This window comes from Micromonospora sp. CMU55-4, assembly GCF_011602315.1.
GTDB lineage: Bacteria > Actinomycetota > Actinomycetes > Mycobacteriales > Micromonosporaceae > Micromonospora > Micromonospora chalcea.
Genome location: NZ_JAAOLH010000002.1, coordinates 56092 through 111217, shown reverse-complemented (window position 1 = coordinate 111217; position 55126 = coordinate 56092). Strand labels below are relative to the sequence as shown.

General features: G+C 72.5%; 58 protein-coding genes, 1 pseudogene and 1 riboswitch (2 of these 60 running past the window's edge). Of the genes and pseudogenes, 16 read left to right on the top strand and 43 right to left on the bottom strand.

The features are described from left to right. From nuoH to HA073_RS03625, 15 genes are all read right to left on the bottom strand, one after another. On the bottom strand, positions 1–283 hold the start of the coding sequence (gene nuoH, locus HA073_RS03695; RefSeq protein ID WP_030500777.1) for an NADH-quinone oxidoreductase subunit NuoH. 1070 nt of this gene lie to the left of the window's left edge; the window shows 283 of its 1353 coding nt (coding positions 1–283); it begins with the start codon at positions 281–283; its stop codon lies beyond the left edge, outside the window. Between the two features lie 61 nt (positions 284–344). Continuing rightward, on the bottom strand, positions 345–2855 hold the full coding sequence (locus HA073_RS03690) for an NADH-quinone oxidoreductase subunit G (protein WP_043327307.1): 2511 nt from the start codon (positions 2853–2855) through the stop codon (positions 345–347). Further along, complete coding sequence (nuoF, locus tag HA073_RS03685; RefSeq protein ID WP_043327309.1) at positions 2855–4171, bottom strand: NADH-quinone oxidoreductase subunit NuoF; 1317 nt, start codon at positions 4169–4171, stop codon at positions 2855–2857. Before nuoF ends, HA073_RS03690 begins: the two co-directional genes overlap by 1 nt. After that, on the bottom strand, positions 4168–5283 hold the full coding sequence (gene nuoE / locus HA073_RS03680; protein ID WP_166455703.1) for an NADH-quinone oxidoreductase subunit NuoE: 1116 nt from the start codon (positions 5281–5283) through the stop codon (positions 4168–4170). The genes nuoF and nuoE overlap by 4 nt, the downstream gene beginning before the upstream one ends. Beyond that, positions 5280–6605 carry an NADH-quinone oxidoreductase subunit D gene (locus HA073_RS03675; protein ID WP_043327313.1) on the bottom strand — a complete coding sequence of 442 codons (1326 nt, stop codon included), beginning with the start codon at positions 6603–6605 and terminating at the stop codon, positions 5280–5282. The genes nuoE and HA073_RS03675 overlap by 4 nt, the downstream gene beginning before the upstream one ends. Then, positions 6602–7330: an NADH-quinone oxidoreductase subunit C gene (locus HA073_RS03670; protein ID WP_043327315.1), complete on the bottom strand. Its 729-nt coding sequence runs from the start codon at positions 7328–7330 to the stop codon at positions 6602–6604. Before HA073_RS03670 ends, HA073_RS03675 begins: the two co-directional genes overlap by 4 nt. Further along, complete coding sequence (locus tag HA073_RS03665; RefSeq protein ID WP_013283602.1) at positions 7327–8007, bottom strand: NADH-quinone oxidoreductase subunit B family protein; 681 nt, start codon at positions 8005–8007, stop codon at positions 7327–7329. The genes HA073_RS03670 and HA073_RS03665 overlap by 4 nt, the downstream gene beginning before the upstream one ends. An 11-nt stretch (positions 8008–8018) precedes the next feature. Next, on the bottom strand, positions 8019–8384 hold the full coding sequence (locus tag HA073_RS03660; protein WP_013283601.1) for an NADH-quinone oxidoreductase subunit A: 366 nt from the start codon (positions 8382–8384) through the stop codon (positions 8019–8021). A 119-nt stretch (positions 8385–8503) separates the two neighbouring features. Next, on the bottom strand, positions 8504–9778 hold the full coding sequence (locus tag HA073_RS03655) for a geranylgeranyl reductase family protein (protein ID WP_043330724.1): 1275 nt from the start codon (positions 9776–9778) through the stop codon (positions 8504–8506). A 134-nt stretch (positions 9779–9912) separates the two neighbouring features. Further along, positions 9913–10131, bottom strand: a complete 219-nt coding sequence (locus HA073_RS03650) for a hypothetical protein (RefSeq protein ID WP_030500769.1) — start codon at positions 10129–10131, stop codon at positions 9913–9915. 76 nt (positions 10132–10207) lie between these two features. Continuing rightward, the gene (locus tag HA073_RS03645; protein ID WP_064448431.1) at positions 10208–10918 is read right to left on the bottom strand and encodes a demethylmenaquinone methyltransferase; all 711 of its coding nucleotides are present in this window, start codon (positions 10916–10918) and stop codon (positions 10208–10210) included. A 100-nt stretch (positions 10919–11018) separates the two neighbouring features. Beyond that, positions 11019–12278 (bottom strand): cell wall anchor protein, encoded by a 1260-nt coding sequence (locus tag HA073_RS03640; RefSeq protein WP_166455702.1) that lies wholly within the window; start codon positions 12276–12278, stop codon positions 11019–11021. Positions 12279–12706: 428 nt separating this feature from the next. Next, a complete protein-coding gene (gene mqnC, locus HA073_RS03635; RefSeq protein ID WP_030500766.1) occupies positions 12707–13897 on the bottom strand; it encodes a cyclic dehypoxanthinyl futalosine synthase in 1191 nt (396 codons plus the stop codon). A gap of 73 nt (positions 13898–13970) precedes the next feature. Further along, positions 13971–14381, bottom strand: coding sequence for a type II toxin-antitoxin system VapC family toxin (locus tag HA073_RS03630; protein ID WP_166455701.1), 411 nt, complete (start codon positions 14379–14381; stop codon positions 13971–13973). Next, entirely contained in the window at positions 14378–14656 is a 279-nt protein-coding gene (locus HA073_RS03625) for a type II toxin-antitoxin system Phd/YefM family antitoxin (protein WP_013283593.1), read from the bottom strand. The genes HA073_RS03630 and HA073_RS03625 overlap by 4 nt, the downstream gene beginning before the upstream one ends. A gap of 104 nt (positions 14657–14760) precedes the next feature. Here HA073_RS03625 and HA073_RS03620 point away from each other — a divergent pair, with 104 nt between their 5' ends. Next, positions 14761–15411, top strand: coding sequence for a hypothetical protein (locus HA073_RS03620; RefSeq protein ID WP_223201262.1), 651 nt, complete (start codon positions 14761–14763; stop codon positions 15409–15411). A 12-nt stretch (positions 15412–15423) separates the two neighbouring features. Here the strand turns inward: HA073_RS03620 and paaE are convergent, their stop codons facing one another. From paaE to paaA, 5 genes are read right to left on the bottom strand one after another with little or no spacing between them, the layout of a single operon-like run. Further along, positions 15424–16536, bottom strand: coding sequence for a 1,2-phenylacetyl-CoA epoxidase subunit PaaE (paaE, locus tag HA073_RS03615; RefSeq protein WP_166455700.1), 1113 nt, complete (start codon positions 16534–16536; stop codon positions 15424–15426). After that, positions 16533–17009, bottom strand: a complete 477-nt coding sequence (gene paaD, locus HA073_RS03610) for a 1,2-phenylacetyl-CoA epoxidase subunit PaaD (protein ID WP_043327327.1) — start codon at positions 17007–17009, stop codon at positions 16533–16535. Before paaD ends, paaE begins: the two co-directional genes overlap by 4 nt. Further along, positions 17006–17728 carry a 1,2-phenylacetyl-CoA epoxidase subunit PaaC gene (paaC, locus tag HA073_RS03605; RefSeq protein ID WP_166455699.1) on the bottom strand — a complete coding sequence of 241 codons (723 nt, stop codon included), beginning with the start codon at positions 17726–17728 and terminating at the stop codon, positions 17006–17008. Before paaC ends, paaD begins: the two co-directional genes overlap by 4 nt. Next, positions 17725–18012, bottom strand: coding sequence for a 1,2-phenylacetyl-CoA epoxidase subunit PaaB (paaB, locus tag HA073_RS03600; RefSeq protein ID WP_064448426.1), 288 nt, complete (start codon positions 18010–18012; stop codon positions 17725–17727). The genes paaC and paaB overlap by 4 nt, the downstream gene beginning before the upstream one ends. Continuing rightward, on the bottom strand, positions 18009–19076 hold the full coding sequence (gene paaA, locus HA073_RS03595) for a 1,2-phenylacetyl-CoA epoxidase subunit PaaA (protein ID WP_166455698.1): 1068 nt from the start codon (positions 19074–19076) through the stop codon (positions 18009–18011). The genes paaB and paaA overlap by 4 nt, the downstream gene beginning before the upstream one ends. Positions 19077–19442: 366 nt before the next feature. Here paaA and HA073_RS03590 point away from each other — a divergent pair, with 366 nt between their 5' ends. Both HA073_RS03590 and HA073_RS03585 read left to right on the top strand, forming a co-directional pair. Next, a complete protein-coding gene (locus HA073_RS03590; RefSeq protein ID WP_043327335.1) occupies positions 19443–20423 on the top strand; it encodes a hypothetical protein in 981 nt (326 codons plus the stop codon). Then, complete coding sequence (locus HA073_RS03585; RefSeq protein WP_166455697.1) at positions 20423–21358, top strand: serine hydrolase; 936 nt, start codon at positions 20423–20425, stop codon at positions 21356–21358. The genes HA073_RS03590 and HA073_RS03585 overlap by 1 nt, the downstream gene beginning before the upstream one ends. 44 nt (positions 21359–21402) lie before the next feature. Here HA073_RS03585 and HA073_RS03580 read toward each other — a convergent pair whose 3' ends face one another. From HA073_RS03580 to HA073_RS03560, 5 genes are all read right to left on the bottom strand, one after another. After that, a complete protein-coding gene (locus HA073_RS03580; protein WP_030500756.1) occupies positions 21403–22254 on the bottom strand; it encodes a menaquinone biosynthetic enzyme MqnA/MqnD family protein in 852 nt (283 codons plus the stop codon). A 134-nt stretch (positions 22255–22388) separates the two neighbouring features. After that, on the bottom strand, positions 22389–23630 hold the full coding sequence (locus HA073_RS03575; RefSeq protein ID WP_166455696.1) for an MFS transporter: 1242 nt from the start codon (positions 23628–23630) through the stop codon (positions 22389–22391). A 40-nt stretch (positions 23631–23670) separates the two neighbouring features. Continuing rightward, the gene (locus HA073_RS03570) at positions 23671–24252 is read right to left on the bottom strand and encodes a helix-turn-helix transcriptional regulator (protein ID WP_043327342.1); all 582 of its coding nucleotides are present in this window, start codon (positions 24250–24252) and stop codon (positions 23671–23673) included. 55 nt (positions 24253–24307) lie between these two features. Beyond that, positions 24308–24628, bottom strand: coding sequence for a helix-turn-helix transcriptional regulator (locus tag HA073_RS03565; protein ID WP_043327344.1), 321 nt, complete (start codon positions 24626–24628; stop codon positions 24308–24310). Further along, complete coding sequence (locus HA073_RS03560) at positions 24625–24978, bottom strand: type II toxin-antitoxin system RelE/ParE family toxin (protein WP_043330725.1); 354 nt, start codon at positions 24976–24978, stop codon at positions 24625–24627. The genes HA073_RS03565 and HA073_RS03560 overlap by 4 nt, the downstream gene beginning before the upstream one ends. A gap of 236 nt (positions 24979–25214) precedes the next feature. On the opposite strand from HA073_RS03560, the gene HA073_RS03555 reads away from it, so the two are divergent. Beyond that, the gene (locus HA073_RS03555) at positions 25215–27278 is read left to right on the top strand and encodes an AAA family ATPase (RefSeq protein ID WP_166455695.1); all 2064 of its coding nucleotides are present in this window, start codon (positions 25215–25217) and stop codon (positions 27276–27278) included. Positions 27279–27315: 37 nt separating this feature from the next. On the opposite strand, the gene HA073_RS03550 is transcribed toward HA073_RS03555, so the two are convergent. From HA073_RS03550 to HA073_RS03535, 4 genes are read right to left on the bottom strand one after another with little or no spacing between them, the layout of a single operon-like run. Continuing rightward, positions 27316–27915, bottom strand: coding sequence for a hypothetical protein (locus HA073_RS03550; protein ID WP_166455694.1), 600 nt, complete (start codon positions 27913–27915; stop codon positions 27316–27318). Between the two features lie 4 nt (positions 27916–27919). Continuing rightward, on the bottom strand, positions 27920–28273 hold the full coding sequence (locus HA073_RS03545) for a YbaB/EbfC family nucleoid-associated protein (protein ID WP_166455693.1): 354 nt from the start codon (positions 28271–28273) through the stop codon (positions 27920–27922). 9 nt (positions 28274–28282) lie between these two features. After that, entirely contained in the window at positions 28283–29209 is a 927-nt protein-coding gene (locus HA073_RS03540) for a WXG100 family type VII secretion target (RefSeq protein ID WP_043327351.1), read from the bottom strand. 9 nt (positions 29210–29218) lie between these two features. After that, entirely contained in the window at positions 29219–29539 is a 321-nt protein-coding gene (locus tag HA073_RS03535) for a type VII secretion target (RefSeq protein ID WP_043327353.1), read from the bottom strand. Between the two features lie 154 nt (positions 29540–29693). On the opposite strand from HA073_RS03535, the gene HA073_RS03530 reads away from it, so the two are divergent. The 3 genes from HA073_RS03530 to HA073_RS03520 all read left to right on the top strand — a co-directional run bounded on the left by HA073_RS03530 (position 29694) and on the right by HA073_RS03520 (position 32181). Then, complete coding sequence (locus tag HA073_RS03530; RefSeq protein WP_064448419.1) at positions 29694–30581, top strand: ABC transporter ATP-binding protein; 888 nt, start codon at positions 29694–29696, stop codon at positions 30579–30581. Positions 30582–30590: 9 nt separating this feature from the next. After that, complete coding sequence (locus tag HA073_RS03525; protein WP_043327358.1) at positions 30591–31328, top strand: ABC transporter permease; 738 nt, start codon at positions 30591–30593, stop codon at positions 31326–31328. A gap of 94 nt (positions 31329–31422) precedes the next feature. Continuing rightward, the gene (locus HA073_RS03520; protein ID WP_166455692.1) at positions 31423–32181 is read left to right on the top strand and encodes a VOC family protein; all 759 of its coding nucleotides are present in this window, start codon (positions 31423–31425) and stop codon (positions 32179–32181) included. A 273-nt stretch (positions 32182–32454) separates the two neighbouring features. Here HA073_RS03520 and HA073_RS03515 read toward each other — a convergent pair whose 3' ends face one another. The 4 genes and pseudogenes from HA073_RS03515 to HA073_RS03500 all read right to left on the bottom strand — a co-directional run. Next, positions 32455–33234 (bottom strand): ABC transporter ATP-binding protein, encoded by a 780-nt coding sequence (locus HA073_RS03515; RefSeq protein ID WP_043327362.1) that lies wholly within the window; start codon positions 33232–33234, stop codon positions 32455–32457. After that, positions 33231–34325 (bottom strand): iron ABC transporter permease, encoded by a 1095-nt coding sequence (locus HA073_RS03510; RefSeq protein WP_166455859.1) that lies wholly within the window; start codon positions 34323–34325, stop codon positions 33231–33233. Before HA073_RS03510 ends, HA073_RS03515 begins: the two co-directional genes overlap by 4 nt. Before the next feature lie 77 nt (positions 34326–34402). Beyond that, positions 34403–35335, bottom strand: coding sequence for an ABC transporter substrate-binding protein (locus HA073_RS03505; RefSeq protein WP_043327365.1), 933 nt, complete (start codon positions 35333–35335; stop codon positions 34403–34405). Between the two features lie 107 nt (positions 35336–35442). Next, positions 35443–35536: riboswitch (cobalamin riboswitch) on the bottom strand. A gap of 120 nt (positions 35537–35656) precedes the next feature. Beyond that, positions 35657–36976: pseudogene (locus HA073_RS03500) on the bottom strand (M14 family metallopeptidase); the annotation flags it as partial. A 207-nt stretch (positions 36977–37183) separates the two neighbouring features. Between HA073_RS03500 and HA073_RS03495 the strand changes: the two are divergent. Further along, positions 37184–38524 carry a C39 family peptidase gene (locus tag HA073_RS03495; RefSeq protein ID WP_166455691.1) on the top strand — a complete coding sequence of 447 codons (1341 nt, stop codon included), beginning with the start codon at positions 37184–37186 and terminating at the stop codon, positions 38522–38524. 89 nt (positions 38525–38613) lie between these two features. On the opposite strand, the gene HA073_RS03490 is transcribed toward HA073_RS03495, so the two are convergent. Genes HA073_RS03490 through mqnE form a run of 3 tightly spaced genes read right to left on the bottom strand, consistent with a single transcriptional unit; the run spans position 38614 to position 40524 of the window. Then, positions 38614–38892 (bottom strand): DUF4229 domain-containing protein, encoded by a 279-nt coding sequence (locus HA073_RS03490; RefSeq protein ID WP_043327371.1) that lies wholly within the window; start codon positions 38890–38892, stop codon positions 38614–38616. Positions 38893–38918: 26 nt separating this feature from the next. Next, positions 38919–39347, bottom strand: a complete 429-nt coding sequence (locus HA073_RS03485; RefSeq protein WP_043327373.1) for a hypothetical protein — start codon at positions 39345–39347, stop codon at positions 38919–38921. Positions 39348–39354: 7 nt separating this feature from the next. Next, positions 39355–40524 carry an aminofutalosine synthase MqnE gene (mqnE, locus tag HA073_RS03480; RefSeq protein WP_043327375.1) on the bottom strand — a complete coding sequence of 390 codons (1170 nt, stop codon included), beginning with the start codon at positions 40522–40524 and terminating at the stop codon, positions 39355–39357. 221 nt (positions 40525–40745) lie between these two features. Here mqnE and HA073_RS03475 point away from each other — a divergent pair, with 221 nt between their 5' ends. From HA073_RS03475 to HA073_RS03450, 6 genes are all read left to right on the top strand, one after another. After that, the gene (locus HA073_RS03475; protein ID WP_205796055.1) at positions 40746–42329 is read left to right on the top strand and encodes a C40 family peptidase; all 1584 of its coding nucleotides are present in this window, start codon (positions 40746–40748) and stop codon (positions 42327–42329) included. A gap of 109 nt (positions 42330–42438) precedes the next feature. After that, complete coding sequence (locus HA073_RS03470; protein WP_166455690.1) at positions 42439–44400, top strand: hypothetical protein; 1962 nt, start codon at positions 42439–42441, stop codon at positions 44398–44400. Between the two features lie 189 nt (positions 44401–44589). Beyond that, positions 44590–46491 carry a DEAD/DEAH box helicase gene (locus HA073_RS03465; RefSeq protein ID WP_166455689.1) on the top strand — a complete coding sequence of 634 codons (1902 nt, stop codon included), beginning with the start codon at positions 44590–44592 and terminating at the stop codon, positions 46489–46491. 137 nt (positions 46492–46628) lie between these two features. Next, positions 46629–46844, top strand: a complete 216-nt coding sequence (locus tag HA073_RS03460) for an AlpA family transcriptional regulator (protein ID WP_036311366.1) — start codon at positions 46629–46631, stop codon at positions 46842–46844. A gap of 34 nt (positions 46845–46878) precedes the next feature. Further along, on the top strand, positions 46879–47088 hold the full coding sequence (locus HA073_RS03455) for an AlpA family transcriptional regulator (RefSeq protein WP_064448409.1): 210 nt from the start codon (positions 46879–46881) through the stop codon (positions 47086–47088). 75 nt (positions 47089–47163) lie between these two features. Then, entirely contained in the window at positions 47164–47784 is a 621-nt protein-coding gene (locus tag HA073_RS03450) for a putative glycolipid-binding domain-containing protein (protein ID WP_043330730.1), read from the top strand. Between the two features lie 16 nt (positions 47785–47800). On the opposite strand, the gene HA073_RS03445 is transcribed toward HA073_RS03450, so the two are convergent. Genes HA073_RS03445 through HA073_RS03435 form a run of 3 tightly spaced genes read right to left on the bottom strand, consistent with a single transcriptional unit; the run spans position 47801 to position 50249 of the window. Then, a complete protein-coding gene (locus HA073_RS03445; RefSeq protein WP_104114807.1) occupies positions 47801–48895 on the bottom strand; it encodes a PLP-dependent cysteine synthase family protein in 1095 nt (364 codons plus the stop codon). 10 nt (positions 48896–48905) lie between these two features. Beyond that, a complete protein-coding gene (locus tag HA073_RS03440; RefSeq protein ID WP_166455688.1) occupies positions 48906–49748 on the bottom strand; it encodes an SDR family oxidoreductase in 843 nt (280 codons plus the stop codon). Between the two features lie 42 nt (positions 49749–49790). Next, a complete protein-coding gene (locus HA073_RS03435) occupies positions 49791–50249 on the bottom strand; it encodes an Lrp/AsnC family transcriptional regulator (protein ID WP_018787850.1) in 459 nt (152 codons plus the stop codon). A gap of 267 nt (positions 50250–50516) precedes the next feature. Here HA073_RS03435 and HA073_RS03430 point away from each other — a divergent pair, with 267 nt between their 5' ends. Then, complete coding sequence (locus HA073_RS03430; RefSeq protein ID WP_013473529.1) at positions 50517–50783, top strand: BldC family transcriptional regulator; 267 nt, start codon at positions 50517–50519, stop codon at positions 50781–50783. Between the two features lie 57 nt (positions 50784–50840). Here HA073_RS03430 and HA073_RS03425 read toward each other — a convergent pair whose 3' ends face one another. Continuing rightward, on the bottom strand, positions 50841–51485 hold the full coding sequence (locus HA073_RS03425) for a UbiX family flavin prenyltransferase (protein WP_166455687.1): 645 nt from the start codon (positions 51483–51485) through the stop codon (positions 50841–50843). A gap of 145 nt (positions 51486–51630) precedes the next feature. On the opposite strand from HA073_RS03425, the gene HA073_RS03420 reads away from it, so the two are divergent. Beyond that, positions 51631–52596: a hypothetical protein gene (locus HA073_RS03420; protein WP_064448406.1), complete on the top strand. Its 966-nt coding sequence runs from the start codon at positions 51631–51633 to the stop codon at positions 52594–52596. Between the two features lie 19 nt (positions 52597–52615). Here HA073_RS03420 and mqnP read toward each other — a convergent pair whose 3' ends face one another. The 3 genes from mqnP to HA073_RS03405 all read right to left on the bottom strand — a co-directional run. Next, entirely contained in the window at positions 52616–53521 is a 906-nt protein-coding gene (mqnP, locus tag HA073_RS03415; RefSeq protein ID WP_043327388.1) for a menaquinone biosynthesis prenyltransferase MqnP, read from the bottom strand. Beyond that, positions 53521–54981: a menaquinone biosynthesis decarboxylase gene (locus HA073_RS03410; RefSeq protein ID WP_043327390.1), complete on the bottom strand. Its 1461-nt coding sequence runs from the start codon at positions 54979–54981 to the stop codon at positions 53521–53523. Before HA073_RS03410 ends, mqnP begins: the two co-directional genes overlap by 1 nt. Positions 54982–55074: 93 nt before the next feature. Next, positions 55075–55126, bottom strand: partial view of a carboxymuconolactone decarboxylase family protein gene (locus tag HA073_RS03405; protein WP_166455686.1) — the final stretch only. Its footprint extends 503 nt past the window's final position; the window shows 52 of its 555 coding nt (coding positions 504–555); its start codon lies beyond the right edge, outside the window; its stop codon occupies positions 55075–55077.

The following is a 55126-nucleotide window of genomic DNA, read 5'->3' as shown; positions in this document are numbered from 1 at the left end:
CGAAGAAGTAGACCACCTTGTCGGCCTTGCGCGGGAGGATGTCCTCCTTGAAGGCCAGCTTCACGCCGTCGGCGAGCGTCTGGAGCAGACCGAACGGTCCGGCCTGGTTGGGGCCGGGCCGCACCGCCATCCGGCCCACGACCCGGCGCTCGAACCAGACGCCCAGCAGCGTGGCCGCCACGGCGACGACGAACGCGAAGAGGATTTTGCCGAGGACCAGCCACCACGGGTCCTTGCCGAAGTCGGCAAGCGTCGGGTCCTGCGCCGCGAGGTAGAGATTCACTGCACCGACCTTTCGTTCGCGACCGCGAGGCGTACTCGCTCCGCTCGTTGCCTGCGCGCGCTCACTGTGCACTCCCGGTGTTCAGCAGCGGGCCCGGCCGGTCCGCGGCGTCCGCCGCGACCCGCCCCGCCGGGACGGCCGAACCGCCGGCGGCGCCGACGGAGACCTTCACCAGCGAACCGGACGTCGCGCCGAGGCTGCGCCGCACGGTGGAGCCGGGCGAGTTGGTCGGCAGCCAGACGACGCCGTCCGGCATCTCGGTGATCGCCGCCGGCAGCGTGACCGCGCCACGGTCGGTGCCGACGGTGACCGCGTCGCCGTCGGCCACGCCGAGGGACTCGGCGGTGCCCTTGCCCAGCCGGACCACCGGCGGGCGGGCGGTGCCGGCGAGGTGCTCGTCGCCGTCGGTGAGGCTGCCCAGGTCGATGAGCTGGTGCCAGGTGGACAGCACGGCCTCGCCCGCGCCCGGCTGCCGGACGGCGGCCGGCTCGACCGAGGGCGCCGACGGCCGCTCGACCCGGGTACGCGGCAGCGTGCCAAGCTCGCGGCGGATGCTCGGCACGTCGCCGGTGCCCAGCCGCACGTCGAGCTGCGCGGCGATCGCGTCCAGGATCCGGGCGTCGGTCATCGCGCCGGTGTCCAGCACCTTCTCGAACGTGCGCAGCCGGCCCTCCCAGTCCAGGAAGCTGCCGGCCTTCTCGACCACCGGCGCGACCGGCAGGACCACGTCGGCCCGGCGCGACACAGCGCTCATCCGCAGTTCCAGGCTGACCAGGAACGGCACCGCGTCCAGGGCCTTCTCGGCCAGGCGCGGGTCGGCCAGGTCGGCCGGGTCGACACCGGCCACCACCAGGGCACCGAGCTGACCGTTCGCGGCGGCGGTGAGGATGCCGTCGGTGTCGCGGCCGGCCTGGCTCGGGATCACCCCGGCCGGGATGTCCCACGCCTCGCCGAGCTCCGCGCGGGCGGCCGGCTCGGTGACCACACGGCCGCCGGGGAGCAGGTTGGGCAGGCAGCCCGCGTCGACAGCGCCGCGGTCACCCGCGCGCCGCGGCACCCAGACCAGCCGGGCACCGGTACGCCGGGCGACGTCCGCCGCCGCCGACAGCCCGCCCGGCACCTCGGCCAGCCGCTCGCCGACGATCAGGATCGCGCCGGGCTTACCCAGCGCCTCCGCCACGGTGGCGTGCTCGGCCAGCACGCCGGCCTCCTCGCCCGGCACCACCCGGGCGAGCTTCGCCCCGAGCTTCTCCAGGCCGCGCGTCGCGAACGGCGCGATCGCGTACACCGTGAGCTTCTTCTTCAGGTACGCCTTGCGCAGCCGCAGGAAGAGGATCGGGCACTCCTCCTCCGGCTCCAGGCCGACCAGCACCACGGCGGGCGCGTTCTCCACGTCCGTGTAGGTCACGTCGGTGACCCCGGCGACGCTGCTGGCCAGGAAGTCGGCCTCCTCGCGGGAGACCGGGCGGGCCCGGAAGTCGATGTCGTTCGTGTGCAGTGCGATCCGGGCGAACTTCGCGTACGCGTAGGCGTCCTCGACGGTGAGCCGGCCGCCGGTCAGCACCGCCGTGCCGGTCGCGCCGTCACGGGCCTCGCGCAGCCCCTCGGCGGCCCGGGTCAGCGCCTCGCTCCAGGACGCCTCGCGCAGCTCACCGGTCTTCTCGTCGCGCACCATCGGGGTGCTGATCCGGTCGAACGCGCGGGTGTACTGGAAGCCCCAGCGGCCCTTGTCGCAGTTCCACTCCTCGTTCACCGCCGGGTCGTCGCCGGCCAGCCGGCGCAGCACCTTGCCGCGCCGCCAGTCGGTGCGCTGGGCGCAACCGGCCGAGCAGTGCTCGCAGACGCTCGGCGTGGAGACCAGGTCGAACGGGCGGGCCCGGAACCGGTACTGCGCGCCGGTCAGCGCGCCCACCGGGCAGATCTGCACGGTGTTGCCGGAGAAGTACGAGTTGAACGGGACGTCCCCCTCGTCGCCCTCCTCGCCGTACTCCTCGTCCCGGTAGATGTTGATCTCCTCGTGCGAGGAGCGGCCCATCAGGTCGATGAACTTGTCCCCGGCGATCTCCTCGGAGAACCGGGTGCACCGCTGGCAGAGCACGCAGCGCTCGCGGTCGAGCAGCACCTGGGTGCTGATCGGCAGCGGCTTCGGGTACTCCCGCTTGTGCTCGTGGAACCGCGAGTCCGTCCGGCCGGTGGACATCGCCTGGTTCTGCAGCGGGCACTCGCCGCCCTTGTCACACATCGGGCAGTCCAGGGGGTGGTTGAGGAGCAGCAGCTCCATCACCCCCTCCTGGGCCTTCTTGGCGACCGGGGAGGTGAGCTGGGTCCGCACCACCATGCCGTCGGCGACGGTCTGGGTGCAGGAGGCGACCGGCTTGCGCTGGCCCTCCACCTCCACCAGACACTGCCGGCAGGCGCCGGCCGGGGCCAGCAGCGGGTGGTCGCAGAAGCGGGGGATCTCGGTGCCCAGCTGCTCGGCGACCCGGATCAGCAGCGCCCCCTTGGGGGCGGTGACCTCGACGCCGTCGATGGTCAGCGTGACGGTCTCGGTCTGCTTGGCTACGTCGGTCATCAGTGCGCCCCTACCAGGGTCTTCTCCGACAGCTTCGGAGCGGTACGTCCCTCGATGTAGTCGAGGTAGTCCTGCTTGAAGTACTTCAGCGACGAGGTGACCGAGCTGGTCGCGCCGTCACCCAGACCGCAGAACGAGCGGCCGAGGATGTTGTCGCAGGTGTCGAGCAGGGTGTCCAGGTCCTCGTGGGTGCCCTGGCCGGACAGGATGCGCCGGTAGACCCGGACCATCCAGTAGTTGCCCTCCCGGCACGGGGTGCACTTGCCGCACGACTCGTGGTGGTAGAACTCCAGCCACCGGTAGGTCGCGTACACCGGGCAGTCCTGGTCGGAGAAGATCTGCGTGGCGGTGGTGCCCAGGATCGAGCCGGCCCCCGCCACCCCCTCGAAGTCCAGCGGCACGTCCAGGTGCTCGGCGGTCAGCAGCGGCGTCGACGAGCCACCCGGGGTCCAGAACTTCAGGTTGTGCCCCGGCTTCATCCCGCCGGCCAGCTCGATCAGCTCGCGCAGCGTGATGCCCATCGAGCACTCGTACTGGCCCGGGTTCGCGATCCGGCCGGACAGCGAGTAGATCATCGGGCCGGACGACTTCTCCGTGCCCATCGTCTTCCACCAGTCCGCGCCACCGAGCACGATGTACGGCACGCTGGCGATGGTGCCGACGTTGTTGACCACGGTCGGGCTGGCGTACAGGCCGTGGGTCGCCGGGAACGGCGGGCGCAGCCGGGGCTGGCCGCGGAAGCCCTCCAGCGAGTCCAGCAGCGCGGTCTCCTCACCGCAGATGTACGCCCCGGCGCCGGAGTGCACCACCAGGTCCAGGTCGAACCCGGAGCCGAGGATGTTCCGGCCGAGGTAGCCCTTGGCGTACGCCTCGGCGACCGCGCTGCGCAGCCGCCGGGCGGCGTGCACCGCCTCACCGCGGATGTAGATGTACGCCCGGTTGGCCCGGATCGCGTACGAGGCGATGATGACGCCCTCGACCAGCGAGTGCGGGTCGTAGGTCATCAGCGGCAGGTCCTTGCAGGTGCCCGGCTCGCCCTCGTCGGCGTTCACCACCAGGTAGTGCGGCTTGCCGTCGCCCTGCGGGATGAAGCCCCACTTCAGGCCGGTCGGGAAGCCCGCGCCGCCACGGCCGCGCAGCCCGGAGTCCTTGACCAGCTGGATCAGGTCGTCCGGGTGCGCCTTGAGCGCCTTGCGCAGGGCGGCGTAGCCGTCCAGGTTCTCGTAGGTGCCGATCCGCCAGGCGTCCGGCGACAGCCAGCGCTTGGTGAGCACCGGCGTGAGCTTGGCCAGCGTCTCCGGCCGAGGCGTGGTCACTTGCGGACCCCCGATCCGTTGGCGTCCGCCGGGTCGGCGCCGTCCGCGCCCGTACCGGCCTCCGCTTCCTTGAGGTTGCGCTCCTGCGCGCCGGCCGCGTCGCCGGCGGGCTTGCCGTCGCCGGCCGGCGGGTTCGCCGCCGTGCCGGCCGCCTCCGCCGCCTGCGCGTCGCGCGGCACCGGCGGCGGGCCGTCCACCGGGATCTTGGTGCCCGGCGCGTCCGGTACGGCGGTGGCCGCGTCCGGCTGCCGGGTCTCGGCGGTACGCACCTGCGGCGACTTGGCGTCCGGCGCCTTCACGTCCGGCGCGGTGCTGCCGGTGGCCGCCTCCGGCTTGACCGGCTCGGCGGCCTTGGCCGGCTCGGGCGCGGGGGCCGGCTTCGCGGCCTCGGCCTTCGCCTTCGCCTCGGCGGCGGCCCGGTCGGCCTCGGCCTTGCTGCGGATCGGGGTCTTCGGGTCGAAGCCCGGCACCGAGACGCCGTGCTGCTCGGCCAGGCGCAGGCCGCGCAGGCTGGGCTCGCCCGGCCCGCCGTCGGCCACCGCGCCGTCGCGCTCGTCGGCGAAACCGGCGAGCTGGACCGCCATCTCCTTGAGCGTGCACAGGCGCGCGCCCCGGGTCGGCATCGGCCGGCCGCCGGCCCGCAGCTCCTCGACCACGTCGAGCGCGCCCTGCGGCTCCACGTTGTCGAAGAAGTCGTAGTTCACGGTCATGACCGGGCCGTAGTCGCACGCCGCCAGGCACTCGGCGTGCTCCAGGGTGATCTTCCCGTCGGCGGTGGTCTCCTCGTGCCCGACGCCGAGGTGCTCGGCCAGGGCGTCGTAGACCTTCTGCCCGCCGAGCACGTCGCACATGGTGTTGGTGCAGACGCTGACCAGGTATTCACCGGTGGGCTTGCGCTTGTACATGGTGTAGAAGGTGGCGACGGCGCCGACCTGGGCCTTGTTCAGCCCGAGCACCTCGGCGCAGAACTCGACACCGGCCGGGGAGACGTACCCCTCCTCGGACTGGACCAGGTGCAGCAGCGGCAGCAGCGCCGAGCGGGACCGGTCGGCCGGGTACCGGGCGATGATCTCCCGCGCCCGGAGCCGGGTCTCTTCAGTGAACGTGCTCATCGGTCACAACCACCCATCACGGGGTCCAGCGAGGCGCCGCCGGCGATCACGTCGGCGATCAGGCCGCCCTCGGCCATCGCCGGGAGGGCCTGGAGGTTGACGAAGCTCGGCTCCCGGTAGTGCACCCGGTAGGGCCGGGTGCCGCCGTCGGACACCGCGTGCACGCCGAGTTCGCCGCGGGGCGACTCGACGGCGACGTACACCTGGCCCGGCGGGACCCGGAAGCCCTCGGTGACGAGCTTGAAGTGGTGGATCAGCGACTCCATCGACTGACCCATGATCTTCGCGACGTGCTCCAGGGAGTTGCCCATGCCGTCGACGCCGATGGCGAGCTGCGCCGGCCAGGCGATCTTCTTGTCGGAGACCATCACCGGGCCCGGCTTCAGGCGGTCCAGCGCCTGCTCGACGAGCTTCAGCGACTCCCGGATCTCCGCGACCCGGACCAGGTAGCGGCCCCACACGTCACCGTCGGTGTGGGTCGGCACGTCGAACTCGTACGTCTCGTAGCCGCAGTACGGCATGGTCTTGCGCAGGTCCCAGGCGAGGCCGGCGGAGCGCAGCACCGGGCCGGTGACGCCGAGCGCCATGCAGCCGGTCACGTCGAGGACCGCCACGTTCTGCGTCCGCTCCAGCCAGATCGGCTGACCGGAGAGCAGGTTCTCGTACTCCTTGAGCCGCTTCGGCATCAGCTGGAGGAAGTCGCGGATCTTGCGGATCGCGTCGTCCGGCACGTCCTGCGCCACGCCGCCCGGCCGCACGTACGCGTGGTTCATCCGCAGGCCGGTGATGGTCTCGAAGATGTCGAGGACGTACTCCCGCTCGCGGAAGCCGTACAGCATCATGTTGATCGCGCCCAGCTCCATGGCGGTGGTCGCCAGCCAGACCAGGTGCGACGAGATCCGGTTGAGCTCCATCATCAGCACGCGGATCGTGTTCGCGCGCTCGGTGATGTCGTCGGTGATCCCGAGCAGCTTCTCCACCGCGAGCGCGTACGCCGTCTCGTTGAACAGCGGGGAGAGGTAGTCCATCCGGGTCACGAACGTCGAGCCCTGGACCCAGTTGCGGTACTCCAGGTTCTTCTCGATGCCGGTGTGCAGGTAGCCGACGACCGAGCGGGCCTCGCGGACCGTCTCGCCCTCCAGCTCCAGGACCAGCCGGAGCACGCCGTGGGTGGACGGGTGCTGCGGGCCCATGTTGACGACGATCCGCTCGTCGTTGATCGGGTCCGTGCCGGAGACGACCTCGTCCCAGTCCCCGCCGGTGACGGTGAAGACCTTGCCCTCGGTGGTCTCGCGCTCGGTCGCGTAGTTAGACGTGGTCACTGGTACGACCTCCTACGGTCCGGCGGCGGGATTTCCGCACCCTTGTACTCGACCGGTACGCCGCCGAGCGGGTAGTCCTTGCGCTGCGGGTGACCCTCCCAGTCGTCCGGCATGAGGATCCGGGTCAGGGCGGGGTGGCCGTCGAAGACGACGCCGAACATGTCGTACGTCTCCCGCTCCTGCCAGTCGGCGGTCGGGTAGACGGCGGTGACGCTCGGTACGTGCGGCTGCTCGGCGGAGACCGCCACCTCCAGCCGGACGATGCGGCGGTAGGTCATCGAGGTCAGCTGGTAGACCACGTGCAGGCGCCGTTCCGCGCCCAGGTAGTCCACGCCGGACAGCGACGAGAGCAGCTCGAAGCGCAGCGACAGGTCGTCGCGCATCACCTGGCAGACCTCGGCGATGCGCTCCGGGCGTACGTGCAGCGTCAGTTCGCCCCGGTCGACCACGACCTTCTCGATCGCGTCGTTGAAGTCCGGGTACGCCTCCTCCAGCGCGTCCCGCACCTCGTCGAAGTAGCTCCCGTACGGGCGGGTCGCCTCCTCGATCGGCTTGCGCTGGCGGACCAGCCCGCCGTAGCCGGAGACGTCACCGGTGCCCTGGTTGCCGAACATCCCCCGGCCGGCCGGGCTGGCCGGCGGGTACTCGGCCGGAGCGGTGGAGCTGGCCCCGACCGGGGTGGTCGGCACCGGCACCCCGCCGTCGTTGGTCTTGTCGTTGCTCATTTCGGGCCCCTATGCGACGCCTGAAGGTGGTTCTGCGCCTTCATCCAGTTCTCGATCCGCAGCTGCTCCTCGCGCCCCTCGCGGACGGCCTTCGTCCACTCGGCACGGCGGGCCTTGTCGCTGCGGTACGACGAGGGCATCGAGCCGTACGGCACGACCGGCACGTCACCGCGCGCCTGGCGGGCCTCCAGCATCTTGCGGCCGTTCGGGCCCAGCGGCTCGTGCATGATCTTCTCGCGCAGCTTGAGCACGGCGTCGATGAGCATCTCCGGCCGGGGCGGGCAGCCGGGCAGGTACATGTCGACCGGGACGACGTGGTCGACGCCCTGCACGATGGCGTAGTTGTTGAACATGCCGCCGCTGCTGGCGCAGACGCCCATCGAGATGACCCAGCGGGGCTCGGCCATCTGGTCGTAGATCTGGCGCAGCACCGGGGCCATCTTCTGGCTCACCCGGCCGGCCACGATCATCAGGTCCGCCTGGCGGGGCGAGGCCCGGAAGACCTCCATGCCCCAGCGGCCCATGTCGTAGTGCGGGCCGCCCGCCGCCATCATCTCGATGGCGCAGCAGGCCAGACCGAACGTCGCGCCCCAGACCGAGGTCTTCCGCGTCCAGTTGACCAGCTTCTCGACGCTGGTGAGCAGGACGCCGGAGGGGAGTTTCTCCTCGATGCCCATCTGCTACCTCCTCAGTCCCAGTCCAGGCCGCCGCGACGCCAGACATAGGCGTAGGCGACGAAGACCGCGACGATGAACAGGACCATCTCCACGAAGCCGAAGATCGGCAGAGCGTCGAAGGAGACCGCCCAGGGGTAGAGGAAGATGATCTCGATGTCGAAGACGATGAAGAGCATCGCCGTCAGGTAGAACTTGATCGGGAACCGGCCGCCGCCGACCGGCTGCGGGCTCGGCTCGATGCCACACTCGTACGCCTCGAGCTTGGCCTTGTTCAGACGCCGCGGGCCGGCGAGTCGGGCAGCGGCCACGGAGAACAGCGCGAACGCCGCAGCGAGGGCGAACAGCCCGATGATGGGTGCGTAAGGAGAGAGCGTCATCGTTGTCCCCTGCTCGTCCTTCCCTGACCTCGGTGGTTGGCCAAAATCACACTATTCACGTCCCTGAGACCTCGGTCGTCGGGGGGTCGATCTCTGTCCGGCTCGTGGTCGGTCGTCTTCTACACGGCCGGGGCCACCTTCGTCATCGCGTTGATGACCCGGTCCATCGCGTCCCCGCCGCGCGGGTCGGTCAGGTTGGCCAGCAGCTTGAGCACGAAGCGCATGAGCATCGGGTGCGGCATGCCGTGCTTGGTCGCCATCCGCATGATCTCGGGGCGGCCGATGAGCTTCACGAACACGCCGCCGAGCCGGTAGTAGCCGCCGAAGCGGGCCTTCAGCTCCTGCGGGTACGCCATCAGCGCCCGCTCCCGTTCCGCGCCGGCCGGGCGGGCCAGCGCCTGCACCATGACCTCCGCGGCCATCTCGCCGGACTCCATCGCGTACGCGATGCCCTCGCCGTTGAACGGGTTGACCATGCCGCCGGAGTCGCCGACCAGCAGGACCCCGCGGGTGTAGTGCGGGACCCGGTTGAAGCCCATCGGCAGCGCGGCCCCGAGGGTGGGACCCTCCGCGTTGGACTCGTCGGTCATCCCCCACTCCTCGGGGGTGTTCGCGAGCCAGTCGGTGAGCAGCTTGCGGTAGTTCGTCTTGCCGAACGCGGAGGACGAGTTCAGCACGCCGAGGCCGACGTTCACCCGGCCGTCGCCGAGGCCGAAGATCCAGCCGTAGCCGGGCAGCAGCGCGTCGCTGCCCTTGGCCCGCAGCTCCAGCCACGACTCCAGGTAGTCGTCGTCGTGCTTGGCGGGCGAGCGGTAGTAGCGGCGGACCGCCACGCCGATCGGGCGGTCCTCCCGCTTGGCCAGCCCGAGGGCGAGCGGGAAGCGGCCGGAGACGCCGTCGGCGGCGACCACGAGCGGCGCGTGGAAGGTGGCGGGCTCCTTGTCCGGGCCGACCTCGGCCTGCACGCCGATCACCCGGTCGTCGGCACCGAGCACCGGGCCGAGGACGTTGACGCTGGTGCGCAGCTTCGCCCCGGCGGCGACGGCCCGCTGCGCGAGCAGGTCGTCGAAGTCGAGCCGGGTCCGCACGAGGCCGTAGTTGGGGAAGCTCGCCAGGTCGGGCCAGTCCAGCTCCAGGCGCACCCCGCCGCCGATCACCCGCAGGCCCTTGTTGTGCAGCCAGCCGGCCTCGGGCGAGGTGTCCACGCCCATCCGGATGAGCTGGCGCACGGCCCGGGGCGTGAGCCCGTCGCCGCAGACCTTCTCCCGGGGAAACTCCGTCTTCTCCAGCAGCAGCACGCGTACGCCGTGCCGCGCCAGGTGGTACGCCGTGGCCGATCCTCCGGGACCGGCGCCCACGACGATGACGTCGGCGTCGTTCTCCACCGCGGTCATCCGCGCCTCCTCCCGCATGCTCGTGAAATGCTTCACAAGCCCATCCGGATGGAGTCTATGACCGCTGTTACACCAGGACGCGTTGAGGGGGGCCTAACTTCGCGGAAACGGGCCGGTAGGCGGGCCGAAACCGGTCAGGGGCGAGCCGGCGCGGCCGGTCCGAGCCCGGCGTCGAGCCGGATCGCCTCGGGCAGGTGGTCACGCAACGCGCCACCTGCCGCACGGTCGAGCGCCGCCAGCACCTCGGCGACGACCTGCCGGACATCAGCGGGATCCGCGCCGGCCAACTCGCGGAGCTGGGCGATCAGCTCGGCGGCGTCGTCGTCGGTGGCGGCCTGGTCTGGTCCCGTCATGCAGGCGAGCCTACGGGGACAAAGTAGACCAGAACCGGATATTCACGAAATGACCGGCTAACGCCTGGTCGGCCGGTCAGTTTCGGACGGCCCGGTGCAGGGCCACCACGCCCCCGGTCAGGTTGCGCCACGCCACCCGGCCCCAGCCGGCCGCGCCGATCCGCGCGGCCAGCGCCGGCTGGTCCGGCCAGGCCCGGATCGACTCCGCCAGATAGACGTAGGCGTCGGGGTTGCTGGACACCGCGCGCGCCACGGCCGGCAACGACCGCATCAGGTACGACAGGTAGACGGTGCGGAACGCCGGGTTGACCGGGGTGCTGAACTCGCAGACCACCAGCCGCCCGCCCGGCCGGGTCACCCGGGCCAGCTCGCGCAGCGCCGCGTCGGTGTCGTTGACGTTGCGCAACGCGAAGGAGATGGTCACCGCGTCGAAGCTGGCGTCGGCGAACGGCAGCCGGAGCGCGTCCCCGGCCAGCAGCGGCACCGACGGGCGGGTGCGCTTGCCCGCGTAGAGCATGCCCAGCGACAGGTCGGCGCCGACCGCGTACGCCCCGGAATGGGCCAGCTCCTCGGTCGAGACACCGGTGCCGGCGCCCACGTCGAGCACCCGCTCGCCCGGTGCCAACCCGAGCGCCGCCCGGGTGGCCCGCCGCCAGGACCGGTCCTGCCCGAAGGAGAGCACGGTGTTGGTCAGGTCGTAGCGGGCCGCGACACCGTCGAACATCGCGGCTACCTCGTGCGGCTGCTTGTCCAGGCTGGCGCGCTGGCCCTGCGGGGTACGGCTCACCCCTCCACTCTGCCAGCCGCGCCCCTTCCGCCCCGCCCCGGGTACGCGAGAGGGCGGGGTGGTCGCCCACCCCGCCCTCGCCGTGTCCACGGTGACGGTGTCAGTCCTCGGTGCGCTCCTCGCCCGGCGTGACGAGCACCACCTTGCGGCGCCGGGACAGCATCATCAGCGCCACACCGGCGGCGACCACCGCAGCGCCGATCCCGCCGATCAGGCCGACCTGCATACCGGTCACCGGCAGGCCACCGCCGCCGGTGCCGCCACCCGCGCCACCACCGGAGGTCGGCGTCGGCACCGCGGTCACGCTGCCGGTCGGGGTCGGCTCGGCGGTCGGCGTCGAGGTCGGCTCAGCGCTCGGCGTCGGGCTCGGGGTCGACTGCGGGCTCTGGTCGACGAAGACGTCGAACTGGGCGGTGTTGTCGCCGTCGTCGGCCTCGGAGAACGCGCGACGCTGCGCCGAGGTGGCGGCCTTCGGCTGCTCCTCCGGCGTGCCGGAGGCCGCCTCCAGCCCGGCGGCCCAGACGAAGCCCGGCCGGAGCAGCTTCTCGGTCACGTCCGCGCCGACCTTCACCCGCACGTCGGCGGTGTAGTACTGGCCGGGCTTGAGCACCGCGCCCAGGTCCTCGCAGTACGCGTTGGCGAAGCCGCCCAGGTTCTGCTCGACGCAGCCCTCGGGCAGCTCGGCGAAGGTGACACCGGCCGGCAGCGTGATGCCGTACGCGACGCCCGTGGCGTTCTCGCTTCCGTCGTTGAACACGGCCCAGTCCAGCGGCGCGGTCTGGCCCGGCCGGACCGGGCGCAGGTTCGCCTCACCGGCGTCGTCGCCGTCGACGACCACGTCGGCGTACACGTCCTGGACCCAGGTGGTGAGGTCGTAGCCGGGGTCGGTGACGGTGATGTCGTGCTCGACCGTGTCCAGCACGCCGGCGCCGTTGGCCGCGCTGATCGACACCGTCAGCGTGCCCGCCCCGCCCTTGCCGCCGGTGGAGAACAGCGGGATGCCGAAGTCCTCGGTGGTCCCGGCGGGCACGTCGCCCAGCAGGCAGGAGAAGGCGGTGCCGCGGATGTCGCAGCCCTTCGGCGCCAGCACGCCGACCTTGCCGGGCTTGAGGTCCTTCGTCTCGACGGTGACCCGGACGCCCTTCGCGTCGACGGTCCCGGCGGCGTTGTTCACCTGGAACTTGAACGGCTTGGCCTTGGCTTCGCTGACGCCCTTGGCGAGCTGGTAGCTGAGCGGGATGAGCTGGAGGTCGGCCTTGTCGGCGGCGTACGCCGGGCCGGCGACCGCGCCGAGGCCGGCGGTGGAGAGCAGGGCCACCACGCCGGCGCGCGCCAGCGTGGACCGGTAGCGGAAGGTCATGGTTCCCCCGGGGGTAGGGACGTGCCGATCAACGCACGGAACGAAGGGACGGTACCGGAGCGACGCATCGCCGCGCCAGCGTCGTACGGTGGGAATTCCCATCGATTCGACAGACGGCAGGGGCGGGATGGTCACCCATCCCGCCCCTGCCGCGGTGCGTTATGTGAACGGCCCTCATGGGCCGATGGAGGACGACGGTCCCCGACGGACGCCGACAGCGTAATGGCGTCGCCGGCTTGCCGGGCGGTGCTCACCCGGGTCGCCGCCGACCTGTTACCTGCCTGCTCGCGGCCCGGATCGGTGGTGTCGCGCGGGCAGGCTAGCCGCCGGTGATCACGCAGGTGAAGACCCCTGGCGGAAGCTTCACCGGAAACGGGCGGAGCTCCGGCCGCACGACGGGAGCCGACCGGCCGAACGGGGGAACGAGGTCAGTTGACCTCGACCAGCGGCAGCGACTTCCCGGCCCCGCCGCCGGGCAGAGCGATCGACGAGAAGTGCGAGACCACGCGGTCGTCGCTCGGGTCGTCGGCGGGCGTGTGGTGCACCGCGAGCCGGTTGTAGAGCGTGTCCCGCTGGGCGGGGATCCGGTCGGCCGACCGGATCATGCCGATCAGCTCGTGCAGGTTGGAGCGGTGCCGGGCCCCGGCGGAGGAGATGACGTTCTCCTCCAACATGATCGAGCCGAGGTCGTCCACGCCCATGTGCAGCGCGAGCTGCCCGACGTCCTTACCGGTGGTCAGCCAGGACGCCTGCAGGTGCGGCACCGTCTCGAAGAACAGCCGGGCCACCGCGACCAGCCGCAGGTATTCCAGCGTGGTCGCCTGGGTGCGGCCCTTCAGGTGGTTGTTCTCCGGCTGGTACGTCCACGGGATGAAGGCCCGGAAGCCGCCGGTGCGGTCCTGCACGTCGCGGATCATCCGCAGGTGCTCGATGCGCTCGGCGTTGGTCTCGCCGGTGCCCATCATCATGGTGGCGGTCGACTCCAGGCCCTGCCGGTGGGCCAGTTCCATAACCTCCAGCCAGCGGGCGCCGGACTCCTTCAGCGGCGCGATCGCCTTGCGCGGCCGGTCCGGCAGCATCTCGGCGCCGGCGCCGGCGATCGAGTCCAGGCCCGCGGCCTTGATCCGGGCGATGGCCTCGTCCAGGCTCACGCCGGAGACCTTCGCCATGTGCAGGATCTCGCTCGGGCCGATCGAGTGGATCGCGAGCTGCGGGTACGCCTTCTTGACCGAGGAGAACAGCTCCTCGTAGTACTCCACGCCGTAGTCCGGGTGGTGGCCGCCCTGGAGCATGACCTGGGTGGCGCCCAACTCGACCGCCTCGCCGCAGCGGCGCAGGATCTCCTCGGTCGGGTGGGTCCAGCCCTCCTTGTGCTTGGGGGCCCGGTAGAACGCGCAGAACTTGCACGCCGTCACGCAGACGTTCGTGTAGTTGATGTTGCGGTCGATCAGGTACGTGACGATGTTGTCCGGGTAGCGGCGCCGCCGTACCGCGTCGGCCGCCTCGCCCAGCGCGTGGAAGGGCGCGTCGGTGTAGAGCAGCAGCGCCTCCTCGGGCGTGATGCGCCCGCCGTCCGCGCCGCGTTGCAGGATGTCGTCGATCTCCCGGTTCGCCGTCACACTCCCGAGCGTACGTCGCGGGCCCGACGGCGGGAAACGCCACTCCTCACCCGGTGACGAGAGACCCACCCGGTCAGGGCATCCCCGGACTGGCCACCGGCAGCCCGATCGCCCTGGCCGCCTCCAGCAGCCGCTTGTCGTACGTGACGAACGCGACGAACTCGGCCGCCGCCTGCCGGGCCAGGACCTCGGCGGTGGCGAGGTGGACGGCGTCCGGGCTGCGCAGCATCGGCTCCGGATACGCGCCCGCCGTCGCACGGACCGTGGCGTCGATCTCGACCCGGTAGAGACGTCCCAGCACCGAGGGGACACCCACCAGCGCCTGTGGAGCGGCACGACGCAACGCCCGCGGCACCTCCACCTCGACGAGAGCCGACGACACCAGCGCGGTGCCGGCGCGCTCGTTCAGCCAGCCGAGCAGATCCGGCGTCTCCGCCTCCCGCCGCAGCATCTTGATGACCGCCGCCGAGTCGAGGTAGATCACCAACGCTCCTCGTCGCGTGCCTCGACCAGCGCGGCCGCGGCGTCCACCGTGGGATCCCCGAGCACCGGCGGCATCGGGACCGGGCCGGTCGTGGTCGGGGCCGTGGCCCGGCCCTCGGCCACCAACCGGCCGAGAAGCGCGTCGCCGGCCAGCACCGGGACCAGGCGGGCGATCGGCTCACCCCGATCGGTCACCTCGACCGTCTCACCGGCGCGCACCCGCGCCAGCACCCGGCTGGTGTGCTGGTTCAGCTCCCGGACGGCGATCTGCTCCATCAGGCAAGTGTAGAACGTAACGTTCTACCCGTCACGGATGGTGGTCGACCCGAAGCGCCACCGCGGGAAGCGGAGCGCTGGCGTCGCCCGTCTACGCTCTCGGCGTGTCAGTCGTATCGCCCCCGCCCACCCCCGTACGCGTGGCCGGCGCCCGCTCCGCCCTCTGGTCCCTCACGATGACCGCCGTGCTCGTCGGCTTCGGCCTCGCCGTGATCGTCGTGACCGCGGCGGTCGGCCACCTCACCGTGGGACTCCCGATCGCGGTGCCGATCTCCGTCGGCCTGGTCGGCTGCCTCGCCTTCGCGGTCGGCCTGCGCCTGCTGCACCGGGGCTGGTGGCTGACCCTCCTGTCGGTGCTGCCGGCCCTGTTCGTGCTGGTGGGCGCCGTCCAGCTCGCCCCCGAGTCGGTGCTCCGGGAGCGCGGCGTCGCCCAGCAGGTGACCATCACCGACGTGCAGACGGCCGGCAAGCGGCACGAGTTCGCCCTCCAGGGCGACGCCGGCCGGCTGGACGAGCCGCTGGTCTACCGGGGCAGTTCCCCCGGCTACCGGGTGGGCCAGCGGCTGACAGTGGTCGTCGACCCGCGTGGTGAGGTGGAACTGACCGACGCGCGGGACGTGGACCCGGACGGAAAGCGGGGCATGCTCGTGTTCGGCGCGGCGGGATGGACCCTGTTCGCGCTCGTCGGCGGGTGGCGCGGCCACGTCAGCCGGGCCCGTGGCCGCGCCGCCACGGCACCGCCCGTGGTGATCTGAGCGGCGGCGCCGCTAGGCGTCGTAGTCGACGGTCAGCTCGTCGGTTACGGGACTCGACTGACAGGTCAGTACGTAACCGGAGGCCACCTCGTCCGGCTCCAGCGCGTAGTTGCGCGCCATCGTCACCTCGCCGGACGTCACCTTGGCCCGGCAGGTCGAGCACACCCCGCCCTTGCAGGCGTACGGCAGCTCGCCGCGCACCCGCAGCGCCGCGTCCAGCACCCGCTCGTCCCGGCCCATCGTGAAACTGGACGAGCGCCCGTCCAGCACGATCGTCACGTCGGTGCCCGCGCCGGGCCGCTCGACCTCACGCCGGACCGGCTCCGGCGGGGCGTCGACGTGGAACAGCTCGGTGTGCACCGCCGCGTCCGGCACGCCGCGGCCGGCCAGCACCGCCTTGGCGTCCACCACCATCCCGTACGGGCCGCAGAGGAACCACTCCTCGATCTCGTCCCCCGGCACGACGGTGTCGAGCAGCCGGGTCAGCCGGTCGGCGTCGATCCGCCCCGACAGCAGCGCCGACTCGCCCATCTCCCGGGACAGCACGTGCACCAGGTGCAGCCGGGTCGGATAGCGGTCCTTCAGGTCCGCAAGCTCCTCGGCGAACATCACCGAGTTCGCCGTGCGGTTGCCGTACACCAGCGTGAACGTGCTGCGCGGCTCGGTCGCCAGCGCGGTCGCGGCCAGGCCGAGGACCGGGGTGATGCCGGAACCGGCGACCACCGCGCCGTACCGGCGGGCCCGGTCCGGGGTGAACGCGGAGGTGAAGTGGCCCAGCGGCGGCAGCACCTCGACGGTGTCGCCGCCACGCAGCGCGCCGCAGGCGTACGCGGAGAACGCCCCGCCCGGCACCTCACGCACCCCGACCCGCAACCGGCCGTGCCGGGCCAGCTCGTCGGGGGTGGAGCAGATCGAGTACGACCGCCGCACCTCCCCGCCGTCGGCGTCGGCCGGACGGCGGACCGTGAGGTGCTGCCCGGCGGAGAACGCGAACGTCTCGCGCAGCTCCTCCGGCACCGCGAACGTGATCGACACCGAGTCGTCGGTGAGCCGGTCCACGGCGGCCACGGGCAGCGGGTGGAAGACCGGCCGGCGGCGAACCGGCCGCGTGATGGTGACAGTCACAGCGCCTTCAGGTGGTCGAAGGGTTCGGAACAGGAGCGGCAGCGCCACAGCGCCTTGCACGCTGTCGAGCCGAAACGGCTGATCTGGGTGGTCTCCGGCGACCCGCAGCGCGGGCAGCGTACGGCCAGCGTCAGCGGCACCACCGTGTCGTCGCCGCGCGGCGCGGGCGGGGCGATGCCGGCGGCGGCGAGCTTGGCCCGCCCGGCGTCGGAGATCCAGTCGGTGCTCCACGCCGGGTGGTAGACCGTGCGGACCTCGGCGTCCGGATGCCCGGCAGCGGCCAGCGCCCGGCGGATGTCCGCCCGGATCACGTCCATGGCCGGGCAGCCGGTGTAGGTGGGGGTGATCGTGACGACGACCCGGCCGGTGCCGGGCTCCTCGTCGACGGCGCGCAGGATGCCCAGCTCGTCGATGGTGATGACCCGGATCTCCGGGTCCACCACCGCCGCCGCGGCGTCCCTCGCGCTTGTCACCAGCTCGCTCCGGGGTGGGCGCGGTGCAGCACCTGCATCTCGGCGAGCAGGTACGAGAGGTGCTCGGTGTGCAGGCCGTCCCGGCCACCACCGGGCGTCCAGCCCGTCTCCGGGCGGGTGAGCGTCGCCTCGTCCAGCACGGCGGACACGGTGGCGTCGAAGTCGGCCCGAAGGGTGGACGGGTCGACCGGCGCCGCCGGATCCGGGTTGAACAGCTCGTGGACGTACGGCCACACCTCGTCGACCGCGTCCTGCATGCGCCGGTGCGACTCCTCGGTGCCGTCGCCGAGCCGCTTCACCCACAGCGCCGCGTGGTCCAGGTGGTACGCCGACTCCTTGCGCGCCTTGGCGCCGACCGCCGCGAGCCGTTCGTCCGCGCAGCCGGCCAGCGCCGTGTAGAGCGGCACCTGGTACGCGGCCAGGAAGAACAGCTTCGCCATGGTCACGCCGAAGTCGCCGTTCGGCAGCTCGACCAGCAGGCAGTTGCGGAACTCGTGGTCGTCGCGCAGGTAGGCCAGGTCGTCCTCGTCGCGGCCCGCGCCCTCCAGCTCGCCCGCGTACGTGAGCAGCAGCCGCGCCGCGCCGAGCTGGTCGAGGGCGATGTTCGCGAGCGCGATGTCCTCTTCCATCTCCGGCGCGCGGGAGGTCCACTCGCCGAGGCGCTGCGCCGCGATGAGCGCGTCGTCGCCGATGGCGAGCGTGAAGTCGAACCGGCTCATAGGTGCGCCGCCCCTTCGGGGACCTCGTAGAAGGTGGGGTGCCGGTAGACCTTGTCGGCGGCCGGGTCGAAGAACGAGTCCTTCTCGTCCGGGCTGGACGCGGTGATCGCGCTCGCCGGCACCACCCAGATGGATACGCCCTCCTGGCGGCGGGTGTAGAGGTCCCGGGCGTTGCGCAGGGCCAGCTCGGCGTCGGGGGCGTGCAGGCTGCCGACGTGGGTGTGCGACAGGCCACGGCGGGCCCGCACGAAGACCTCCCAGAGGGGAGAGGACGAGCTGCTCATGCCGCCACCGGTTCCTTTCGTTCCGCCCGCTTCGCGGCGTACGCCGCGGCGGCCTCCCGTACCCACGCGCCGTCGGCGTGCGCCTTGCGCCGGTGCGCCATGCGCTCCCTGTTGCACGGCCCGTTGCCCTTGATGACCCGCATCAGCTCGTCGTAGTCGGGCTGGGTGTAGTCGTACGCCTGGCGCTCGTCGTTCCAGCGCAGGTCCGGGTCGGGCAGGGTGAGGCCGAGCACCTCCGCCTGGCCGACGCACATGTCGACGAAGCGCTGGCGCAGCTCGTCGTTGGAGAAGCGCTTGATCTTCCAGGCCATGGACTGGGCGCTGTGCGTCGAGTCGCCGTCCGGCGGGCCGAACATGGCAAGTGACGGGTACCACCAGCGGTCCACCGCGTCCTGGGCCATCGCCTTCTGCGCTTCGGTGCCGTGCGCCAGCGTGTGCAGGATCTCGTAGCCCTGCCGCTGGTGGAACGACTCCTCCTTGCAGACCCGGATCATCGCCCGGGCGTACGGGCCGTAGGAGCAGCGGCACAGCGGCACCTGGTTGACGATCGCCGCGCCGTCCACGAGCCAGCCGATCGCGCCCACGTCGGCCCAGGTCAGCGTCGGGTAGTTGAAGATCGAGCTGTACTTCTGCCGCCCGTCGAGCAGCAGGTCCACCAGCTCGTCGCGGCTGATGCCGAGCGTCTCGGCCGCCGCGTAGAGGTAGAGGCCGTGGCCGGCCTCGTCCTGCACCTTCGCCAGCAGGATCGCCTTGCGCTTGAGCGACGGCGCCCGGCTGATCCAGTTGCCCTCCGGCTGCATGCCGATGATCTCGGAGTGCGCGTGCTGCGCGATCTGCCGGATCAGCGTCCTGCGGTACGCCTCGGGCATCCAGTCGCGGGGTTCGATCTTCTGGTCCGCGTCGATGACGTCGGCGAAGTACGCCTCGACGTCCTCGTCCGGCGCCGGACCGCCGCGCCGCGCACGCGCCGCCGCTTCGCGCAGCGCCGCCTCCGCGGCCTCCACTTCGCCGAGCAGGCCGCCGCCCGGAGCGTCCCCCGGCGGAGCGAAGTCATTGCCATACATGTAGCTAGTGTTACAGCTCGGCACGATTGACACCAGAGGGTGTAACAGCATTCGCGAGCCGCCTTCCACGACCGGACAAGCGCCTGCCGTCATCGCCAGCAATCGGAGAGTGACTGTGATGTCGATCACTCAATGAAGGTGAAACCTCCCAAGGCTGGCAAAGCACGTCAATAACCCGCCCTTCCCACCAAGTCGGCGGGTGTCGAGACCTGGCATATCGACAGTCCGGAAGTAGACTTCCCCCGGCAAGCCGTTCGGCTCCAAGATCGTCACCGTTCAGGCCAACGTCCCCCGGCCTTGTGGCGACCGGAGCGAAACCTGCGGAAGCGCCGGTCCCCCCGGCCATACATCTGGAGTTCACCACTCATGCGACCTCGCGTGACCATGGTGCTCGCCATCGTGGCGGTCCTCGTCGGTGGCGTCATGCTGGTGCCCGCCGCGTACGCCAAGTTCGCCGGCGGCAGCGGCGAGGGCGGCATCGGCGGCGGTGGACAGGTCCCGGCGCCGAGCCCGACCGCGCCCGCACCGCCGACGCTCGCCGACGCGCCGGTCTCGGTGAAGTTCGAGGGCGAGTTCTTCTCCTGGGCACTGATGGACCGCGAGACGGGCACCGTCACCGGCGCGAAGAACATGAACCAGACCAGCTCCACCGAGTCGATGCTCAAGGCCTGGATCGTCGCGGACTACCTGCGCCAGCTCGGCGAGAAGGAGCCGAGCGACGACCTGAAGAAGGCGGCGATCCTGGCGATCCGGGACAGCGACGACGACGGCGCCAACCGGGTCTACCGGGCGGCCGGCGGCTCCTACCGCCCGCAGCCGGGCGGCAAGCCGGACCCGGTCATCGCGCGCGCGATCCGGATCTGCGGCCTGACCGACACCAGGCCCGGCGACGTGCCCGACTACGAGGGCTGGTGGAGCTTCACCGAGATGTCCCCCCGGGACGCGGTCCGCCTCGGCGACTGCATCGCCGACGGCCGCGCGGCCGGGCCCAAGTGGACGAAGTGGCTGCTCAGCGAGATGACCAAGGTGGCCGGCAGCGTCAAGCAGCAGGAGGAGCGCTCCGGCGGCGGCCGGTGGGGCATCATCGACGGCCTGCCCGCGACGATCAAGGCGCAGGGCCCGGTGCACATGAAGAACGGCTGGACGCGGCTCGCCTACGACGGCAACTGGCACGTCAGCTGCTTGGCGTTCACCGACAAGTGGAGTCTCTCGGTCATGATGCGCTACCCGGCCAGGGCCGGCCTGTCGTACGGCGCGAAGATGTGCGCCAGCGTCGCCACCCAGCTCGTGACGCCGCAGCCCGGCGCCGCGCTCAAGGTGCCGCAACAGCCGGCCGGGAAGCTCTGATGGCCGGCGCCCGGCGTCGACCCGGCAGCCATCGCCGCCCGCTGGCGTTCAGCGCCCTGGCAGTGGTTCTCCTCGGACTGCTCGGCCTCTCCCTGCGGGTGATCCCCGGCTCGCCGCTGGAGGCCACCGCGAACTCGCATCCCGAGCCGACGAGCGAGCGGTCCGCTCGGCAAACCGTCGACCGCAACGCGCCGCGCGTCGCCCCCTCACCGGCGCTCACCCCGCTGCCGTTCCAGGAGAAGAACCTGGACAGCCTGAAGATCAAGGGCTGGTACGCCTGGTCCGTGCTGGACAAGCGCACCGGAAAGATCATCGGTTCGGCGAACATGGACGAGACCAGCACGACCGCTTCGCTGATCAAGTCCTGGGTGGTGGCCGACTACCTGCGCCTGCGCGCCGAGGACGGCAGGACGCCGAGCGAGGCGAAGCTGGCCGACGCCACGAAGATCATTCGCGACAGCGACAACACCCGCGCCCAGGAGTTCTACGAGAGCGTGGGCGGTTCCGACTCGATCGAGCGGCTCATCTCGATCTGCAAGCTCACCGACAGCGCGGTCGCCGACGACGGCGGCTGGAGCCGCACCGAGCTGTCTCCCCGGGACACCGCCCGGCTCGGGCTCTGCATCGACGACGGCCGCGCGGCGGGGCCGAAGTGGACCAAGTGGCTGCTCAACGAGATGCGCCAGGTACGCGCCCCCGGTGACTTCGGCATCCGCAAGGCGTTCCCGGCCGCCCAGCAGAAGAAGATCGCCATCAAGAACGGGTGGATCGACCGGGACAAGGAAAAGGAGTACCACGTCAACTGCCTCGCCATCGGCGACACGTGGACGATGGGCGTGATGGTCCGCAGCCCGTTCGGTGTCGAGGGCGGCTGGGAGTACGGCATGGACGCCTGCGAACGGATCACCAAGGCGCTGCTGCGCCCGGCGACCTGACCCGCCCGGCCGCCTACCGCGGGGTCGGCAGCCGGGCCGCACGCTCAGCCCTGGAAGAACTCCGGACCGTCGGCCGGCAGCGCCGGCACCTCCCCGTACGCGGCCGCCCGGCGGGCGAACTCGCGCAGCCCGGCCACCTGCCGCTCACCGAGCGAGAAGTCCAGCGCCCGGAAGTACGTGGCGAGCGTGTCCGCGTCGAACGTCTCCCAGCGGGCCGCCGCCTCCGCCACCTGGTCCAGCTCGGCCAGGCACAGGTCACGCGAGCGCAGGAACGCCTCGTGCACCTCCTTGACCAGGCCGGGGTGGGCGGCGGCGAAGTCACGGCGTACCGCCCAGACGGCGAAGACCATCGGCAGCCCGGTCCAGTCGTGCCACGCCTGACCCAGGTCGGTCACCTCGAGGCCCTTGGCGGGCGCCTCGTACAGCGCGCGCAGCGCCACGTCGCCGATCAGCACCCCGGCGTCGGCCTCCAGCAGCATCTGGGTCAGGTCCGGCGGGCAGCGGAAGTACTCCGGCCGCACCCCGTGCCGCTCGGCGAGCAGCAGCTGGGCCAGCAGCACCCCGGTACGCGAGGTGGAGCCGAGCGCGACCCGGGCGCCGTCCAGCTCACCCAGCGGGCGGGTGGACACCATGTTCACCGAGAGCACCGGCCCGTCGCTGCCGACCGCCAGGTCGGGCAGGAGCAGCAGGTCGTCGGCGTGCTTGAGGAACTCCACGAGCGTGATCGGGCCGATGTCGAGGTCACCGGCGACCAGGTCGGCGCTGAGCCGGTCCGGCGAGTCCTTGTGCAGGTCGACGTCGATGAGCGCGCCGGACCGCATCAGCCCCCAGTAGATGGGCAGGCAGTTGAGGAACTGGATGTGCCCCACCCGGGGGCGGGCGATGCGATCGGCCATGACCCGACCGTATCGCCGCGACCTCTCCCCCGCCGCCGGGGGATCCGATGGAGTGGTGAACTCCGCACCCGGCGGTAAGGAAGGGCCCCTTGTTAACGCCTCCGGTAGCGGAAGGGGCCCTTCTTAACACCAGCTCACGCGGCCTCCGCCGCCACGGCTGCGGCGGGGACGACGGCGCGCTCGGCGCGTACCGCCCGGCGGACCGGCCCGGCCAGCGCCGCCACCACCAGCAGGCCGGCCACGCCGCAGCCGGCGATCAGCGTGCGCGGGCCGGCCACCTCCAGCAGCAGGCCCCCGACCAGGTAGCCGCCCATCGCGGCGCCCTGTGCCGCCGCGCCGAAGACCGCGAACGCCCGGCCCCGGGCCGCCTCCGGCACCCGCCGGGCCAGCAGGAGGTTGTTGAAGACGTTGTCGCCGCCGTTACCGACCCCGCCCAGCAACCAGATCGGCACGAGCAGCCACGCCGAGGGCACCGCCGCCGACACGAGCACCGCCAGGCAGCATCCGCCGAGCAGCACCAGCCCGGCGCCGAGCAGCGCGCCGTCGTCGGCGAGCCGGCGGGCGATCCGGGCGAACAGCCACGCGCCGAGCACGATGCCGAGCGTCCACGAGCCGGTGACCAGCCCGTACACGGTGGCGCTGCTGCCGAGCGTCTCCCGGATGAAGAAGACCTCGATCACGTTCACCGCCCCGACCGCGCCGATCACCGCGGCCACGCTGCCGACCGTCACCGTCAGCAGCGGGTCGCGCCGGAACCGCCACGGGGGCGCGACCGCCGCGGCGGCGCCGACGGTCACCCGGCGGCCACCCCTTCGGGTACGGACGAGCAGCCCGGCCGCCACCAGGGAGAGATAGCTGAGCGCGCCGAGGAGCAGCGGTACCCGGGTGCCGAACTGGCCGACCAGGAGCCCGGCCAACGCCGGTCCGGCGAGCGCGCCGAGTGTGCCGGCGGTCTGGTTGAGCGCGCCGGCCCGGGGCAGGTCCTCCGGCCGCACCATCACCGGCACCAGCGCGGAGATCACCGGCTGGGAGACCGCGAGGCCGGTGGCCAGAAGTGCCACCAGGGCGATCACCAGCGCCGGACCCCGTGCGTAGGCGAGCGCCAGGCAGGTCGCCCCCTGACCGAGCCCGGTCGCGATCAGCAGCACCCGGCTGTCCACCCGGTCGGCGAGACGACCGGTCAGCGGCGCGAGCGCGACCAGCGGCAGCGTCGCGGCGAGCAGCAGCCCGGAGACGGCGAGCCCACCGGCCCCGGCGGACTGGAGCGCGAGCGTGAGGGCGCTGGTGACCAGGAAGTTCCCGCAACTGGAGATGCCACGCGCGGTGGCCGCGAGCCAGACGTCCGGCCAGCACGAGGAGCCAGATGCGAAGGACATACTTCGAAAATAATCCTTCACACCTGGTGCGCGCAACCCCTCAGTCGATGGGCATCGCCCGGTACTGAGCCGCCACCGCACGGACCCCGGCGGGTGGATCGGCCCGATGCCGCCGCCGGTACGGCTCCATCAGCGCCTGGATCGCCTGGTTCAACTCGCTCAACTCCTCGGCGGTCACCAGCAGCACGCTGTCGCTGAACCAGGTCGCCGCGTACCACTCCGGCGACTCGTCCGGCGCGCGGCGCAACCAGTCCCGGACCCGCTGGGCGTCGCGGACCATGTGCGCCTCGACCAGGGCCGCCTCGGCGGCGCGTGCCTCCGGTTCGGCATCCGGCCCCACCTCGACGTGGAACGACGGATTCACCGCCTGCCACACCCGCTCCCGCGCGTCCCCCCGGCCGGGCGCCTGCCGGATCAGCCCGAACTTCGCCAGCTCACGCAGGTGGTAGCTGGTCGCGCTCGGCGACAGCCCGGCGATCTCGGCGCACTCGGTGGCCGTCGCACCGCCCTCCAGCGTGCCGAGATGTTCCATGATCGCCATACGGGCCGGGTGAGCCAGCGCCCGCATCACCTGCGGGTCGCTGATCGTCACTCGGCGCTGCTCGGGCCGCGCCTCGGTCATGCCCCAATGATCCCGCGCCGCCGACACCTGGACACGCAGGGTGGAGCCCGTCGACTCAGGCGACCTTGAGCTGCTCGTCGCCGAAATCGGCGATCAGCTTGAGCGTGCCGCCGAGAGCGGCGATGTATCGCGCGAGCACGTCCTGGGTCGCGACACTGCCCGCCTCGATCTGCGACACCCGCGCGACCGACACACCCATCCTCAACGCGACCTGCTCCTGAGTCATCTCGCGCCGCTTGCGCAGCTCCGCGAGACGCCACCCGCGGGCCTCGTCGAGCATGCCACCGATCGCGGCCTCGAATGCCTGCACACCACCGGCGGTCTCCACCGCCCGGCCCAGGTGCGAGGTGTCACGCCACCGCTTGACGCCGCTCATCGAATCTCCTCCTGCCGCTCCTTGAGGTAGGTGTCGTAGAGCTGCTCCGCCTCCGGAATGGCATCCCGGTACCAGCGCGTCCACTGCCCCGACTTGTCGCCGGCGACCAGCAGAACCGCGGAGCGCCACGGGTCGAAGACGAAGAGAATCCTGATCTCGGTGCGCCCGGCAGAGGGAGGCCGCAGCTCCTTGAGGTTACTGAGGCGAGATGCGGTGATGCTGTCGACCAGCGGGCGCCCCTCGATGGGACCGTTGCGTTCCAGCACCAGGATTGCCTGGTTCACCAGGCGGTGCGACTCACGGTCGGCAGCGTAGAGCTCATCGAGGAAGTCCTCGACCTGCCCGGTCATCAGAATCTCCCACTCCACTTCTCACCCCCGAACTTAAGAATATTATTAAGAGCCGGGTCGGTCGAGTGACACGCTCGGCAGGAAAAATCGGTGGTGCGGGCGGCTGGATGGCCGTAGCGTGGATGGCCGCCCGACGGCCGCGGTGAGCATGCACCGCAGCGGACGTCCCCGCGCCGGGAGCAGGCCAACCGCCCCGGACACGCGAGCGAGCCTCAGTTGAGCCATCGGAGTTCACAGTGCCCGCAACCGAACTTGACACCACGCCCGAACGTGACGCCACGCCCGACCTCGACGCCGAACTCGCCGCCGAACGTGCCCACCTCGACGCCTCCCGAGCCGCGCTGAAACGGATGCGGGAACGCGCCGAGGCGCTCTTCGCCACCGGCGACAAGGTGGCCGGTGACTCGTACACCGCCGAGCAGCTCGGCCGGCACATGGCCCGGCGGGTCAAGGAGCTGGCCGACGACCCGACCACGCCGCTGTTCTTCGGCCGCCTCGACTTCGGGGAGACGGACCCGGACCACGCCGGGCGGGACTACCACGTCGGGCGGCGGCACGTCACCGACGAGCTGGGCGAGCCGCTGGTGCTGGACTGGCGGGCCCCGGTCTCCCGGTCGTTCTACCGGGCCAGCGCGCGTGACCCGCAGGGCGTCGCCGTACGCCGCCGGTTCGGGTTCAGCGCGGGCGTGCTGACCAGCTTCGAGGACGAGCACCTGGACCGGGGCGAGGAACTCGGCACCGCCAGCCGCATCCTCACCGCCGAGATCGAGCGCCCCCGCGTCGGCCCGATGCGCGACATCGTCGCCACCATCCAGCCGGAGCAGGACGAACTGGTCCGGGCCGACCTGGCCGACTCGATCTGCGTGCAGGGCGCGCCCGGCACCGGGAAGACGGCGGTCGGGCTGCACCGCGCCGCGTACCTGCTCTACCTGCACCGGGAACGACTGCGCCGCTCGGGAGTGCTGATCGTCGGGCCGAACCGGGCGTTCCTGTCGTACATCGCGGCGGTGCTCCCCGCGCTCGGTGAGGTCGAGGTCGAGCAGGCCACCGTGGAGGACCTGGTCGCGCGGGTCCCGGTCCGCGCTGTCGACGACCCGGCCGCCGCCGCGCTCAAGCACGACGTCCGGATGGCCGAGGTGCTGCGCCGGGCCGTCGAGGCCCACATCGGTACGCCCACCGAGCCGATCATGGTGTCGGACGGCTCGTACCGGTGGCGGATCGGGCTCGACCCGCTGCACCGGCTGGTCACCGAGACGCGCCAGGAAGGGCTGCCCTACGCCACCGGCCGGGAACGGGTCCGGGCGCGGGTGGTGGGACTGCTGCAACGCCAGGCGGAGGCGCGCCGGGCGGAGTCGCCGAGCGACGCCTGGTTGCGCCGGATGAGCCGGATCAAGCCGGTCACCGACCTGCTCGACGCGGTCTGGCCGGCGCTCACCCCGGACGGGCTGCTGCACCGGCTGCGTACCGACGCCGACGCGCTCGCCGCCGCCGCGGACGGCCTGCTCACGCCCGAGGAGCAGGAGTTGTTCCGGTCCGGCAAGCCCGCGCGTACCGCGAAGGCGACCCGGTGGACCGCCGCCGACGCGGTGCTCATCGACGAGGTGGCCGGGCTGCTGGAACGGCCCGCCGGCTTCGGGCACGTGGTGGTGGACGAGGCGCAGGACCTCTCCCCGATGCAGTGCCGCGCCATCGCCCGGCGCAGCGAGCACGGCTCGATCACGCTTCTCGGCGACCTCGCCCAGGGCACCGCGCCGTGGGCCGCGACCGACTGGCGGGAGTCGCTGGCCCACCTGGGCAAGCCGGACGCCGCTGTGGTGCCGCTGAGCGTGGGCTTCCGGGTGCCGGCGGCAGTGGTGGCGTTCGCGAACCGGCTGCTGCCGGCGCTCGCCGTCGACGTACCCCCGGCCCGCTCGCTTCGCCACGACGGCGCGCTGGATGTGCGTACCGCCGAGGACCTGACGGCCGCGACGGTGGCCGAGGTGCGGGCGGCGCTCGCGCACGACGGCTCGGTCGGTGTGATCGCCGCGGACGACGCGGTGGACCGGCTGCGCGCGGCGCTCGCCGACGCGGGCGTCGAGACCGCGACGGCCGACGACGTCGAGGCCGCGGCGCGGGTAACCGTGGTCCCGGCGACGCTGGTCAAGGGCCTGGAGTACGACCACGTGGTGGTCGTCGAGCCGGCCGCGATCGTGGCCGCCGAGCCGCGTGGGCTGCACCGCCTCTACGTGGTGCTGACCCGGGCGGTCTCCCGCCTGGCCGTGCTGCACCGCGAGCCGCTGCCCGCGCCGCTGGCCACCTGACCCGGGCGGGCGGCTGCGGCCCGGGCGGGCGGATCCGTCAGGCGGACAACGCGGCGGCGACCTCGCGCAGCGGACGGCCGGACTCGGCGATCGGCACGGTGAACGACAGCCAGGAGCCGTCGCTGAAGTCGATCCGCAGCCGCTTCGGGTTCAGCCGGTGCCACCCGACCCGGGCCGAGGCGACCTCCGCACGCGCGGCCGACCACGCCACCGACGTCTCGGCCAGCGCGCGTTCCTCGGCCTCGCGCCCGGCCAGCAGCTTGACCCCGCCGGTACGGCAGACCAGCAGCCGCCGGTCGGTGACCGCGAGCAGCGTCTCCCGGACCTGGAGGTCGGGCCGGGCCGGGCGGAGCGCGCGGTGCAGGCGGGAGGCGGCCGAGCCGGGCTCGCCACGGCCGGCGATCCCCCAGCCGATCGCATCGACCAGCCGGTCACCGCGGTCCCAGGTGGCAAGTGGCAGGAGGACGTTCAGCAGCACCGAGCCGACGGTCCGCCGACCCGGCTCGGCAGTGGACTCCGGTTCGGGCGGCGGCGCCGGGGCGAGGCCCTGGCCGACGTCGGCCTTGGCGTGGGCCAGCACGCGCTCGCCCGGCTCGACGAGCCGGTCGATCGGGTCGCGGTATCTGGTCTCGTCCATCGGCTCAGTATCGGCCGTCGCCGTAGCCGTCGTCGGTACGGCGCTCCGCCGCCGGGGCGTTGCCCATCACCTCGCCGACGATCTCGCGTACCCGGGCGGCGGCGGCCTCCTGCGCCCGGTTCGCCGCGGCGGTGATCTCCTCGGCCAGCGTGTACGAGTCGAACCGCATGGCCCGCGCGTTGATGTCGGTGGAGAGGATCTTGCCGTCGGCGGCGGCCACCACGGTGACCAGGCCGGAGTCGCTGATCCCCTGGGCGCTGCTCTGCTCCAGCTCGGCCATCCGCGCGCCGAGTTCGCGCTGCCACCCGTCCAGGTTGCGGGCCAGCGCCTCGATCCGGTCCAGGGCCGGGAACGTCATGGGTGCCTCTCAGTTCACGATCGAGTCGAACACGTTCTGCACGCCCTTTGTGTACGGGCCGAGATCCTCGCGGTACGTGCCGTCCACCAGGTAGTTGCGGTCCTTGCGCCCGTCGGAGATGTCGTGCAGCCCCATGCCGGTGTCGAGCAGGGCGCCGCCGATACCGGGGATGTTCACCGGTGACGCCTGGTTGATGGCGAACTTGCCCGGGAACAGGATGGCGGCGCGTTTGGCCTTGAACAGCACCGCCTCCCTGGTGTAGCCGGCCTTACTGAACGCGCCGTACGCCTTCTTGGCCTTGCGGAGCTCCAGCACCACCTGGCGGTAGCGCATGAGCAGCTCGGCGACCTTCTGGAGCTTGGTGGCGAGCTTCGTGAGGATCTCCGCGAACCGCGCCACGATCTTGACCATGCGGCCGACGGTGGTGGCGAGCCGGGCCAGCACCCGTACCACTGTGGCGGCCAGGCTCACCCCGGCGCTCAGCACTGCCGCCACCGCGGCGATGATGACCTCGGTCAGGAACCAGAGCAGGAACTCCAGGATCAGCTCGACCAGCAGGTTGAACGCGTCGACAGCGGCATTGGCGGCGTCGACCAGCACCTCCTTGGTGCCGTCCAGCCCCTTGGCCAGTTCCTCCATCGCCTCCTCGATCGACTCCATCGAGGCGTGGAACTTGTCCGCCGCGTCACCGTCCCAGGCGCCGCGCAGCCGGGCCCGGTCGGCGACCTGGTCGCCGGCGATCCGCCGGACCGCGTCGCCGGTGGTCAGCGCGAGCTGGGCCGCCCGCATCAGATCGTCCGGCTCGCCGGCGACCAGCTCCAGCAGCTGCTCGAACGGCCACAGCACCGCGTTCGAGAGCGGCTTGAACGGGTCGGGCGTGCCCGACACGATCTGCTCGAAGTAGGTCTTGTTGCGCTGCAGCGCCTCGGTGCTCATCCCGCCCCCTCAGGCGCCCGGCTGGAACATGTCGGTGTTGGCCACGTCCGTGCCGGTGTACGCCTCGGCGGTGTCGCGGAGCCCCTCGGCGATCGTCGCCATCACCTCGGCGCCGTCCTCCAGCCCTGCCAGGCACGCCTCGAACTGCTGCTCGTACGCGGCGGCGAGACTGAACGACGCGGGCATCACGCCGAACGCGTGCCGGGCCACGTGGCCGTCGCGGAACAGCCGGTGCAGCTCACGGAACTGGCCGGCCCGGTCCCGGGAGGCGGCGGCGAACGCCGTCAACGCCTCCGGCTGCACCTCGAGATTCCTGCTCGGACTGGTCACGGACCCTCCCCAGTGTCCGGTCGGAACTTCCACCGTCCTCGACGGCGCCACCAGCCTAGGGGATGTGCGCAGTTCCACAGGGGGCGGCGACGGTTGCCCCGGCACGGTAGACAGGGAGTGCACGAGCACCCTTCCGCCGCCCGAGGAGCCCCGGATGATCCTGGCCCGCGCCGAACAGGTCAGTCGCCGCTACGGCGACGTGCTGGCCCTGGACCGGGTCGACCTGACCGTCCGGGCCGGGGAGCTGGTCGGTCTGCTCGGCCCGAACGGCGCCGGCAAGAGCACCCTGATCAACCTGCTGGTCGGGCTGCGCCGCCCGAGCGGCGGCCGGGTCGAGCTGTGCGGCGGCGACCCGCGTGACCCGGCGAGCCGGCGGCAGCTCGGCGTCACGCCGCAGGAGACCGGCCTGCCCGGCACGCTGCGGGTCGGCGAGGTGGTCGACTTCGTCTCCGCGCACTTCCCCGACCCGGTGCCCCGGGGCGAACTGCTCGACCGGTTCGGCCTCGCCGACCAGGTACGCCGGCAGACCGGCGGCCTCTCCGGCGGCCAGCGTCGCCGGCTGGCGGTGGCGCTGGCGTTCGTCGGCCGTCCCCGGCTGGTGGTGCTGGACGAGCCGACCACCGGGCTCGACGTGGAGGCGCGGCACGCGCTCTGGGACGCGATCCGCGGCTTCCACGCCGACGGCGGCGCCGTGCTGCTGAGCAGCCACTACCTGGAGGAGGTGGAGGCGCTCGCGCAGCGCGTCGTGGTGATCGGCCACGGGCGGGTGCTGGCCGACGACTCGGTGACGGCGATCCGCGGGATGGTCGGCGTACGCCGGGTCAGCCTGGTCGCCGACGATCTGCCGACGCTGCCCGGGGTGGTCGCCACCGAACGCGCCGACGGGCGGGTGCACCTGCTCACCACCGACGCCGACCAGCTCGTCCGCGACCTGGTCACCGCCGGGGTGGCGTTCCGCGACCTGGAGGTCCGGCCCACCTCGCTGGAGGAGGCGTTCCTCGCCATCACGGCCGGCGACCGGCCCGCGCCCACCCCCGCCTAGGAGACAGTCGTGCCGCTCGCCCTCGTCCACGCCCGCTACCACCTCCTGGAGATCATCCGGATTCCGGTGGCGGTGGTGGGCAGCGCCTTCTTCCCCGCGGCCGCGATGCTCTTCTTCGTGGTGCCGTTCGCCGGCGACGACCCCACCGGCGCCACCTACGCCACCGCCGCCATGGTGACGTTCGCCGTGATGAGCGCCAACATCTTCCAGTACGGCGTGGGTGTCGCCGAGGACCGCGACCAGCCCTGGAACCCGTACACCCGGACCCTGCCGACCGGACCGGCCCCGCGACTCACCGGGCGGATCCTGGCCGGGCTGGTGCTGACGTACGTGTCGATGATCCCGGTAGTGGTGATCGCCGCGGTGGCCACCGAGGCCCGGGTCAGCGCGCTGCAGTTCCTGCTCGGGCTCGGCGCGGTAGCGGTGATCTCGGTGCCGTTCACGCTGCTCGGCCTGGCGATCGGCTACGCGCTGCCGAGCAAGGCGGCGATCGTGGTGGCGCAGGTGATCTTCTTCCCGCTGGCGTTCGGCGGCGGCCTGCTCTCCGGGCCGGACGACGCGCCCGGCTTCATCAAGGCGATCGCCCCCTACCTGCCGACCCGGGGCGCCGTGGAACTGATCTGGGCGGCGGTCACCGACTTCCGGCCCGGCACCCTGTCGCTGGTGATGCTGGGAGTCTGGGTGCTGGTGCTCGCCGCGGCCGCCGGCTGGGCGTACCGGCGGGACGAGGGACGCCGCTTCACCTGACCTTTTGTCCGGTTCCGGCCCGGTGGCCGACCCGGCGGTGCCACGATGCCGACAGGGCGGGTCAGCGGGACCGTCCCCGGCGAGAGGGGTCACCGTGAACGGCGTCGAGCCCGGCACACCCTGCTGGACCGACCTGGCCACGCCGGGGCTGGAGGACGCGCGACGGTTCTACCCCGAGCTGTTCGGCTGGACCGGGCAGATTTCCCCCGAGCCGGAAGCGGGCGGCTACACCGTCTTCCAGAAGAACGGCAAGGCCGTCGCCGGGGCCGGCCCGCCGGCCACGCCGGACCAGGTGCCGGTCTGGTCGATGTACGTGGCCACCGACGACGCCGACCTGGTCGCGACCCGGGTGGAGGCGGCCGGTGGGCAGGTGGTGGTCTCCCCGTTCGACGTCGCCACGCAGGGCCGGATGGCGGTGCTCGCCGACCCGGCGGGCGCGGTGTTCAGCGTCTGGCAGCCGATGGCGATGCGCGGGGCCGAACTGTTCAACGCACCCGGCGCGATGTGCTGGAACGAGCTTGTCACCCCCGATCCGGAGAACGCCAAGGAGTTCTACGCGCTGGTCTTCGGCTGGCACCCGGAGGAACGTCCCGCCGGGCCGGTGCCGTACACCGGATGGCGCTGCGGCGCCCGGATCGTCGCCGGGATGCTGCCCCGGGCCGAGCCGATGCCGGAGGACCTGCCCGCGTACTGGGCCGTCTACTTCGCGGTGGAGGACGCCGACGTCACCGCCGCGCGGGCCACCGAGCTGGGCGGCACCATCCTGGTCCCGCCGCGCGACAACCCGGCCGGCCGCAGCGCCGCCCTGCGCGACCCGTCCGGCGCCCTCTTCTCCATCTCCACCCTCCGCTGACCCCCTCCGCCGCGCGCGAGGCGGGTCCGGTCGAGATCTTGGTACGGGTTGGCCCCCAGGAGGGCCTGTTCGTACCAAGATCTATCTGCCCTCCCGGCAATCGGAACACCTGCCCAGGATTCGGGACGGCGCTCCCTGAGGGTGGGCTGTTCAGCGGCAAAGCCGCCACCCCGTCCGCCGATCTTGCAGTTGCGGCCCTCGTGGCGTTACATTCGCACCTTTTGTCGGGGCCGGAAGTGCAAGATCGACGGCGCGAAGGCGGGGCGGGTGGGGTCAGGTTGGGCGGACGGGGACCACCAAGGGGCCGTGGTCGCCGGGGATCACCCGGATGTGGGCTCGGTAGTGGCGGGCCAGCAGGGCCTCGGTGAGCACCTCGTCCGGTGGACCGGCGGCGGCCACCCGGCCGTCGGCCAGCAGCACCAGACGGTCGGCGTACTCGCCGGCGATCGAGAGGTCGTGCATGGTGGCCAGCACGGTCAGGCCGTGCTCGCGGCGGAGCTGGTCGACCAGTTCCAGCACCTCCTGCTGGTGCCCGATGTCCAGCGCGCTCGTCGGCTCGTCCAGCAGCAGCAGGGTGGCGCCCTGGGCCAGCGCCCGGGCCAGGAAGACGCGCTGCCGCTCGCCGCCGGAGAGCGTGGCCAGCTCACGGTGCGCGAACGGGCCGAGGTCGAGCCGGTCCAGCACCTCGTGCACGGCGGCCAGGTCGGCGGCGGACTCGCGGCCCAGCGCCGGGATGTACGGGGTACGCCCGAGCAGCGTGTAGTCGAAGACCGACATGCCGGCCGGCACCACCGGGGACTGGGCCACCGTGGCCACCACCCGGGCCCGTTCGCGGCGGCGGAGCGCGCCGATCGGCGTACCGAAGAGTGCGACCTCGCCCGGGCCGGTCAGCAGGCCGCCGACGGCGCGCAACAGGGTCGACTTGCCGGCGCCGTTGGGTCCGATCACGGTGACCCACTCACCGGCGGAGACCGTGAGGTCGACGCCGGCCAGGATCGGGTTGCCGCCGAGGGCGACCCGCAGGTCGTGCACGCGCACGGCGGGGGCGTTCACATCGCCACCCGGCGGGCGGTACGCAGGACGAGGACGAAGAACGGGCCGCCGAGCAGCGCGGTGACCACGCCGATCGGGATCTCGGCGGGGGCGGCGGCGGTACGGGCGACCACGTCGGTGAGCGCGAGGAACGCGCCGCCGAACAGCATGGACAGCGGCAGGATGATCCGGTGGCTGGAGCCGAAGAGCAGCCGCATGGTGTGCGGCACGATGATGCCGACGAAGCCGATCAGCCCGGACGCGGAGACCGCTGCGGCGGTACCGAGCGACGCGGCGGCGATCAGCAGGTAGCGGGAGCGCTGCGGGTGCAGGCCGAGACCGGTGGCCTCGTCGTCGCCGACGGAGAGCACGTCCAGCTCACGCCGGTGCAGCAGCACCACCACGGCGGTGAGCACGAAGTACGGCAGGACCAGCCACACGTCGTGCCAGCCGGCGGTGGCGAGCCGCCCGAGCAGCCAGGAGTAGACCTGCTGGATGTTGTCGGAGTGCTGTTGCAGCAGGTACGTCTGCCCGGCGCCGAAGAACGCCGAGACCGCCACCCCGGCCAGGATCAGCGTGGCCGGTGACCGGTCCCGTCCGCCGGCCGCGCCGAGCAGGTACGTCAGCACGACCGCACCGAGCGAGCCGACGAACGCGGCGAGCGGGATGGTGATCGGCAACCCGGTCAGCGCCCCGCCGGCTCCGGCGCCGAGCACGATCGCCGTGGTGACCGCGAAGCCGGCGCCGGCCGCCACGCCGAGCAGGTACGGGTCGGCCAGCGGGTTGCGGAAGACGCCCTGGTAGCAGCCGCCGGCCAGGGCGAGGAGCGCGCCGACGAGCAGGCCGAGCACGACCCGGGGCAGCCGCAGCTCGGTGATGATCGCGATTTCCCGCTCGGTGAGCCCGCTCTCGAGGCGTACCCCGGGTAGCAGGTTGAGCAGTTCGGCGGCGACGCTGCCGGGCGGCAGGCTGACCGGGCCGAGTGAGACGCCGGCCACCAGCGCGACGAGCACGGCCACGACTCCGGCGAGCAGCCAGCGCTTGCGCAGCCCGGCGGGCCGGACCGGGGCGCCGCCCGCGCCGGGCGCCCCGCGCCGCCCGGGGCGGGACAGCGGCCGGATGCCCGGCCGGGACGCCCGAGGCGTTCCGGCCGGGTTCGGGGCGGAGTCCGCCTGTCGTAGGGCCACTGTCAGGCCGGGACCTTGGCGGTGGCGTCGACGATGACCTTGAGCAGGTCGACCACGCGCGGGCCCCAGCGCGAGGCGATGTCGTCGTCCAGCTCCACGATCTGGTTGTTCTTCACCGCGTTGATGCCGGCCCACCCGCTGCGCGCCTTCACCGTGTCGGCGTTCTGCTTGCAGCACTTGGTGTCGGACAGGAAGACGAAGTCGGGGTTCGCCTTGACGATGACCTCCTGGGAGAGCTGCGGGTAGCCGCCGTTCTTCCCGTCGGCGTCGGACGGGTCGGCGATGTTCTCCAGCCCGGCGAGCGCGTAGATGGTGCCGATGAACGTCTTGCTGGTCGCGGTGTACAGCTCCGGACCCAGTTCGTGGAAGTAGGTCAGCTTCTCGGTGCGCTTGGGCAGGTCCTTGGTCAGCGCGGTGATGTCGTCCTTCATCTTCTGCACCACGGCCTCGGCCTCGGACCGGTGGCCGGTGAGCGTGCCCAGGTCGGTGAGCTGCCGGTACGTGTCGTCGAGCGTGGCCGCGGCGGGGATCTGCAGCACCGGGATCTTCAGCGCGACGAGCTGGTCGGCGATCTTGTTGAGGTTGTCCGAGATCACCACCAGGTCGGGGTTGCGGGAGGCGACCGCCTCCGCGTTCGGCTGGTAGCCGGACAGGTCGGTGCGGGGCGCGTCGGCCGGGTAGTTCGACTGGTCGTCGACGGCGGTGACCTGCTTGCCGGCGCCGATGGCGAAGAGCATCTCGGTGGAGGTCGGCGAGAGCGAGACGATCTTCTCGGGCCGCTTCTCCAGCGTCAGCTTGCCGACGGTGGCCGGGAACGCGCCGCCGGAGGCGCCGGCGGCGGGGGTGTCGGTCGAGGTCTTCTCGGCGCAACCGCCGAGAAGCAGCACGCCGGCCGCGAGCGCGGTGGCGAAGAGCCGGGGGGTACGTCGGGACATGAAGCCTCCTGTCGGTCGAGGAGTGTGGTGCTTCGCCGACAGGAAGAGAGGCCCGTCCGCGAGGCGCCCTTCCTCGAGAGCGCGTGTCGCGACCGGGCCGCAGGCGACCTGGCTCGTCCCACGTCCGTCGGCGCCGGCGGGAGGCCGACGCCGCGCGTACGGGGCATCACAGTTGCGGGACAGCGCCGGTTTCGCACCGGCTTCGCTGTGGCACGGTCGGTGCCACGGTAGCGCACGACCAGCGGAGATCGTCCGGACGGTGGGGGTGGGTGGGAACCCCGGCGGGGGTGGAACCGGGGTTCCCACCCGGTGGTGAGGTCAGCAGTACTGGCTCTGCTTGCCGATCGCCCGGTACGGGCAGTCGGCGTACTCGGACAGGATCAGCACGGCTTCCCGGTTGCGTGAGGTCTGCGCCGGGATCACCTCGTCCGGCGGGTAGAAGCCGCCGCCGGAGGCCGAGCCGGGGTACATCTCGAAGGTGTACGCCCAGATCTTGTGGGCGCCCCACATCCAGTCGATGCTGGTGCCGTCGGCGATGTAGAGGTCGCTCGACTGTTCCGGGGTGTAGTTGTTGGTCGCCGCCATCTGCCGTCCGATGGTGGCGAAGGTGTTGTACTGGTCGGTGTTCATCCCGGTGGCGGTGTTGTTGTACGTGTACCCGTACGGCCAGAGCACCAGCTGCGAGTAGGTGTGGAAGTCGATGTTCGCCTTGATCTGCTGCACCCCGCCGACGACCCGGCTGTTGACGAAGTTGCGCAGCGCCGCGGTCTCCGGCGCGGAGAAGGCGGACGGGCCCCGGTAGGTGTCCGACGACTTCGAGCTGGACGAGCCGCCGCAGCAGCCCCACTGGTAGCCCCAGTTGCGGTTCAGGTCGGTGCCGACGGCGGTGGAGCCGCTGTTGGGCTGCCGGTTCTTGCGCCAGGAGCGGTAGGAGCCGGTGGCGATGTCGTATTCGCTGCCGTCGGGGTTGACGGTGGGGACGATCCAGATCTCCCGGGTGTTGACGATGTTTGTGATCCGGGAGTCGCTGCCGTAGTTGTCGGTGAAGAGGTTAAGCAGGTAGATCGCCATTTCGACGGTCAGGTGCTCACGCGCGTGCTGCTGGGCGTTGAACAGGATCTCCGGCTCCGCCTCGTCGGTGGCGACGTTGTCGGAGATCTTCACGGCCATCAGGTCCCGGCCCTGGTAGGACGTGCCGATGCTCAGCTTCCGCGCGATGGTCGGGTGGTCGGCGACCACCTTGTTCACCACCGCGGTCAGTTCGGCGTAGTCGTGGTAGTTCGAGTCGGCGGGCGGGAACGCGTTGGCGGTCATGCCCCCGTCGGCGTGGTCGTGCTCCGGCACGACGTCCTTCTCGAGCCGGAACCCGAGCCGGGTGATCGCGTTCGCCTCGGCCTTGGTGGCCGTGACGTGCAACACACCGTGTTCGGAGTAGTCGATGGCGGCGCCGGTGCCGGCGACCGCGGTGCGGTCCGCGGCGGTGCGGGGGCCGAGCACCCGGTACGCGACGGTGGCCGGCTCGCCGGAGCCCTCCGGCGCGGGCCGGGCGACGGCGGGCGCGGCGGCCGCGCTGACGATGGTCAGGCCGACGGCGGCGGCGAGCGCCAGCCGGCGGCGGAACGGAGAGGTGCGGAAGGCCATGGACAACCTCCTGGGGGTACGGGAGAGCTCCCGTTGTCCGCACACTCCACCAGGAGACACATGGTCATATCAATATCTGTCTCTTCCTTTAGTCATCCCGACCTGATCGTCACTTCGGCAATGATTTTCCATGCCTGAACATCTGGCGAAACTTCCCGCCAGGCGCGACAGTGAACGGCAACGATGCCGTCTCCCCGTGGAGCTGCCATGTTCGGACGACCCATGCGCGCGGCCGCCCTCGCCGGCCTCACCGCGCTCACCCTCCTCGGCACCACCGCACCGGCCCAGGCACAAGCCCCGCGGCCGGGCGTCACACACGACGAACAGATCACGTTCCAGGAGTTCTCCCGCTTCCCCGACTGGCGCAGCGGCTCCCACCAGGGCACCCGCGCCGTACCGGGCCGCCACCCCGCGCTGACCATCGACCGCCCGGCGGGCACCACCGAGTTCACCGACGAGCACACCGGCACGACCCGCACCTGGGAGTACGCCACCTGGACCTCACCCGAGCGGCGGATCGGGTTCGACGCCAGCGAGATGGTCGCGTCCTGGAACGCCGCCACCCCGGCCGGCACCTGGATCCAGGTCGAGCTGCACGGCACGTACAACACCGGGGCGCAGACCCCGTGGTTCGTCATGGGCCGCTGGGCCTCCGGCGACCAGGACATCAAGCGGTCCACGCTGGACGGCCAGGGCGACCCCTGGTCGAGCATCTGGACCGACACGTTCTCGATCGACGACGCCGACGCCGGAGTGCTGCTGCGCTCGTACCAGTTGCGGCTGACGCTCTACCGCGCGCCCGGCCAGGCCGCCGCGCCGCAGGTGCGGATGGTCGGCGCGATGGCCTCGAACGTGCCCGACCGGTTCACCGTCACCCCGAGCCGGGGCGGCATCGCCTGGGGCACCGAGCTGGCCGTGCCGCGCTACTCGCAGAACGTCCACATCGGCGAGTACCCCGAGTACAACGGCGGCGGCGAGGCGTGGTGCTCACCCACCTCGACGGAGATGGTGGTCGAGTACTGGGGCCGCAAGCCCTCGGCCGAGGACACCTCCTGGGTCGACCCCGCCTACCCCGACCCGACCGTCGACCACGCCGCCCGGATGACCTACGACTACGAGTACGACGGCGCGGGCAACTGGCCGTTCAACACCGCGTACGCGGCGAGCTTCCCCGGCCTGGAGGGCCGGGTCACCCGGCTGCACTCGCTGGACGAGGCGGAACGCTTCATCAAGGCCGGCATCCCGGTGGTCACCTCGCAGTCGTTCCTCGCCAGCGAACTCGACGGGGCCAACTACGGCACCGCCGGGCACCTGTTCGTGATCGTCGGCTTCACCGCCGAGGGCGACGTGATCGTGAACGACCCCGCGTCCTCCTCGAACGAGGCGGTGCGCAACGTCTACAAGCGGGAGCAGTTCGAGCAGATCTGGCTGCGCACCAAGCGCTACCGCGCCAACGGCACAGTGGCCTCCGGCTCGGGCGGCATCGCGTACCTGATCAAGCCGGTCGACCGGCCGTGGCCGGTCGTCCCGGGCTCGACCAACTGGTGAGCGGCTCGACCATCCGGTGAACCGCTCGACCGGCTGGTGAACCGCGAAGGGCCCGGCGCGACGTCGCGCGCCGGGCCCCGCCGGTCCGCTCAGCTGTCGCGGCGTTCGCCGTCCGGCTCGGCCTGGTCCTCACCGGCCAGCGCGGAGCGCAGCCGGTCCTTCTCCAGGCGACGCCGCTCGGCCGCCTCCGCCATCTCCCCGGCCATCTGGTCCCGCAGGCCCTTGAGCAGGAAGAACGACAGCGTGGCGGAGAAGATCAACGCCAGCATCAGCCGCAGGAACATGTTCATGTCGACGAACCAGAGGGCCGCCAGCACGACGACGAACAGCCCGATCCGGCCCAGCGTGTACTTGAGCGCCGCGCTCATTCCCGCATTCCCACTCTCTTCGTGCCTCAGCCCGTACGCCGGGCCAGCCAGTGCACGCCATGAAACCAGACGACCGCGTAGACCACGGTGAACACCGCCGCGGCCAACGCTCCCGTGAACAGCGCGGGCAGCCCCGAGGCCAGTCCGGCGGCCAGCAGACCGGCGAGCACGCCGAGCGCGATGCCGGCCAGCGCCGCCACCACCCGGGCGGCGCCGAACTCCCAGGCCCGGAACTCGTCCCAGAACAACCAGAGCGGCAGGATCACCGCCAGCCAGCCGTTCGTGCCCCCGAAGCCGCTGTCGCCGATGGTGGCGAACGCCCATTCGAAGACCAGCAGCGCCAGCACCCCGATGACCAGGCCGGCGAGGCTCACGCCGAGCAGGTCACCGAGGGTCAGGATGCGCCCCTCGGCGTCACGCCGGGGGAAGGCGCGCTGCTGTTCCTCGCCGCTCATCGCCCGCTCAGGCCCAGACCTGCTGCGGCTCGGACCGGCGCTCCGCCAGCGACGGCGGCCCGTCGTACTCACGCACGATCTCGTAGCGGGTGTTCCGCTCGACCGGGCGGAACCCGGCGTCCCAGATCATGTGCAGCAGGTCGTCGCGGTGCATGGTGTTCGGCGTGCCGTACGAGTCGGCGTCGTGGGTGATCTTGTATTCCACGACCGAGCCGTCCAGGTCGTCGACGCCGAAGTTCAGCGAGAGCTGCGCCACCGACAGGCCGTGCATGACCCAGAAGCACTTGACGTGCGGCACGTTGTCGAACAGCAGCCGGGAGACCGCGAACGTCTTCAGCGACTCGGCCGGCGAGGCCATCGTGGTGCGGGCCTGGATCCGGTTACGGATCTTGCCGTCCGCCGAGTCGACGAAGTCGTGCTGGTAGCGCAGCGGAATGAAGACCTGGAAGCCACCGGTCTCGTCCTGCAGCTCGCGAAGCCGCAGCACGTGGTCGACCCGGTGCCGGGGCTCCTCGATGTGGCCGTAGAGCATGGTCGACGGCGTCTTCATGCCCTTGGAGTGGGCCAGCCGGTGGATGCGCGACCAGTCCTCCCAGTGGCAGTTGTGGTCGACGATGTGCTGGCGGATCTCCCAGTCGAAGATCTCCGCGCCGCCGCCGGTCAGCGACTCCAGGCCGGCGTCCATCAGCTCGTCGAGGATCGCGTCGGCGGTGAGCCCGCTGATCTTCTCGAACCACTGCACCTCGGTCGCGGTGAACGCCTTGAGGTTGACGTTCGGCAGCGCGGCCTTCAGCTCCCGCAGCACCTTCGGGTAGTAGCGCCAGGGCAGCGTCGGGTGCAGGCCGTTGACGATGTGCAGCTCGGTGAGCTGCTCGTCCTCCATCTCCTTGGCCTTACGGACCGCCTCGTCGATCCGCATCGTGTAGGCGTCCTTCTCGCCCGGCTTGCGCTGGAACGAGCAGTACGCGCACGACGCCGAGCAGACGTTCGTCAGGTTCAGGTGCCGGTTGACGTTGAACATCACCCGGTCGCCGTTGAGCTCCGTACGCCTGTGGTGGGCCAGCCGGCCCAGCCAGGTCAGGTCGTCGCTGTCGTAGAGGGCGATGCCGTCCTCGCGGGTCAGCCGCTCCCCGGCGTACACCTTCGCTTCGAGTTCGCGCTTGAGTCCGGCGTCCATCCGAAAGCCACGTCCTTCCCCCTGGGTTCCCGATCGAGCGTACGTCGCGGGTCCGACCAGCCGCCGACGTGGTCGAGCCAGTTCACCCGCCGTCACTCTCCGCACATCGACATCGCTGCGACGGTGAGGTAAGACAGGGTGGGGCGGAACACACACCAGTGCCGTCCTGTCCTGACACGCCCCACCTCGCGTGGCGGGCACCAGACCGGACGGGGAGCGGAATGTCCGACAGCACCAAGGCCCGGCGGCGACGAGGCCGGCAGCCGGTGATCTCACCGGTCCTGCGTCCGGCCCTCTGGTCCGCCCTCCTCGGTGCGGTCGCGGCGGCGGCGCTCGCCACCCCGGCCTGGGCCGACCCGCTGCCCGACACCGTGCCCAGCACCGGCTCCCGCCCCCAGGTCACCGGCCCCCTGCAACTGCCCGGCAGCGTCCCCGGCCTGCCCGGCAGCGTTCCGGGCGTGCCCGGAGTAACCGTCCCGGGCCTGCCGGGCGGCACCACCGGCGTCACCAACCCGGCCGACGGCCCGCTGATCGCGCAGATCAACCAGCTCGACGCCCAGGTCGGGCTGCTGGGCGAGGAAATGCTGCGGATCAAGGGCGAGCGGGACGCCGCACAGGCCGAGCTGACCCAGTCCGCCGCCCGGCTCAAGGAGGCCCAGGACGCGCTCACCCGGGCCCAGGAGAACGCGAAGAGCGCCGCCGCCGACGCGGTCAAGGCCGACGCGGCGCTGCCGCCGGGCGAGTTCGGCGCCAGCCTGCGTGACTTCGCCAACCTCCAGCGCATCACCCGGGGCGACAAGGCCGAGGGCGCCACCACGTCGGTGACCGGCGAACTCCTCCGGGCCACGAACGCCGAGCGGATCGCCCGGGAGGCGCACGACTCGGCCCAGCGCCGGGCGACCGAGAAGGCCGCCGAGTTCACCCGCGCCGAGACCGACCTGCGCAAGCAGGAGACGACGCTCGTCGCGCTGCGCAAGGAGAACGCCGCCAAGCTGCTCGAGATCGAGCGCCTGGCCGACGCCGCCGAGCAGCAGCTCGGCAGCTCGTACGTCGTCAACCAGAGCATCGACGGCCTGGCGGCGGACCCCAAGGCGCTCGCCGCGGTCCGCTACGCCCTCGCCCAGCTCGGCGACCCCTACCTCTGGGCCGCCGAGGGCCCGGACCGGTTCGACTGCTCCGGCCTGGTGCTCGCCTCCTACCGGTCGGCCGGCTACAAGGGCCTGCCGCGGGTCGCCAAGGACCAGTACTACGCCACCCGCTCCCGCACCGTCTCGCCGAACGCGCTGCTCCCCGGCGACCTGCTCTTCTTCGCCTCCAGCAGCAGCTGGACGAGCATCCACCACGTCGCCATGTACATCGGCAACGGCAAGATGGTGGAGGCGCCCCGGACCGGCGACGTCGTCAAGATCTCGGTGGTCCGCTGGTCCCGGCTCTACGCCGCGACCCGGGTGATCGGAGCCGTCGCCGCCCCGGCCACCCCGGCTCCCCCGCCGCCCGTGCCGACCACCCCGCCGCCGTCGTCCCCGACGCCGAAGCCGACGCCCACCACGCCGAAGCCCACGCCGACGACCCCCAGGCCGACGCCGACCACCCCGAGGCCGACCACGCCCACGCCGGACCCGACGGCCTCCAGCCCGACGCCCAGCACGCCGCCCAGCCCGCCCGAGGAGCCGACGCCGACGCCGAGCGAGAGCAAGAGCGCCGCCGCGCCGAGCACCAGCGCCGCCCCGAGCAGCAGCAGCGTCGCCCCGTCGCGCAGCCCGTCCGCCAGCGCCTCTGCCAGCGCGAGCGGCAGCGCCGACTGACCCAACCCGCACTCCGGCTGTGCGCCCGGGCCGGAATATGGCACGGTGAGATCCAGGCACTTTCGGCCGGCGCCACGGTCGGGGGCGAGCGTAGGTGCGGAGGGGCGAGATGGGCGAGCACGAGGTTCCGGCGGAGAAGGTCCACCCCGGACCGACGCCCGACGCCGCCGACCCTGCCGACGACAGCCCGGCAGCGGCCCGCCCCGGGCCGGTGGCCGTCGCGCGGGCACGGGTGACCGTCGCCGGGGCAGCCGTACCGCCTCCCGCCGGCGACGAGCCGCCGGCGGCGCCGTCGAGCCCCACCACGTACCGCGCGGGCACCCCGGCGGACGCCCCGCCGCTGGACCGGCGTCAGCCCGGCGCGACAGTTCCCCCGTCGACCTGGTCCGCCTTCGCCGTGGCCGAACGCCCGGCGACACCCGAGGCCCCCATCAGCACACTCGCTGCGGGTACGCCCTCCCCGGCCACGCCGGACGGCCCGGCTGCCGGTATCCCGGCTCCCCGTGTCTCCGGTTCCGCCCGGGTGCCCGTGCCCACTCCGACGGCCCTCGCCGACTCGGCTGCCCCGGCCGTTCCGCCTGCCGTGTCCGCTCCCGCCGTGTCCGCTCCTGCCGACTCGTCCACACCGGCCGCTCCGGCTGGCGCGTCGACTTCGGCGGGCGGCGCGACGCCGGGTGAGGACGCCGCCGGCGCGGATGCGGTCGCGACCGACGATCGACCGGACCGCGACGCCGCGCCGGGCGGGCCGGAGAACGCGGCCGGAAGCACCGCCACCGATCCCCGGGACGGCGCCCCGGCAGCCCGGTCCGCCGACTCCGGCACCGCGTCCCCCGCCCTCGCCGAGCAACCGGCCGGGCCGGGTGCGGTGCCCTCCGCGAAGCCCGCCGACCTCGATGCGGCGCCGTCCGCGAAGCCCGCCGGGCTCAATGCCGCGCTGTCCACGAAGCCGGCCGGGCAAGGCGGGACGGCGCACGCCCGGGCCAGCGCCGCGGTACCCGGCCTGAGCCGGGTGTCCGCCGACGAGATCGCCGCCTCGGTGGTGACCGCTCCCGCCGCCGCGACCGTCTACCGGGCGGGTCCGGTGAACCCGGAGCCGCCCGAGCCCGCCCAGCCGCCGGAGCCCGCGCAGCCCCCGGCCCCGCACGGTCCGGAGCCCGAGCCGGCGCCGACCCCGGTACCGGGTCCGACCCCGCCGTCGCCCGCGCCGCCGGTGCCGGAGCCGGAGCCGCCGTTCCGGCCCACGCCACCCGCGCCCGCGCCGCCCGCGCCGGCACCCACCCCACCGGGGCCGGTTCCGCCGGTACCGGGGCCGCCGGTGCCGCCGCCCGGACCCGCGGTGCCCCCGCCGCCGCCCCCACCGGGTCCGATGCCCGCGCCTCCGTTCCCGCCACCACCGGCGATGACGGCTGCGGCGAACCCGTTGCCCGCGCCGCTGTTCCCCGCGCCACCGGCCACCGCAGGCCCGTCGTTCGGCACGCCGTCGGCCACCCCAGGCGCGCCGTCGTTCGTCACGCCACCGGTCACCGCGGGCCCGCCGTCGTTCGCCACGCCGTCGGCCGGCTCGGCAGTGCCGCCCGCGCCGGCCACCACGCCCTTCCCGTCCGCGCCGCCGGCCACGACCGGCACTCCGGCGTCCTCCGCCGAGTCGCCTCCGGCGTGGGCCGCCGCGCCCGTCTCCGCCCCGCCGCCGCCCGCGGTCCCGGCGCCGGCGCTGCCGACCTGGCCGCCGCCGGCCACGCCGGCCCGCGACGTCGACGCGACCCGTCCGGTACGTCAACAGTCCGGCAGCACGGACCTCGCCGGCGCCGTCTACGGCGGCGGGACGGACGGACCCGGTTTCGCCACCGTGTCGTTCCCGCAGGGCAATCCGCTGGAGAACTCCGGCTCGCTGACCGGGCACATCCTGGCCCAGGGCTGGTCCGAGGAGAGCCCGGCGGCCCGGGGCGGCAACGCCAAGGTGATCATCGTGCTGGCGGTCGCGCTCACCATGCTCATCGCGATCAGTCTGCTCGTGGTCTTCCTGGCCAACGACGCGCTCAGCGGCCTGACCGGAGCCATGCCGGTCGAGTGACGGGGGTGAGCCCGCCCACTACCGCCTCGCGCTGCCGTGGCGGAGTGGGCGAAGCGCCGTACACTTGTCTCCGATTACTGACCTGGCGCGCCCCGATTGCGCGCTCATGGGCGATCTTGCGGGCGATTCGGCGGCGTGACAGGCCGCGGCGGGCCATCGCGAAGATGCGCCCCGCTCGAGAGGCATTTCTTGACCACGTTCGCTGAATCCAGCACGTCCCCGTCCGTCGACCCGAACTCCGACGCCGTCGACTTCGCGTCGCTCGGCCTGCCCCGGCAGCTCGTCGAGGCGCTCGCCCGGCAGGGCATCACCACCCCGTTCGAGATCCAGCGGGCCACCCTGCCCGACTCGCTCGCGGGCCGCGACGTACTCGGCCGGGGCCAGACCGGCTCGGGCAAGACGCTCGCCTTCGGCCTGCCGGTGATCGCCCGGGTCGCCGACCGCAACCGGGCCCGGCCGCTGCACCCCCGCGCGCTCGTCCTGGTCCCCACCCGTGAACTCGCCATGCAGGTGAACGACGCCCTCGTGCCGCTCGGCAAGTCGGTGGGCGTCTTCCTGAAGACCGCCGTCGGCGGGGTGCCGTACGACCGGCAGATCGACGCGCTGCGCCGCGGCGTGGAGATCGTCGTGGCCACCCCGGGCCGGCTCGCCGACCTGATCGAGCGCGGCGTATGCCGGCTCGACGACGTCGAGATCACCGTGCTGGACGAGGCCGACCAGATGGCCGACATGGGCTTCCTGCCCGAGGTCACCCAGCTGCTGTCGAAGACCCCGGCGGACGCGCAGCGGCTGCTGTTCTCGGCCACTCTGGACAACGACGTCGACACGCTCGTCAAGCGGTTCATGACCGACCCGGTCACCCACTCGACCGCTCCGGCCACCGCTGCCGTGTCCACCATGGACCACCACCTGCTGCTGATCCCGCCGCACGACAAGTTCGCGGTCGCCGCGTCCATCGCCGCCCGCGAGGGCCGCACCATGCTGTTCGCCCGTACGCAGCTCGGCGTGGACCGGCTGGTCGAGCAGCTCGCGGCCGTCGGCGTGCGGGCCGGTGGGCTGCACGGCGGCAAGACCCAGCGAATGCGTACCAAGACGCTCGCCGAGTTCCGCGAGGGCCGCACGCCCGTGCTGGTCGCTACCGACGTGGCGGCCCGCGGCATCCACGTCGACGGCGTGTCGCTGGTGCTGCACGTGGACCCGCCGAAGGACCCGAAGGACTACCTGCACCGGGCCGGCCGTACGGCCCGGGCCGGCGAGTCGGGCGCGGTGGCGACGCTCGTGCTGCCCAAGCAGCGCCGCACCACTCTGGCCATGATGGAGAAGGCGGGCGTCGAGCCGGCCGAGACCCGGGTCCGGGCGGGCGACGAGGCGCTGGCCGAGCTGACCGGCGCGCGCGAGCCCAGCGGCGTACCCGTCCGGGACGAGCCGGAGCCGCGACGCGGCGGCCCGCGCCGCTTCGGCGACCGGGACGGCCGGGGCTTCGACCGGGGTGGCCGGGGCGGCTTCTCCGACCGTGGCGAGCGCCGGTTCGGCGACCGCGACGGCCGGGGCGAGCGCCGCTACGGCGACCGGCCCACGGGCGAGCGGTCCGGCGACCGGTTCGCGGACCGTGGCGGTGACCGCCGGTTCGGCGACCGTCCGGCGGGCGAGCGCTACTCGGGCGAGCGGGCCGGTGGCGGCGAGCGCCGCTTCGGGCGGCCGGAGCGTCGCGACGACCGGAGCTTCGGCGACCGGCGGTCCGACGGCCGGAGCTTCGGCGAGCAGCGGTCCGACGACCGTGGCCAGCGCAGCGACCGCTTCGGCGGCCAGCGCGACGACAGGCGTTTCGGCGAGCGCGCCGACCGCCCGTTCGGGGACCGGCACCGGCCGGCGGCCGGGCGCGGGTACGACCGCGACGAGCGGCGGTACGACGACCGGCCGGGTGGCTTCGGTGACCGTCGCCAGGAGGACCGCCCGCACGCCGAGCGGCGTTTCGGTGACCGGGGCGACGCGCGCCCGGCCGAGCGCCGGAGCGGCGGTTTCCGGGCCGAGGGGCGGGGCCGGGACGACCGGCGCGGCTTCGGCGGGCGACCGCCGGCGCGTACCCACTGATCTGAGCGCAGCCACAGCCGCCGCCGAGCACCCGCTCGGCGGCGGCAGTGCGTCTGTGGTGATTTCGGCTCCCGTTCTAGGTGCGCGGCGTGAGGACGGGATGTCGCCAGGTCGGCTCGTTCCCTACCTTCGAAGTCGTGACCAAGGAGACGGGACCGGGCGAACTCGTCGCGGCCGGTGAGATCTTGAAGATGCTCGGCGTGGGCAGATCGAGATTCCGCGAGATCCGGCGGCATCCCGCATTCCCCGCGCCGTATCAAGAGCTGTCGGTCGGCGCCGTCTGGCTGAAGCGGGACGTGGAGCGGTACATCCGGGAGCACCGGCCGCCCCGGCCGGCGGACGACGACGAGTAGCCCGAAGAGGCACGACCATGACTACCTTCGTCGGGTGAGACGACCACGCCTGTACGGGCCCGGTGAGCTGGCCGCCCTGTTCGGCGTATCGCGTCAGCGGGTCCTGCAGATCACCCGCCGCCCCGGGTTCCCCGAGCCGCTCGCCCGGCTGATCGGCATGAACGTCTGGGACGCGGACGAGGTCGACGAGTGGGCCCGCCACAACCGGCCGTCGCGCCCCACTGAGGGCGACGAGCAGGGGTAGTCAGTGGCCATCCGGCCGGCGGCGGCGTTCGCGCATCCGCTGCCGCTGGCCGCCGGGTCGCGTAACGTCCGGACCATGCCGAAGTCGCTCTTCTGGGCCCGGACCGACACCGCCGGCTGCGAGCACGTCGTGCTCGACGGCGGGCAGGGGCTGACCGCGCAGGGCGTGGCACTCGCCGTGGACCCGATCCCGTACACCTGCCGTTACCGCCTGGCGCTCGCGCCCGACTGGTCGACCGACCAGCTGGAGGTCGAGGCCGAGGGCGCCGGCTGGTCGCGGAGCGTACGCCTGGAACGGGGCCGGGACGGGTGGCGCGTGCGTACCGGCGAGGAGGGTGACCTCGACGCGGCGCTGAGCGCGGCGGGCCACCCACCGGCGGGCCTGCCGGGCACCGACGACCCGGGCCGGCTGGACGACGCGCTCGACGTCGACCTGGGCGGGTCCCCGCTGACGAACACGCTGCCGATCCGCCGGATCGGGTTGGGGCGGCTGCCCGCCGACATGGCGACGGCGGTGACCGTGGCCTGGGTGCTGCTGCCCGGCCTGGCCGTGGTCCCCGCCGAGCAGGTCTACACCTCGCTCGGCCCGGGCCGGGTCCGGTACGCCAGCGGCACGTTCACGGCCGACCTGGAGGTCGACCCGGAGGGTTTCGTGGTGCGCTATCCGGGGCTGGCCGAGCGGGTCGACCCGCGCTGACAGTCCGGGGGCCGGCTCAGGCCGCCGGCCACGCGCCGTCGGTGAGGAACCGGTCGATGGTGGCCAGGTGCGGGGCGAGGTCGAGGCCCTGCCCGGCCACCCACTCGTCGGAGTAGTAGGTGTCGCCGTACCGGTCGCCCGGGTCGCAGATGAGCGTGACCACCGAGCCGGTACGTCCGTCCGCCAGCATCTGGGCGATCAGCCCGAACGCGCCCCACAGGTTGGTGCCGGTGGAGCCGCCCACGCGGCGGCCGAGCACCGCCGAGCCGGCCCGCATGGCGGCGAGCGACGCGGCGTCCGGCACCTGCACCATCCGGTCCACCACGCTGGGCAGGAAGGACGCCTCGACGGTGGGCCGCCCGATGCCTTCGATCCGGGAGCCGCGGCCGGTGCACACCGACCAGTCGCCGGCCTGCCAGGCGGGGTAGAACGCGGAGTTCTCCGGGTCCACCACGCAGAGCTTGGTGGGCAGCCGCCGGTAGCGGGCGTAGCGGCCGATGGTGGCGCTGGTGCCGCCGGTGCCGGCGCCGACGACGATCCAGGCGGGCACCGGGTGCCGTTCCAGCGCGAGCTGGGCGTAGATCGACTCGGCGATGTTGTTGTTGCCCCGCCAGTCGGTGGCCCGCTCGGCGTACGTGAACTGGTCCATGAACCGGCCGCCGCTGTCCTCGGCGAGCCAGCGCGCCTCCACCACCACCTTCGCCGGGTCCTGGACGAGGTGGCAGCGCCCGCCCTGGAACTCGATCTGGGCGATCTTCTCCGGTGACGTGGAGGCGGGCATGACCGCGATGAACGGCAGCCCGAGCATCCGCGCGAAGTACGCCTCGGAGACCGCCGTCGAGCCGGACGACGCCTCGACGATCGTGGTGTCCGGGCCGATCCAGCCGTTGCAGAGCCCGTAGAGGAACAGCGAGCGGGCGAGCCGGTGCTTGAGCGAGCCGGTGGGGTGCACCGACTCGTCCTTGAGGTAGAGGTCGATCCCCCACTCGCGGGGCAGCGGGAACGGAAGCAGGTGGGTGTCGGCGGAGCGGTTGGCGTCCGCCTCGACAGCGGCGATCGCCTCGGTCACCCAGCGCCGGCTGGCCTCGTCGCACCGGTCGAGATGAGTCACGTCGGCAACGTTACAAGCGAGGTGGGCTCGGGTTTTCCCGGACCCGGCGGGCCTGCCGCCGTTGACCGGCCCGGCCGGTGGCCCGGATCACCGGCGTGAGCGCCAGGGCGAGCCGGGGGAAGGCGTCCAGGAGCCGTACCTGGGCGCCGCGCCAGCGCGGCAGGCTGACCACCGGCCGGGGCCGCCGGGCCAGCCGGACGGCCCGCGCGGCCACCCGCTCCGGCGTGAGCAGCGAACCGGTGAAGGATGCCAGCGCGCCCGGGTCGTCCAGCTTGTCGTGCAGCATCGGCGTCCAGATCCCGTCCGGGCACAGGCACGACACGTGTACGCCCCGGACGCCGGCCATCCGCAGGTCGCTCAGCGTGCCGAGGCTGAACGCGAGCAGGGCGTGCTTGCTGGCCGCGTACACCGTCTCGCCGGGCGCGGCGATCAGCCCGGCCAGCGAGACGACGTTCAGTACGTGGCCGCGGCCCTGCTCGCGCATCACCGCGACGGCGGCGAGCGTGCCGTTCATCGCGCCGAGCGCGTTCACCTCGACCACCGCGCGCCGGGTCGGGGCGTCGTGCGCCCAGGAGGGCCCGGTGACCAGGATGCCCGCGTTGTTCACCCAGAGCCCGAGGCCGCCGGGTGCGGCCGCCGCCTCGGCGGCCACGTCCGCGCAGGCGGATTCGTCGCGTACGTCGAGCGGGCGCGACCAGCCACCCAGCGGCGCGGCGGCGGTCGCCACGGCATCGGCGTCGACGTCGGTGAGCAGCACGTTCCAGCCGTCGGCGTGCAGCGCGACGGCGATGGCCCGGCCCAGCCCGCCGGCCGCGCCGGTGACCACTGCGGCGCCGCGTCCCGAGATCGTCATCGGCGCACGGTAACCGCAATCCCCGCGCCGGGGCCAGAGTGATCAGGCGGTGGGCGGTTCCAGCGGCTGCGGGCGGTTCTCCCACTTGGTCGACAGGGCGATGCTGGTACGGGTGGATGCCACGCCGGCCGTCCGGTTCAGCCGGACGATCAGCTGCTCCAGCTCGGCGATCGTGCCGACCCGCGCCTTGAGCAGGAAGGACTCGACGCCGGCCATGAAGTAGCAGGACTCGATCTCGGGGATGCGCCGGAACGACTCCAGCACGTCGTCGGTGTCCGCGTCGGAGTCCTCGATGATTCCGATGAGCGCGGTGACGCCGAGCCCGATCGACTCCGGCTCGACCTCGGCCCGGTACGCCCGGATCACGCCGCTGGACTCCAGCTTGCCGACCCGCTCGTGCACGGCCGGGGCGGAGAGGCCGACCTGACGGGCCAGCTCGGCGTACGACAGACGGGCGTTGCCTCGCAACAGCTCCACAAGGCTCAGGTCGATCGTGTCCACGGAGAGTGACCCTATCTCGATCGGGGCCCGGCACTGCGGCCACCGGGCGACGATGAGGTCGGGCCGCGCCTATCACAAACGTGCGCTCACGGGGGTTCTCCGCCGGTACCATTTCCTAACTTCCCAGTGTGTGCGTTTTTCGCGTTTGGCGGACACGTCCGGTAGCCGGTGCTGTAATTGCCATACGTCCCTCATGACGGCTCTGGGCTCGCACCGGCCGGGGGCAGTGTGTTCAGCCGGGGGCTTCGTCGACGCGAGGAGGGGGCTGTGGACACTGGAGATCGCCTGCTGACACCGGGTGAGGTCGCTGCGCTGTTTCGGGTTGACCCGAAAACCGTGACCAGATGGGCAGCGGCCGGCCGGATCGGCAGTATCCGGACTCCAGGAGGGCACCGCCGGTTTCGGGAATCCGAGGTGCGGGCCCTGCTCGAGGGGGAGGGCATGCTGGACGAGGCGGAGGACATGGGCAAGGCCCGCAACATGGGCCCGACCGCTTCCACCGGCCCCGGCCCGGCGAACGCCGGCATGTACTGAACGTGCGGGGCGCGGTCCGATCGAGGCCGCGCCCCGCTCGTCGTACGCCGGGTCCGGTCAGGCCGGACCGGGTTCCCGGCGACCGGCGGCCAGCTCGCCGGCCCACCGCCGGAACAGCGTGTGCGGGACGTCCAGCGCGTCCAGCACCTTGCCGGCCACGAAGTCCACGAGCTGCCCGGCGGAGGCCGCCGCGCCGGCGCCGTAGAAGCCCGGGCTGGCCGGCAGCACCACGGCTCCGGCGTCGTGCAGCGCGATGAGGTGCTCCAGGTGGCTGCGGGTCACCGGGGTCTCCCGGGGCACCACCACTACCGGGCGGCGCTCCTTGAGGTTCACCTCGGCGGCACGCTGGAGCAGGTCCTTGGAGAGCCCGATGGCGATGCCGGCGCAGGCGGCGGTGCTGGCCGGCACCACCGCCATGCCGCGTACCCGATAGGAGCCGCTGCTCGGGCCGGCGGCCAGGTCACCGGCGGGCCAGTGCCGGATGTCCGCGCCGGTGAGGTCGCGGTCGAGCCAGGCGGCCAGGTCCTCGGCCCAGTGCCCGTCCCGGAAGGGCCGGCCGGTCTCGTCCAGCACCGTCAGCCGGGCCGCCCGGGACACGATCAGGTCCACCGCCTGGCCCGCGTCGAGCAGTGCCCGGACGACCGCCGCCGCGTACGGCGTGCCCGAGGCGCCGGAGACACCCACCACCCATGGTTCGCGCATGCCCTCAAGCGTGCCTGGTCGCCGCGGGCGGCGGACCACGACCCCCGTTCGGGCGGCCCGCCCGGGATGTCCAGAGGGTTCACGGGAGTTCCCTCGGCGTGAAATTCTTCGATCGGCAAATCCACTTCCGTGGGAAGGGCCGGTGATGACTGCGGCGGTGCTGCGGGCGCTGCGCTCCGACTGCCCCATCACGCCCCGCCTCTCCCCGTACGCGGACGACGTGCAGGGCTGGCTGGTGGAACTGGTCGACCGGCTCGGTCTGCCGCCCGACCCGGCCACCCGGCGGCGGCTGGCGCGGGCCGGGTTCGCCCGGTACGCCGGCCGCCTCTACCCGGACGCCACCGAGGCGGACCTGCGGGTGCTGACCGCGCTGTTCACCTGGTTCTTCCTGGTCGACGACGCCTGCGACGGGCGGGACGGGCTGACGCCGGGGCAGATCCGCGCGTTGCGCGACGGCGCGCTCGCGTTGCTGCGCGAGGGTCCGCGAGCCCGCCATCCGGGCTTCTCCGGCCCGCTGCGGCGCCTGCTGGTGCAGGCGTGGCGGGAGCCCCGCCGCCGGATGCCGGCCCGCTGGCGGCTACGTTTCGCCGACGCGGTCGCCGACCACCTCGACGGCGTCCACCGGGAGGCCACCGCCACCGGGTCGGGCCGTCCGCCGGGCGTCGCCGAGTACGTGCGGCTGCGCCGGGCCACCTCGGCGGCGTACGTGTCGTACCCGCTCATCGAGTTCGCGTCCGGACGCCCGCTGCCCGACGCGGTCTACCACCACCCGGCGCTGCGGCGGCTCGCGGACCTCGCGAACGACCTGCTGTCCTGGTTCAACGACATCGCCTCGCTGGAGCGCGACCACGCCACCGGCGGCGGGCACAACCTGGTGCTGGCGGTGGCCGCCGAGCGGGGCGTGCCGCTGCCGGCGGCGGTCGACCTGGTGGCCGGGCACTGGCGGGCCGAGATGGCCCGGTTCGCGGCGCTCCGCGCGGCGGCGCCGTCGTTCGGCCCGACGCTCGACGACGCCGTCGCCGTCCACCTCGACGGCCTGGCCGCCGCCGTGCGCGGCACCGTGGACTGGACGCTGGAGAGCGCCCGCTATCCGGTCACCCCGGCGTCCTGACCGCGTTCCGGCGTTGCCGTTACGGCCGCAGGCCGAGCCGGATCACCAGGTCGAGCAGCGCGAGGACGAACAACGCGATGCCGACGAAGCCGTTCGCGGTGAAGAACGCCCGGTTGACCTTGCTCAGGTCGGTCGGGCTGACCACCAGGTGCTGGTACGCGAAGGCGGCAGCGGTCAGCGCCAGCCCGATCCACCACAGCCAGCCGAAGCCGACCCACGCGCCGAACCAGATGAACAGCGCGAACGTCACCACGTGCGCGACGGTGGAGGCGTGCAGCGCGAAGCGCCGGCCGTACCGGGCGGGGACGCTGTGCACGCCGATCTCCCGGTCGATCTCCGAGTCCTGGCAGGCGTAGATCAGGTCGAAGCCGCCGATCCAGAGGCCGACCGCCGCGCCGAGCAGCCAGGCCGGGCCGGAGCCGTCGAGCGTGCCGGTGACCGCCAGCCAGGCGCCGACCGGGCCGACCGCCTGCGCCACCGCGAGGATGGCGTGCGGCCAGTTGGTGAACCGCTTGCCGTACGGGTAGACGATCAGCGGCACCACGGCCAGCGGCGCGAGCACCAGGCAGAGCGGGTTGAGCAGGGCGGCGGCGGCCAGGAACACCACGAGCGCGACGGCCGCGCCGGTCCAGGCCGTCCGCACGCTCACCGCGCCGGTGACCAGTTCCCGGTTCGCCGTACGCGGGTTCCGCGCGTCGATCCGCCGGTCGAGGATGCGGTTCGCGGCCATGGCGAACGTCCGCGCGCCGACCATCGCCACCGTGATCAGCAGCAGGTCGCCCCAGCGCACCCGGCCGCCGTTGAGCTGCATGGCGGTCAGCGCCGACAGGTACGCGAACGGCAGCGCGAAGACCGAGTGCTCGATGGCGACGAGCTTGAGGAAGGACGCGACCCGGCCGGGCCGTTCCTGTACCGCCGCCGTCATCAGATCCCGTATTCCTTCCAGCGCTTGTCCACCAGTGAGACCACCTCGGGCGACATCCGCATCTCCTCCGGCCAACCCCGGGTGTAGCCCTCCTCGGGCAGTTTGCGGGTCGCGTCGATGCCCGCCTTGCCGCCCCAGAACTGCTGGTACGAGGCGTGGTCGAGATGGTCCACCGGGCCTTCGGTGAGCAACAGGTCCCGGGCGTAGTCGACATTGCCGAAGGCGCGGAACGCGACCTCGTTGTAGTCGTGGACGTCGCAGTCCTCGTCCACGATCACGATCAGCTTGGTCAGCGACATCATGTGCGCGCCCCAGATCGCGTTCATCACCTTCTGCGCGTGCTTCGGGTAGCGCTTGCGGATCGACACGATCGCGCAGTTGTGGAAGACACCGGCGGCGGGCAGGTCGTAGTCGACGATGTCCGGGATCAGGAAGCGCAGCAGCGGCGCGAAGATCCGCTCGGTGGCCTTGCCGAGACCGTGGTCCTCCTGCGGCGGCTGGGACGTGACGATCGAGTGGTAGACCGGGTCGCGCTGCATGGTCATGCACTCGATGTGCATCACCGGGAACGGCTCGACCGGCGTGTAGAAGCCGGTGTGGTCGCCGAACGGGCCCTCGGGCAGCCGCTCGCCCGGCTCGATGTAGCCCTCCAGCACGATCTGCGCGTGCGCCGGCACCTGGAGCGGGACGGTCAGGCAGTCGACCATCTCGACCCGCTCACCGGCGAGGAACCCGGCGAACAGGTACTCGTCGATGTCGGCGGGCAGCGGCGCGCTGGCCGAGTACGCCACCACCGGGTCCGCGCCGATGGCGATCGCCACCGGCAACCGCTCGCCCAGCCGCTCCGCGACCGCGTGGTGCGCGGTGGAGTTCTTGTGGATCTGCCAGTGCATGCCGATCGTGTTGTGGCTGTGCTGCTGGAGCCGGTAGAGCCCGAGGTTGCGCTTGCCGGTCTCCGGGTGCTTGGTGTGGGTCAGCCCGAAGTTGTGGAAGATCCCGCCGTCGCCGGGCCACACCTGCAACCCGGGCAGCCGGTTCAGGTCGACGTCGTCGCCCCGGTAGACGACCTGCTGGCAGGGGGCGGTCTTGACCTTCTTCGGCGGCATCGACTTGAGCTGCATGACCTTGCCGAGGCCACCCATCATCCCGGAGAAGCCCTGCGGCAGCTCCGGCTTGAGCATGTCGCCGATCCGCGCGCCGATCTCGTCGAGGTCTTCCACCCCGAGCGCCATCGCCATCCGCTTCTCGGTGCCGAACAGGTTGATCGCCACCGGCATCTCGCCCCGGGTGGGGCGCTCGAACAGCAGCGCCGGCCCGCCGGCCCGGACGGTGCGGGTGACGATCTCGCTGATCTCCAGCGTGGGGTCGACCGGCGCGCTCACCCGCCGCAGCTCGCCCGCGCGCTCCAGCGCCGCGAGGAAGTCCTTGAGATCGGTGTACGGGAAGCCACGAGCCGCCATGCCGCCATCCTCCCGCACGTTCCTGGGAGGTAAGGAAGGGCCCCCTGTTAACGCCTCCGGTAGAGGAGGGGCCCCTTCTTAACACCCCGCAGCTCAGGCAGCGGGCGTCCAGGCGTACGCCGCCAGCGGCGCGTCGAGCGGCGCC

Bases quoted from the DNA above. Each gene is read 5' to 3' on its own strand.
- HA073_RS03530 (WP_064448419.1), top strand. From the start codon at position 29,694: ATGATCCTGGCCCGCGCCGAACAGGTCAGTCGCCGCTACGGCGACGTG.
- paaA (WP_166455698.1), bottom strand. From the start codon at position 19,076: ATGTATGGCAATGACTTCGCTCCGCCGGGGGACGCTCCGGGCGGCGGC.
- HA073_RS03425 (WP_166455687.1), bottom strand. From the start codon at position 51,485: ATGCGCGAACCATGGGTGGTGGGTGTCTCCGGCGCCTCGGGCACGCCG.
- HA073_RS03475 (WP_205796055.1), top strand. From the start codon at position 40,746: ATGTCCGACAGCACCAAGGCCCGGCGGCGACGAGGCCGGCAGCCGGTG.
- HA073_RS03470 (WP_166455690.1), top strand. From the start codon at position 42,439: ATGGGCGAGCACGAGGTTCCGGCGGAGAAGGTCCACCCCGGACCGACG.
- HA073_RS03590 (WP_043327335.1), top strand. From the start codon at position 19,443: ATGCGACCTCGCGTGACCATGGTGCTCGCCATCGTGGCGGTCCTCGTC.
- nuoE (WP_166455703.1), bottom strand. From the start codon at position 5,283: ATGAGCACGTTCACTGAAGAGACCCGGCTCCGGGCGCGGGAGATCATC.
- HA073_RS03570 (WP_043327342.1), bottom strand. From the start codon at position 24,252: ATGACCGAGGCGCGGCCCGAGCAGCGCCGAGTGACGATCAGCGACCCG.
- HA073_RS03585 (WP_166455697.1), top strand. From the start codon at position 20,423: ATGGCCGGCGCCCGGCGTCGACCCGGCAGCCATCGCCGCCCGCTGGCG.
- HA073_RS03550 (WP_166455694.1), bottom strand. From the start codon at position 27,915: ATGGACGAGACCAGATACCGCGACCCGATCGACCGGCTCGTCGAGCCG.
- HA073_RS03490 (WP_043327371.1), bottom strand. From the start codon at position 38,892: ATGAGCGCGGCGCTCAAGTACACGCTGGGCCGGATCGGGCTGTTCGTC.
- HA073_RS03580 (WP_030500756.1), bottom strand. From the start codon at position 22,254: ATGGCCGATCGCATCGCCCGCCCCCGGGTGGGGCACATCCAGTTCCTC.
- HA073_RS03650 (WP_030500769.1), bottom strand. From the start codon at position 10,131: ATGACGGGACCAGACCAGGCCGCCACCGACGACGACGCCGCCGAGCTG.
- HA073_RS03410 (WP_043327390.1), bottom strand. From the start codon at position 54,981: ATGGCGGCTCGTGGCTTCCCGTACACCGATCTCAAGGACTTCCTCGCG.
- HA073_RS03545 (WP_166455693.1), bottom strand. From the start codon at position 28,273: ATGACGTTCCCGGCCCTGGACCGGATCGAGGCGCTGGCCCGCAACCTG.
- HA073_RS03670 (WP_043327315.1), bottom strand. From the start codon at position 7,330: ATGAGCAACGACAAGACCAACGACGGCGGGGTGCCGGTGCCGACCACC.
- HA073_RS03420 (WP_064448406.1), top strand. From the start codon at position 51,631: ATGACTGCGGCGGTGCTGCGGGCGCTGCGCTCCGACTGCCCCATCACG.
- HA073_RS03450 (WP_043330730.1), top strand. From the start codon at position 47,164: ATGCCGAAGTCGCTCTTCTGGGCCCGGACCGACACCGCCGGCTGCGAG.
- mqnE (WP_043327375.1), bottom strand. From the start codon at position 40,524: ATGGACGCCGGACTCAAGCGCGAACTCGAAGCGAAGGTGTACGCCGGG.
- HA073_RS03575 (WP_166455696.1), bottom strand. From the start codon at position 23,630: ATGTCCTTCGCATCTGGCTCCTCGTGCTGGCCGGACGTCTGGCTCGCG.
- HA073_RS03540 (WP_043327351.1), bottom strand. From the start codon at position 29,209: ATGAGCACCGAGGCGCTGCAGCGCAACAAGACCTACTTCGAGCAGATC.
- paaB (WP_064448426.1), bottom strand. From the start codon at position 18,012: ATGAGCAGCTCGTCCTCTCCCCTCTGGGAGGTCTTCGTGCGGGCCCGC.
- HA073_RS03565 (WP_043327344.1), bottom strand. From the start codon at position 24,628: ATGAGCGGCGTCAAGCGGTGGCGTGACACCTCGCACCTGGGCCGGGCG.
- HA073_RS03495 (WP_166455691.1), top strand. From the start codon at position 37,184: ATGTTCGGACGACCCATGCGCGCGGCCGCCCTCGCCGGCCTCACCGCG.
- HA073_RS03485 (WP_043327373.1), bottom strand. From the start codon at position 39,347: ATGAGCGGCGAGGAACAGCAGCGCGCCTTCCCCCGGCGTGACGCCGAG.
- HA073_RS03640 (WP_166455702.1), bottom strand. From the start codon at position 12,278: ATGACCTTCCGCTACCGGTCCACGCTGGCGCGCGCCGGCGTGGTGGCC.
- HA073_RS03440 (WP_166455688.1), bottom strand. From the start codon at position 49,748: ATGACGATCTCGGGACGCGGCGCCGCAGTGGTCACCGGCGCGGCCGGC.
- HA073_RS03625 (WP_013283593.1), bottom strand. From the start codon at position 14,656: ATGGAGCAGATCGCCGTCCGGGAGCTGAACCAGCACACCAGCCGGGTG.
- HA073_RS03690 (WP_043327307.1), bottom strand. From the start codon at position 2,855: ATGACCGACGTAGCCAAGCAGACCGAGACCGTCACGCTGACCATCGAC.
- HA073_RS03655 (WP_043330724.1), bottom strand. From the start codon at position 9,778: ATGACCGCGGTGGAGAACGACGCCGACGTCATCGTCGTGGGCGCCGGT.
- HA073_RS03505 (WP_043327365.1), bottom strand. From the start codon at position 35,335: ATGTCCCGACGTACCCCCCGGCTCTTCGCCACCGCGCTCGCGGCCGGC.
- HA073_RS03560 (WP_043330725.1), bottom strand. From the start codon at position 24,978: ATGACCGGGCAGGTCGAGGACTTCCTCGATGAGCTCTACGCTGCCGAC.
- paaC (WP_166455699.1), bottom strand. From the start codon at position 17,728: ATGAGCCGGTTCGACTTCACGCTCGCCATCGGCGACGACGCGCTCATC.
- HA073_RS03665 (WP_013283602.1), bottom strand. From the start codon at position 8,007: ATGGGCATCGAGGAGAAACTCCCCTCCGGCGTCCTGCTCACCAGCGTC.
- mqnP (WP_043327388.1), bottom strand. From the start codon at position 53,521: ATGACGGCGGCGGTACAGGAACGGCCCGGCCGGGTCGCGTCCTTCCTC.
- HA073_RS03660 (WP_013283601.1), bottom strand. From the start codon at position 8,384: ATGACGCTCTCTCCTTACGCACCCATCATCGGGCTGTTCGCCCTCGCT.